General features: G+C 71.1%; 33 protein-coding genes. 12 read left to right on the forward strand and 21 right to left on the reverse strand.

Annotated features, from left to right (window positions below; genetic code table 11):
* Positions 1 to 91: 91 nt before the first annotated feature.
* Positions 92 to 1,534: an argininosuccinate synthase gene (argG, locus tag AC1Q49_RS11215; RefSeq protein WP_061782382.1), complete on the reverse strand. Its 1,443-nt coding sequence runs from the start codon at positions 1,532 to 1,534 to the stop codon at positions 92 to 94.
* Between the two features lie 307 nt (positions 1,535 to 1,841).
* Between argG and AC1Q49_RS11220 the strand changes: the two genes are divergently transcribed.
* From AC1Q49_RS11220 to AC1Q49_RS11230, 3 genes are all read left to right on the forward strand, one after another.
* Positions 1,842 to 9,014, forward strand: a complete 7,173-nt coding sequence (locus AC1Q49_RS11220; RefSeq protein ID WP_492492207.1) for a DUF5979 domain-containing protein — start codon at positions 1,842 to 1,844, stop codon at positions 9,012 to 9,014.
* A 148-nt stretch (positions 9,015 to 9,162) separates the two neighbouring features.
* A complete protein-coding gene (locus tag AC1Q49_RS11225) occupies positions 9,163 to 10,449 on the forward strand; it encodes an adenylosuccinate synthase (protein WP_060959642.1) in 1,287 nt (428 codons plus the stop codon).
* Between the two features lies 1 nt (position 10,450).
* A complete protein-coding gene (locus AC1Q49_RS11230; protein WP_492492210.1) occupies positions 10,451 to 11,494 on the forward strand; it encodes a lactonase family protein in 1,044 nt (347 codons plus the stop codon).
* Between the two features lie 70 nt (positions 11,495 to 11,564).
* Here the strand turns inward: AC1Q49_RS11230 and AC1Q49_RS11235 are convergent, their stop codons facing one another.
* The 6 genes from AC1Q49_RS11235 to AC1Q49_RS11260 form a co-directional block, all read right to left on the reverse strand.
* The gene (locus AC1Q49_RS11235) at positions 11,565 to 12,794 is read right to left on the reverse strand and encodes an ROK family transcriptional regulator (protein WP_060959644.1); all 1,230 of its coding nucleotides are present in this window, start codon (positions 12,792 to 12,794) and stop codon (positions 11,565 to 11,567) included.
* A 17-nt stretch (positions 12,795 to 12,811) separates the two neighbouring features.
* On the reverse strand, positions 12,812 to 14,248 hold the full coding sequence (locus AC1Q49_RS11240) for a glycoside hydrolase family 5 protein (protein ID WP_492492212.1): 1,437 nt from the start codon (positions 14,246 to 14,248) through the stop codon (positions 12,812 to 12,814).
* A gap of 22 nt (positions 14,249 to 14,270) precedes the next feature.
* Complete coding sequence (locus AC1Q49_RS11245; protein WP_492492214.1) at positions 14,271 to 15,170, reverse strand: carbohydrate ABC transporter permease; 900 nt, start codon at positions 15,168 to 15,170, stop codon at positions 14,271 to 14,273.
* On the reverse strand, positions 15,157 to 17,286 hold the full coding sequence (locus tag AC1Q49_RS11250) for an extracellular solute-binding protein (protein WP_492492216.1): 2,130 nt from the start codon (positions 17,284 to 17,286) through the stop codon (positions 15,157 to 15,159). Before AC1Q49_RS11250 ends, AC1Q49_RS11245 begins: the two co-directional genes overlap by 14 nt.
* Before the next feature lie 190 nt (positions 17,287 to 17,476).
* Positions 17,477 to 20,314 carry a discoidin domain-containing protein gene (locus AC1Q49_RS11255; protein ID WP_492492218.1) on the reverse strand — a complete coding sequence of 946 codons (2,838 nt, stop codon included), beginning with the start codon at positions 20,312 to 20,314 and terminating at the stop codon, positions 17,477 to 17,479.
* A 127-nt stretch (positions 20,315 to 20,441) separates the two neighbouring features.
* Positions 20,442 to 21,641, reverse strand: coding sequence for an AI-2E family transporter (locus tag AC1Q49_RS11260; protein WP_205281883.1), 1,200 nt, complete (start codon positions 21,639 to 21,641; stop codon positions 20,442 to 20,444).
* Between the two features lie 63 nt (positions 21,642 to 21,704).
* Here AC1Q49_RS11260 and AC1Q49_RS11265 point away from each other — a divergent pair, with 63 nt between their 5' ends.
* On the forward strand, positions 21,705 to 21,995 hold the full coding sequence (locus tag AC1Q49_RS11265; RefSeq protein WP_060959651.1) for a chorismate mutase: 291 nt from the start codon (positions 21,705 to 21,707) through the stop codon (positions 21,993 to 21,995).
* 27 nt (positions 21,996 to 22,022) lie between these two features.
* Here AC1Q49_RS11265 and AC1Q49_RS11270 read toward each other — a convergent pair whose 3' ends face one another.
* The 3 genes from AC1Q49_RS11270 to AC1Q49_RS11280 are packed head-to-tail and all read right to left on the reverse strand — an operon-like array spanning position 22,023 to position 24,030.
* A complete protein-coding gene (locus tag AC1Q49_RS11270; protein WP_492492221.1) occupies positions 22,023 to 22,709 on the reverse strand; it encodes a hypothetical protein in 687 nt (228 codons plus the stop codon).
* Positions 22,706 to 23,605 carry an ABC transporter ATP-binding protein gene (locus AC1Q49_RS11275; protein WP_060959653.1) on the reverse strand — a complete coding sequence of 300 codons (900 nt, stop codon included), beginning with the start codon at positions 23,603 to 23,605 and terminating at the stop codon, positions 22,706 to 22,708. The genes AC1Q49_RS11270 and AC1Q49_RS11275 overlap by 4 nt, the downstream gene beginning before the upstream one ends.
* Positions 23,602 to 24,030, reverse strand: coding sequence for a GntR family transcriptional regulator (locus tag AC1Q49_RS11280; RefSeq protein WP_492492245.1), 429 nt, complete (start codon positions 24,028 to 24,030; stop codon positions 23,602 to 23,604). Before AC1Q49_RS11280 ends, AC1Q49_RS11275 begins: the two co-directional genes overlap by 4 nt.
* 360 nt (positions 24,031 to 24,390) lie before the next feature.
* Between AC1Q49_RS11280 and AC1Q49_RS11285 the strand changes: the two genes are divergently transcribed.
* Genes AC1Q49_RS11285 through AC1Q49_RS11295 form a run of 3 tightly spaced genes read left to right on the forward strand, consistent with a single transcriptional unit; the run spans position 24,391 to position 27,511 of the window.
* Positions 24,391 to 25,677 (forward strand): quaternary amine ABC transporter ATP-binding protein, encoded by a 1,287-nt coding sequence (locus AC1Q49_RS11285; protein WP_101307064.1) that lies wholly within the window; start codon positions 24,391 to 24,393, stop codon positions 25,675 to 25,677.
* Positions 25,677 to 26,627, forward strand: a complete 951-nt coding sequence (locus tag AC1Q49_RS11290) for an ABC transporter permease (RefSeq protein WP_492492224.1) — start codon at positions 25,677 to 25,679, stop codon at positions 26,625 to 26,627. The genes AC1Q49_RS11285 and AC1Q49_RS11290 overlap by 1 nt, the downstream gene beginning before the upstream one ends.
* Positions 26,624 to 27,511: a glycine betaine ABC transporter substrate-binding protein gene (locus tag AC1Q49_RS11295; protein ID WP_060959657.1), complete on the forward strand. Its 888-nt coding sequence runs from the start codon at positions 26,624 to 26,626 to the stop codon at positions 27,509 to 27,511. Before AC1Q49_RS11290 ends, AC1Q49_RS11295 begins: the two co-directional genes overlap by 4 nt.
* A gap of 10 nt (positions 27,512 to 27,521) precedes the next feature.
* On the opposite strand, the gene AC1Q49_RS11300 is transcribed toward AC1Q49_RS11295, so the two are convergent.
* The 4 genes from AC1Q49_RS11300 to purL form a co-directional block, all read right to left on the reverse strand.
* Positions 27,522 to 28,280, reverse strand: coding sequence for a hypothetical protein (locus AC1Q49_RS11300; protein ID WP_061782384.1), 759 nt, complete (start codon positions 28,278 to 28,280; stop codon positions 27,522 to 27,524).
* Positions 28,281 to 28,322: 42 nt separating this feature from the next.
* A complete protein-coding gene (locus tag AC1Q49_RS11305; RefSeq protein WP_101307060.1) occupies positions 28,323 to 29,318 on the reverse strand; it encodes a hypothetical protein in 996 nt (331 codons plus the stop codon).
* Between the two features lie 123 nt (positions 29,319 to 29,441).
* Entirely contained in the window at positions 29,442 to 29,576 is a 135-nt protein-coding gene (locus tag AC1Q49_RS11310; protein WP_255266093.1) for a hypothetical protein, read from the reverse strand.
* A gap of 4 nt (positions 29,577 to 29,580) precedes the next feature.
* Positions 29,581 to 31,917 (reverse strand): phosphoribosylformylglycinamidine synthase subunit PurL, encoded by a 2,337-nt coding sequence (purL, locus tag AC1Q49_RS11315; RefSeq protein WP_061782386.1) that lies wholly within the window; start codon positions 31,915 to 31,917, stop codon positions 29,581 to 29,583.
* A 305-nt stretch (positions 31,918 to 32,222) separates the two neighbouring features.
* Between purL and AC1Q49_RS11320 the strand changes: the two genes are divergently transcribed.
* Positions 32,223 to 32,801: a hypothetical protein gene (locus AC1Q49_RS11320; RefSeq protein WP_492492227.1), complete on the forward strand. Its 579-nt coding sequence runs from the start codon at positions 32,223 to 32,225 to the stop codon at positions 32,799 to 32,801.
* A gap of 35 nt (positions 32,802 to 32,836) precedes the next feature.
* On the opposite strand, the gene AC1Q49_RS11325 is transcribed toward AC1Q49_RS11320, so the two are convergent.
* Positions 32,837 to 33,112: a hypothetical protein gene (locus AC1Q49_RS11325; RefSeq protein WP_492492229.1), complete on the reverse strand. Its 276-nt coding sequence runs from the start codon at positions 33,110 to 33,112 to the stop codon at positions 32,837 to 32,839.
* 108 nt (positions 33,113 to 33,220) lie between these two features.
* Here AC1Q49_RS11325 and AC1Q49_RS11330 point away from each other — a divergent pair, with 108 nt between their 5' ends.
* From AC1Q49_RS11330 to AC1Q49_RS11345, 4 genes are all read left to right on the forward strand, one after another.
* Positions 33,221 to 33,616 carry a VOC family protein gene (locus AC1Q49_RS11330; RefSeq protein WP_492492231.1) on the forward strand — a complete coding sequence of 132 codons (396 nt, stop codon included), beginning with the start codon at positions 33,221 to 33,223 and terminating at the stop codon, positions 33,614 to 33,616.
* Entirely contained in the window at positions 33,613 to 33,948 is a 336-nt protein-coding gene (locus AC1Q49_RS11335) for a TraR/DksA family transcriptional regulator (protein ID WP_492492233.1), read from the forward strand. The genes AC1Q49_RS11330 and AC1Q49_RS11335 overlap by 4 nt, the downstream gene beginning before the upstream one ends.
* 672 nt (positions 33,949 to 34,620) lie before the next feature.
* Positions 34,621 to 34,983 carry an ArsR/SmtB family transcription factor gene (locus tag AC1Q49_RS11340; RefSeq protein ID WP_492492235.1) on the forward strand — a complete coding sequence of 121 codons (363 nt, stop codon included), beginning with the start codon at positions 34,621 to 34,623 and terminating at the stop codon, positions 34,981 to 34,983.
* Between the two features lies 1 nt (position 34,984).
* Entirely contained in the window at positions 34,985 to 35,947 is a 963-nt protein-coding gene (locus AC1Q49_RS11345; protein ID WP_101307050.1) for an SRPBCC family protein, read from the forward strand.
* 355 nt (positions 35,948 to 36,302) lie between these two features.
* On the opposite strand, the gene AC1Q49_RS11350 is transcribed toward AC1Q49_RS11345, so the two are convergent.
* The 6 genes from AC1Q49_RS11350 to kdpF form a co-directional block, all read right to left on the reverse strand.
* Complete coding sequence (locus AC1Q49_RS11350; protein WP_101307049.1) at positions 36,303 to 36,992, reverse strand: response regulator; 690 nt, start codon at positions 36,990 to 36,992, stop codon at positions 36,303 to 36,305.
* Between the two features lie 4 nt (positions 36,993 to 36,996).
* A complete protein-coding gene (locus AC1Q49_RS11355) occupies positions 36,997 to 39,549 on the reverse strand; it encodes a DUF4118 domain-containing protein (protein WP_492492238.1) in 2,553 nt (850 codons plus the stop codon).
* A gap of 689 nt (positions 39,550 to 40,238) precedes the next feature.
* Positions 40,239 to 40,859, reverse strand: coding sequence for a potassium-transporting ATPase subunit KdpC (gene kdpC / locus AC1Q49_RS11360; RefSeq protein WP_492492240.1), 621 nt, complete (start codon positions 40,857 to 40,859; stop codon positions 40,239 to 40,241).
* 23 nt (positions 40,860 to 40,882) lie between these two features.
* Positions 40,883 to 43,054, reverse strand: a complete 2,172-nt coding sequence (gene kdpB / locus AC1Q49_RS11365; RefSeq protein WP_492492242.1) for a potassium-transporting ATPase subunit KdpB — start codon at positions 43,052 to 43,054, stop codon at positions 40,883 to 40,885.
* A gap of 1 nt (position 43,055) precedes the next feature.
* Positions 43,056 to 44,744, reverse strand: a complete 1,689-nt coding sequence (kdpA, locus tag AC1Q49_RS11370) for a potassium-transporting ATPase subunit KdpA (protein WP_060959092.1) — start codon at positions 44,742 to 44,744, stop codon at positions 43,056 to 43,058.
* A complete protein-coding gene (gene kdpF / locus AC1Q49_RS11375) occupies positions 44,744 to 44,833 on the reverse strand; it encodes a K(+)-transporting ATPase subunit F (protein WP_060959093.1) in 90 nt (29 codons plus the stop codon). Before kdpF ends, kdpA begins: the two co-directional genes overlap by 1 nt.
* Between the last annotated feature and the right edge of the window lie 325 nt (positions 44,834 to 45,158).

Genomic DNA, 45,158 nt, shown 5'->3' on the forward strand with positions numbered 1-45,158 from the left:
GTGCTCGCTCAACGACCGGGGGGTGCGGGTGGGGCATGCCGGTCGTTGAGCGAGGCGCGCAGCGCCGAGTCGAAACGCCGTGAGCGTGCGCTCAGTCGGCGCCGAAGTCGAAGGACGCCGACTCCGAGGCCTCGTCGAGGGCTTCGGCCAGCTGCTCGCGCGCGGCGTCGAACGGTGCGGCGTGGCCGGTGATCCCCGCGGACTCGCCGGAGGACAGCTCGCCGACGAGCTCGGCGGTGGCGCCGCCGATGAGGCCCAGCCCGGCGTACTGCTCGAGGCGTGCACGCGAGTCGGCGATGTCGAGGTTGCGCATGGTGAGCTGACCGATGCGGTCGGTGGGGCCGAAGGCGGCGTCGCCGACGCGCTCCATCGAGAGCTTCTCGGGGGCGTAGGAGAGGTTCGGCGAGACCGTGTCGAGGATCGTGTAGTCCTCGCCGCGGCGCAGGCGCAGCGTGACCGTGCCGCTGATCGCCGAGCCCACCCAGCGCTGGATCGACTCGCGCAGCATGAACGACTGCGGCTCGAGCCAGCGCCCCTCGTACATGAGACGGCCGAGGCGGCGGCCCTGCTCGTGGTAGGTCGCCAGCGTGTCCTCGTTGAGGATGCCGTTGATCAGCCGCTCGTAGGCGATGAACAGCAGCGCCATGCCCGGCGCCTCGTAGACGCCGCGGGACTTCGCCTCGATGATGCGGTTCTCGATCTGGTCGCTCATGCCCAGGCCGTGGCGACCGCCGATGGCGTTCGCCTCCCGGACGAGAGCCACTGCATCCGTGAACTCGACGCCGTTGATGGCGACGGGGCGGCCCGCCTCGAACGTGATCGCCACGTCTTCGGTCGCGATCTCCACGGACGGGTCCCAGAAGCGCACGCCCATGATCGGGTCGACGACCTCGAGCGAGACGTCGAGGTGCTCGAGGGTCTTCGCCTCGTGCGTCGCGCCCCAGATGTTGGCGTCGGTGGAGTAGGCCTTCTCGACCGAGTCGCGGTACGGGAAGTCATGGGCGACGAGCCACTCGCTCATCTCCTTGCGCCCGCCGAGCTCCGTGACGAAATCGGCGTCCAGCCAGGGCTTGTAGATGCGCAGCGCGGGGTTGGCGAGCAGTCCGTAGCGGTAGAAGCGCTCGATGTCGTTGCCCTTGTAGGTCGAGCCGTCGCCCCAGATGTCGACGCCGTCCTCCTTCATGGCGCGCACGAGGAGCGTGCCGGTGACGGCGCGGCCGATCGGCGTCGTGTTGAAGTAGGTGCGTCCGCCCGAGCGGATGTGGAAGGCGCCGCAGGCGAGGGCCACCAGACCCTCCTCGACCATGAGCGGCTTGCAGTCGATGAGTCGCGACTGCTCGGCGCCGTACTGCAGCGCGCGACCGGGGATCGAGGCGATGTCGTCCTCGTCGTACTGGCCGAGGTCGCCGGTGTAGGTATAGGGGACGGCACCCTTGTCGCGCATCCACGCGACGGCGACGGAGGTATCGAGACCCCCCGAGAAGGCGATGCCGACGCGCTCGCCGACGGGCAGGGACTGAAGGACCTTCGACATGGAACCTCAGTCTACTGAGCGCCGCCGATGCCGCTGCGACGGGGGCGGGCTGGAGCGGGCCGCCCCGTCGCGGGGCTGTCGGACTGGTCGGCCCGAGAGGCCAGCCGGGGGGTCGTCCGGGGGGTCGCCGTGTTGACGGGAAACGGCGCCGGTGTCCTATAGTAGTCGGCAACGTGCGCTCTCCGATGTGGGATCGGGGCCACCGACGTGGGGTCGGTTGCAGGGGCGCTCTACCTTGGGGGTAGTTGGCATGCGCGCTGCGCGCTCTTCCGTCGTGTCCGCGAAGCATCCGCTGTTGGCGGGGCTCATGGTCGTTCTCCTGGCGATCGGGGGCGTGGTGGGCACCGTCGCCCCCGCCGCGGTCGCCGCCGCCGGTCCGGGCGACTACCTGCAGATCGACAAGAGCGTCGACAAGCCCACGCCGCAGCCGGGTGAGACCTTCACCTACACCGTCAAGGTGACCTGCTCCGAGCAGGACTGCCTCGACACGCAGCTGACCGACGCCTTCCCGGCCGGACTGGTCGGCTTCGACATCGAGGCCGTGCGGTTCACCCCCGACACCACGCCCTACACGGCCACCTGGACGGGCGGCAGCGCCACGCCTCCGGCGAAGGTCGCCGCCGACACCAAGGTCACGGTCGATCTGACCGAGACCACCGACACCCCGGTGGGGGTCGGCATGTCGGCAGGCACGACGTTCTCGATGCTCGTGAGCCTGCGGGTGCCCGACGACTACCCCGCCGGCGAGAGCGGCGACATCGTCAACACCGCCGCCGTCACCGCGACCAACGCCAACCCGGTCGACAGCTCCGCGACGATCAACATCGACGTCCCCGAGAACATCGGCGTCGACGACCTGAAGACCTGGACCCCGTCCCGCCAGTCGTTCGAGCCCGGCGCCCACTCCGACATCGCGCTCAAGATCTCCAACGCCTCCAACGTCAACGTCGACCAGCTGGTCATCCAGGAGCCGAAGGCCGCCACCGAGGGCGCCGCGACGCTCGACGCGAGCAACCCGTTCACGATCACCGACTTCACAGGTTTCGAGGCCGTCGCCGTCCCGGCCAGCTGCACGACCGTCCAGGTGGACGCGTACGTCTTCGACGGCACCGCCTGGACGTGGACCGCCGGCGTGCCGTCGGCGACCCTGACCCTCCCGGACGGCGTGACGAACGCGCAGGTCGGCGGCATCCGCCTGACGTGCGACGGAACCATCGCGCCGGGCGACGAGGTGCGCTTCGACCTCGGCCTCGCGCAGCGGGCGACGCAGCGCGACACGGGTGCCGATCTCTCCAACGCCGAGCACCGCGTCGACAACGTCGCGACCGGCACCGCGACCGCGCACGGCCGCTCCGCGACGAAGGACGCGACCGCGAACTACACGGTCACGCCGTCGATGCCCACGGTGCAGACCACGAAGAACATCGAGCCGGGACAGATCACCGCCGGCCAGAAGGCCGCGGCGACCCTCTCCGCCACGAACGGCGACGTTCCCGTGGCCGAGCTGCGCATCGCGGACCTCGACTTCTTCACCGCCGACATCGCGTTCGGCGGCTTCACCGCCGCCCCCGTCTGGCCGGCCGGCGCCTCCTCCGCGACCGTCGTCTACCACCTCGCCGCCGGCGGCACGCAGGACGTCGCCTTCGCCGACGGTGCCGTTCCGTCGGCCCCCTCGGCCCCGATCAGCGGGTTCGAGATCGTCTACACCGGCACGCTCATCCAGGCCGACGCCCCGGCATCCGCGGTGTTCGAGATCGACACCACCGAGAACGCGACGGGCGGGGCGCCGAGCCTCACCCTCACCAACCGCGTCACCTCGACCGTCACGGCACCCAACGGGCTGACCGCCGACGCCACCGACAGCGACACGCTCGTCATCATCGACCCGTCGGTGTCGGTCACGATCGACAAGACGGTGCGTCCGGGGGCGCCCGTCGGCCCCGGTGACAGCGTGATCGCGTCGCTCCAGACCACCGCCGACGCGACGGGCGACGGCGCGCTGATCCACGACATCGTCGTCGAGGACGCATGGGACGGCTCGCAGAACGCCTTCTGGAACGCGTTCGACCTCACCGCCATCGCGCCGACTCAGGTCCCCGCGACGGCCGACCTGACCGTCGAGGTCAAGCGTCCGGACGGTACGTGGGTGACCCTCGCGGTCGCCCCCGCGCAGGCCCAGGCGTTCGTCTTCGAGATGGATGCCGCGCAGGTCGCGGCCGCGCTGGCACCGCTGGCTCCGTCGGATGTCGAGGGGGTGCGCTTCACGTTCCACAGCGACGCCGGGTTCTCCGACACCACGAACGTGACGCCGAACCTCGTTTTCGAGGCGCAGAGCGAGCGTCGCAGCGGCGGCGCCACGACCCCCGGTCCCGACCGTCCCACCACCTACACGAACACGGCCGTCGCGACGGTCGACGGCGTGAGCGACGGCGGCAAGCCGCTCACGGACGACGCGCGCGACACGGCTCCGGGGACGATCCAGACCGACGACAACCCGCCCGGACCGGGTCCCGACATCCAGAAGCGCTGGAACCGTGACTTCGTCAACGCCCAGTCCGGCCAGCAGGCCGACACCACGCTCGGCTGGCACGTCTCGTCGGGCTACGCTCCCGTGACGATCACCGACCCGGCGACGGATGCGGCGAACCCGAAGGCCACCGTCTTCGACGCGTTCGACCTCGTCGCGGTGCGCCCGATCGCGGCCAGCTCCGACCCGTACAGCAACGGGTGGTACCTCAAGTACGACACGGTCACCGCCGTCGAGCTGTTCTTCGACAACAGCTGGCACACGGTGCCCGCTCCGGGCGGCAGCTGGATGAGCTCCGGCCGCGGCTTCGTCGGCTACACCCTCACCGCGGACGAGTCGGCCAAGACGACCGCCGTTCGCCTCGTCCTCGACGAGACCGCCGCCGACACCGCCGCGCGCGAGGCGGCGCGCCAGACCGGTCCCGCCTTCGACCCGTTCGCTCCCGCGCCGGGCTCGGGCGTCGGCTCCGGCAGCGTGCAGCGTCAGTTCGCCCTGACCTGGCAGCTGCGCGATGTCACGCGCGCGGATGCCACGCCGGTCACGGCGGCCTCCCTGCTGAACACCTCGACCGCCGGTGTCGTGGACAACACGGTGGAGATCTCGTCGCTGCCGCTGGCCGGCGGCCCGGTGGTCACCGACCGCGACGACGACACGATCCAGATCATCAACCAGCCCCCGGGCGTCAAGGTGACCAAGTCGGCATCCCCGACGTCGGCCATCTTCACCCCGGTGCAGGGCACCCCTGCGCAGGATTACCCGACGTCGCAGTGGACGATGACGGCGCGCAACGACTCGACCGCCAAGGCCAGTGCGATCCGCCTCACCGACCCGGCGACCTGCAGCCAGACCGCACTCGGCGGCTGCCAGTCCGACGTGAGCGCCGCGTTCGCCGACCCGTTCGACACGTCGGGTCAGACCGACTACCTGACGGATGCCGGGACCCCGAGCCCCTTCGACCGCTTCACCGCGACGAAGATCTCGATCGCGGCGACCATCCCCGGCCAGATCGACGCCGCCGGCTCGACCGTGTGGCTCCTGCACTACGCGGGGGGCGTCTACACCACGACGTCGCACACGATCGCCGAGGTCAACGCCTTCACGGCGGACCAGCTCGCCGACGTCGTCGGCGTGAGCGTCACGTTCCGCGGCGTCAGCGCCGGCGGCACGGGGACGATCGACCAGGACAACCGGTTCACGATGACGATCGACAGTCGGCTCCGCCCGGCGCTGCGCTCGAGCGGCGCGGCCCAGGTGCTCCCTGCCGGCAAGACCGTCGATGTGGCGAACCGCGTGTTCGCGCAGTCCTACGACCCGGTGCTGTCCCCGACGACGAAGACCGGCGACGTCGCCGACGCGAAGGTCGTGCTCACGGGCGGCGACGTCAACATCACCCCGACGAAGTCGATCAGCCCCTCCTCGATCGCGCAGCCGGCCAAGGCGACGCCCGTCACCGTGACCCTCGGCGCCAACCAGGGCTCCAACCCGCGCAGCACGCTGTCGCCGAACGTCGTCGTCATCGAGGACCAGGCCGACGCCACGGACTTCTGGAACACCTTCGACTTCGTCGCGCTGGGCGCGGTGACGCTCCCGGCGGGCGCGGATCGCGTGCAGGTCGACGCGTACACGGGTGCCGCGTGGGTGCTCGGAACGCCGGCGGCGACCGCCGCGCTGCCCGCCGGTGTCGAGGCCGGGGCCGTCCAGGGCCTGCGGTTCACCTTCACCCGCGCCGACGGCGGACTGTTCTCCTCCACCCTGCCCGCGGCGAACTGGTCGGCCTCGGCCGCGTTCTCCGTCGTGGTGCGCGACACGTACCGCGACGCCAGCGGCCCGGTCGTGTTCGACCACACGGTGACGAACACGCAGACATCCCAGTCGACCCGCACCGACGGCAACGACTCGGGCCGCAAGCAGGCCGCTGCGCAGGTCACGCTCACCCAGGGCACCCACCAGATCGCGGTGAACAAGCTGAGCAACAACGGCGACCGCCTCGTCTCGGTCGGCTCGCCCGTGCCGTTCGATCTGACGTTCCAGAACACCGGGACGGGATACCTCACGGTGTCGCAGCTCACCGACACGCTGCCCGCGGAGCTGAACTTCCTCGCGACGCCGGCGCCGATCTACACGAAGCAGGCCGATGGTCTGCTCTCCGACCAGGTCACCCTGGGCCTCAGCCCCGACGGCCGCACGGTCACGTTCACGTGGCCGTCGGACGGTGACCGCATGAAGCCGGGCGAGGTCTTCAAGGTGCGCCTCTACCTCGAGCTGCAGCCGGGTCTCGCCCAGGGCGAGCGCGCCACGAACACCATGACGATCCAGACCGCCGAACAGCTGACGGCCTGCCGCAACACGGTGCCGGGCGGCTCGACCACCAGCGCGTTCGCGAACGACCCGACGACGTGCGGCACCACCGACTACGTCGGCGTCGTCGCGGGCTCGAACCTGTACACCGTCAAGGGTGTCGTCGGCTCGCTCCCGGGCGCCTACCAGCCCGGCGTCGCCGACGCGATCTGCCAGCAGAACCTCGTCGCGCAGGGCAAGGGGTACTTCCGTGCCCCCTGTGTCGCCAACTCCCAGGTCGACGGCACCGACGACTGGGTGCTGCACAACGTCAACGCCGGCACCGTCCCGGTCGCCGAGATGACGGTCTTCGACCAGCTCCCGACGCCCGGCGACACGCTGCTGATCTCCGGCACCGGCCGTGGGTCGACGCTGCGCCCCGAGCTCGTCGCGGACTCGCTCAAGGTCGCGGCGCCCGCGGGCACCACCCAGACCGTCGAGGTCACCAGCAGCCCGGATGTCTGCGTCAACACCTGGTCGACGCTGACGACCGCACCCGTGTGCGAGCAGAGCGGCGAGCAGTGGACCGCGGTGTCCGCCGACACCGACTGGACGAAGGTCACCGGCATCCGCGTGCACCTCGACTTCCGCACGACGACGGCGAAGGCCCTCACCCCGGGTCAGGCCGCAGACGTCACCTTCTCCACCGTCAACCGGCTGGCTTCGGCCGACCGTCCCGACGGGGCGTCGGCCGTCGTCCCGGCCACCGACCAGTTCGCGTGGAACCAGTACGGCGTCAAGTACGAGCTGACCACCGAGAGCACGTTCCGCAAGATCGCGCCCGCCGTCGTCGGCAGCCACCTGCGCTTCGGGTCGATCGGCGTGACGAAGGAGATCACCGGCCCCGCCTCGCGGTACGCGCCGACGAGCTTCCTCGCCGACGTCGTCTGCACCGCCGGTGGGGTCCCGCTCGACCTCGGCTCGGCATCCACCGTCACCCTGAGCGCGGCCGGTGACTATGCGGCGCGCATCGACGGCATCCCGCTGAGCGAGGCCGGCACGACCTGCACCGTCACCGAGCAGGGCGACGTCGGCGCGTTCGGCGAGACGTCGCGCACCGGGTCGCCGACCACGGTCGCCGTGACCGAGGCCGCCCCGCAGGACGGGACCGAGGGGGAGATCCCCGTCGCCCAGATCGCGGCGATCACGAACGACTACCAGTTCACCGGACTGTCGGTCACCAAGCAGGTGCAGACCGAGGCCACGTCGGGCGCGTTCGGACCGTTCACCTTCTCGCTGTCGTGCACCAGCGCGACGGGAAGCCCGGTCGTGTTCGACGAGCAGGGCACCACCACGCTGACCTTCACCCTCGCGGCCGGCGAGACCTGGAACGCCCCGGCGGACCGGATCCCCGCTCGTGCGAGCTGCACGCTGACGGAGACCGACGACTTCTTCGCCGATCACATCGTGATCACGGGCACGAACGTCGACGACGCCGGTGACGGCTCCGCGACGGTCACCCCGGGCGTGGATGCCGCAGAGGTCACCGTGACCAACGGCTACGACGCCGGGCGCCTCACCGTCGCCAAGGACGTCACCGGGGCGGGTGCCGACCTGTACGGCACCGGCGCGTTCGACTTCTCCGCGGTCTGCGTCTACCAGGGCCAGACGCTGCTCGATCAGCGCTTCTCGCTGCGCGGCGGCGACACCCAGAGCTTCGGGGTCTACCCGGCGGGCACGCTCTGCGACGTGACGGAGCTGACCACCGGCGGTGCGACCGAGGCGACCCTCGACCCCGCCGACGGGAAGGTCACCATCGTCGCCGCGACCGACCCCGCGGGCATCGGAGACGTGACCGTCACGGCCACCAACCGCTTCGACCTCGCCTCGTTCGACGTCGTCAAGGAGCGCGAGGGCAATCTGCTCAACCCGGGTGCGGCAGGTCCGTTCACGGTCGACGCGGTCTGCACCTACGTCGTCGACGGCACCGTCACCGCGCTCGAGGTCCCGGGCGGGTCGGAGCGTCAGCTGACGGCCGACAACGACTACCGCGCGACCTACGCCGACCTCCCCGTGGGGGCGACGTGCGAGGTCACCGAGACCGTCACCGGCCACGCCGACGCGACGACCATCACGGTCGACGACGCCGATCCCGTCACGGGGACCTCGGCGACCATCGAGCTGGTCGGCGGGGAGACGCCGCAGCTGATGACGATCGCCAACACGTTCACGGCCGGCCAGATCTCGGTCACCAAGACGGTCTCCGGCACCGCCTCCGCCGCGCACAGCGGCGACACGTTCGGCGTGACGCTCGTCTGCACCTGGTACGGGGCCGACCTGCCGATCCCCGGGGGAGCGGTCCGCGACCTCGTCGTCGGAACGCCGGTGGTCTACACCGACCTGCCGACGGATGCCGAGTGCGTGCTCACCGAGTCGCGCACCGGTGACGCCACGCAGGTCACGGTGACCGTCGACGGCGCCCCGGCGAAGAACCCGGCATCCCTGACCATCGGCAAGGACACGACGATCGCCGTCGCGGTCGACAACCGCTTCGACAAGCCGCTGCCGGCCACGGGCGGCAGCTCGGCGATCATCGTCGCGCTCTCGGGCCTGGGCGTGGGCGGCGTGCTCGCGGGCATCGCCCTGCTGACCCGTCGCCGTCGCCGCGAGGTCTGATCCGCCGACCGGGCGGTGCGTACGCCAGGTGCGCACCGCCCGACCGCGGCGGGGCGGTGTCGAGGGTGCTCGATAGGATGGGGTGTACCGGCATTCCCGGTGCAACCGTCCGATGTGCGCCAGAAGGCCGAAAACGGGGGAGCTGTCCATGCCAGGAATCGTCATCGTCGGCGTCCAGTGGGGTGACGAGGGCAAGGGGAAGGCCACCGATCTCCTCGGCGACCGCACCGACTGGGTCGTCAAGTTCAACGGCGGCAACAACGCGGGTCACACCGTCGTCATCGGCGACGAGAAGTACGCGCTGCACCTGCTGCCCTCCGGCATCCTCTCGCCCGGCGTCAACGCCGTCATCGGCAACGGCGTCGTCGTCGACCTCGAGGTGCTCTTCGCCGAGCTCGAGGCGCTCAACGCGCGCGGCCTCGACACCTCGCGCCTGAAGATCAGCGCGAACGCGCACGTCATCACCCAGTACCACCGCACGCTCGACAAGGTCACCGAGCGCTTCCTCGGCAAGCGCATGATCGGCACCACGGGTCGCGGCATCGGCCCGACCTACGCCGACAAGATCAACCGCGTCGGCATCCGCATCCAAGACCTGTTCGACGAGAACATCCTGCGCCAGAAGGTCGAGGGTGCCCTCGACCAGAAGAACCACCTGCTGGTGAAGGTCTTCAACCGCCGGGCCATCACGGTCGACGAGATCGTCGACGACCTCCTCTCCTACGTCGAGCGCCTGCGCCCCATGGTGTGCGACACCGGGCTGCTGCTCAGCCGCGCCCTGGATGCCGGCGACGTCGTCGTCTTCGAGGGTGGCCAGGCCACCATGCTCGACGTCGACCACGGCACCTACCCCTTCGTGACGTCGTCGTCGGCGACGGCGGGCGGCGCGTCCACCGGCTCCGGCGTGGGACCGAACCGCCTCGACCGCATCGTCGGCATCGTGAAGGCGTACACGACGCGCGTCGGCTCGGGCCCCTTCCCGACCGAGCTGTTCGACGAGCAGGGCGAGTGGCTGCGCAAGCGCGGCTTCGAGTTCGGCACGACCACGGGCCGCCCGCGGCGGGTGGGCTGGTACGACGCCCCGATCACCCGGTACGCCACCCGCATCAACGGCATCACCGACCTCGTGCTCACCAAGCTCGACATCCTCACGGGTCTCGACGAGATCCCCGTGTGTGTCGCCTACGACGTCGACGGCGAGCGGTTCGACGAGGTGCCGGTCAACCAGAGCGACTTCCACCACGCGACGCCGATCCTCGAGTTCTTCCCCGGCTGGAAGGACGACATCTCGGGGGCGCGGACCTTCGACGACCTGCCGGTGCAGGCGCAGGAGTACGTGCTCGCGCTCGAGGCCATGAGCGGTACCCGCATCTCGGTGATCGGCGTGGGCCCCGCCCGCGACGCGGTCATCGTGCGCCACGACCTCGTCGACTGACGTGCGTTTCCTCCTCGGGGGCTACACCGCCGACGGGGGTGGCGCGGCCGAGGGCATCGGGGTGCTCCTCGCGGGCGATCCCGACGATGCCTCCGCCGGTGGGGAGCTGTCGCGGCGCGCGGCGCCCGCGGTGCGCGCCGACTCGCCGTCGTGGATCACGTGGCATCCGACGTTGCCCGTCCTCTACGCGGCGCTGGAGCATCGGGGTCTCGTGCAGGCGTTCCGGCGGATCGGCGACGAGTCGTTCGCCCCGCTCGGTGAGCCGGTCGCGGCGGGAGAGGCGGTGTGCCATGTCGCGGTCGCCCCGTCGGGCGACGCCGTGTTCGCCGCCTGCTGGGGTGACGGTCGGCTGGTGCGGATCCGCCTCGACGGCGAGGGCCGACCCGTCGCGGCGGCCGATCTGGCCGCCGCCGAAGACCCGTATGCCCTCGGCGGCATATCGGCGACGCCTCCCCGCCCGTCGCGCGCCCACCACGTCCGCTTCCTTCCGCGGAACACCGTCGCGACGACCGATCTCGGGTTCGACCTCGTGCGGTTCTGGCACGGCGACGGCGGGCAGGGCTCGCGCGATGTCGTGCTTCCGCGCGGAACCGGACCGCGCCACAGCCGATGGCATCCGTCGGGGCACCTGTTCGTCGTGACCGAGCTGTCCACCGAGCTCTACGCCCTGGCGCCCGACCCGAACGGACAGTGGCGTGTCGTGGCCGGCGTGCCGTTGTCGCCGGCCGCGCTCCCCGGGGATGCCGCCGCGGAGCTCGCCTTCTCGCGCGACGGTCGCTACGTCTACGCCGGTCTCCGCGGCTCGAACACGCTGGCGGTGCTCGAGGTGCGCGGGGATGGGGCCGAGCTGCGTCCGGTCGCCCTGGTGGACGCGGGCGTCGAGGGGCCCCGCCACCACGTGGTCGTGCGCGACACGGTGCTGGTCGCCGGTCAGCTCTCCCACGAGGTGGTGGCGCTGGCGCTCGACGAGCGCACCGGCGTGCCCGGCCGCGCCCGCCGCCGCGTCGACGCCCCGTCGCCGACCTGCGTGCTCCCGGCATCCTGACCTCGTCGCCCGGCCCCCGCGTGCTCAGCGCAGGCCGTCTGCCCAGAACAGGCGGATGCGCGGGCGGGGACTAGACCGCGAAGAGCTCGCTGCGCGGCGTGTCGATCAGCGCGGTGATGGGCATGAGCGCCGAGCCGAGTGCGACGGTGTCGCCGCCGAACGTCGCCGGCACGAGTTCGAACTGCATCCCGAGGCGGTGCAGGCAGTTGCGCCGCACGGCGTCGGCGATCTGCGCCGACCGGTGCTCCATCAGCCGCATCCCGACCCATCCGCCGACGACGACGCGTTCCGGATTGGTGAGGTTGACGACGCTGCCGAGCGCCGCACCGAGCGCCTCGACGACGTCGTCGACGACGGCGCGCGCATCCGCGTCGCCGTCCGCCGCGGTGAGGAGCGCGCCGACCGCCTGCCATCCCGACCCGTCGAACGAGCCGCCGCGCGCCTGCCACGCGTGCAGGATCGCATCGGCGCCCAGGTAGGCCTCGACGCAACCGTTCTGCCCGCAGCGGCAGCGCGCACCGCCGACGTTGATCTTCGTGTGACCCCACTCGCCCGCGCTGCTGAACGCCCCGTGCGCGAGAGACCCGTCGGTGATCACGCCGAGTCCGACGCCGCGCCCGAGGAGGGCGACGACGGCATGGTCGATGCCGCGGGCGGCGCCGTACCAGAGCTCGGCCCGGGCCTGCGTCTTCGCGCCGTTCTCGGCGAAGACCGGCAGGTCTGCATCGAGGTCGCGCGGGAGGGGCCAGGGCTCCCACCCGAGGCTCTGGGCGTAGAGCACCTGGGCACCGTCCGGTCCGGTCTCCACGACGCCGGGCAGGCCCAGCCCGATGCCGAGCACGCGCGGCCACCGCTCCTGGTTGCGCGCGCGCAGGGCGGCGACGGCTTCGACGAGATCGCGGTGGATGCCGTCGGGAGTCTCATCGTGGCGGCCGCCGCGGAACTCGCGGTCGACCATCGTGAGCGACAGGTCGAAGAGCTCGACCGCCACCCCGCGCTCGCCAACATCCACACCGATCGCGTAGGCGCCCTCGGCGCGCGGGGCGATGAGCGAGATGGGCCGTCCGCCCCGCGAGGAGACGGATCCCACTTCCGCGAGCAGTCCGTCGTCGATCAGCTCGGACGTGATGTTCGCGGCGGATGCCGCCGAGAAGCCGCATCGCCGGGCGAGGTCCGCGCGCGTCGTCTCGCCCTGCTGGAGCACGAAGCGCAGCGCGGCCGCCCGGTTCTGCTGACGCAGTGTCGTGACGGTCGCGGAGGCGCGCGCCGGGGAGCCGGCCCCCCGGGCCTGTGCACTCATGGTTCGACGATAGCCCGTCATGTGCGCACCTCGAGTCGTCGCACCAGCACGGGCCGGGTGGCGGTGAGTTGGAGGCGCCCGTCGTCCCAACGCGCCGAGACGGCCCGGGGGTCGTCGGCGTCGACGTGCCAGGATGCCGGGCGCGTGGAGAACCCGAAGGAGAGGGGGGTGTCGGCGGTGACCTCCACCGGCACGTACTCGTCGCTGCGGTAGGCGGCCCCCGCGGTGTGATGCCAGATCCCCTCCGGGACGGGGGCGGCGGTGAACCGGGCGATCGAGGTCTCGCCCGATCCGCTGCGTCCCGTCCAGGCGGGAAGCTGCAGGTCGGGGCGCGCGAAGAGGGCATCGAGCACCGGGGTGCGCACCTCGCAGCGCTCCACCGCGACGGCGGCGAGATACTCCTCCAGTATGCGCCACGCGCGGTCGGGGTCGAGCGTCGCCGTCGGGTCGGCGATCAACTCCCACCCCTCCGGCACCCGCGCCGAGAGGGGGGAGGTGAGCGTGTCGAGCTTCTTCCAGGGCCAGAAGTTCCAGCCGATGCCGTGGCGTTCGTAGAGCCGCGTCGCCGCGTAGACCCAGCCGGGCGTGTTCTCGCCGCCCTCGCCCATGTAGATCGGCAGGCCCGACTCGCGGCGCAGCTGCAGGAAGTCGGCGATGCTCGTCTCGTCGGGCGCGCACCAGTACCGGTGGAACTGCACGGCCTGGTTGTCGTCGTAGCGCATCCGCACGGGCTCGGGGTTGGTCGCCCAATGGCTGCCTTCGTACATGAGCAGGTGGTGCGGGTCGATCTCGCGGATCGCCGCGGTGAGCTCGCGGTAGAGGGAGACCAGGTCGTCCTGATAGCGGTGCTGCCATTCGTTCGGGAGGGGCTCGTTGAGCAGGTCGTAGCCGAGCACGGTCTCGCTGTCGCGGAAGCGGCGGGCGATCTCGCGCCATAGCGCCACCGTCTGCGCGCGGTAGTGCTCCGCCATGAACAGTTCCGGGATGCCGTGCGGCGAATCGTCGATGTTCGTTCCGGTCTGCCCGCCGGGAGCGCCGTGCAGATCGATCAGTACCCGCAGTCCGTGGCGCTCGGCCCACTCGACCGCCCGGGCGATCAGTGTGAAGCCGTCCTCACGGAAGCTCCCGTCATCGGCGATCACGCCGCGCGCGTTGATCGGCAGGCGGACGTGATCGAAGCCCTGCGCCGCGATGAGGGCGAAGTCCTTCTCGGTGACGAACTCGTCGCGGAACCGGCGCCAGAACTCGGCCGCCCGCACCGGCCCCACGAGAGCGGCGATCCGCGCTTCGATCTGACGCGGAGAGGCCAGCTCGTCGCCGAAGCGCCACATGTACCCTTCCGCGAGCAGCCAGTTGCCGAGGCCCACACCGCGAAGGAGCAGGGGTCCGTCGTCATCGACGAGCTCGGTGCCGACGGCGCGGACGAAGCCGCGGGAGCGAGGGGGCGGGGTCATGGTGTTCCTCACGGGCGGGGCCTCATTTCAGGCCGGACAGGGCGAACCCTTGGACGACGTAGCGCTGGAAGACGACGAAGACGATGAGGATGGGCACGACCATCAGCGTCGAGGCCGCCATCTGCAGCGACGGGTTGGTGGAGATCTGCTGATTGAGCAGCGAGATGCCCACCGAGAGCGTGTACAGGCCCTGGTCGTTGGCGATGATCAGCGGCCAGAGGAAGCTGTTCCACCCGGCGATGAAGGTGAGGACAACCTGGACGGCGAGGATCGGTCCCGACATGGGCAGGATGATCCGGAAGAAGATACGCCATTCGCCCGCGCCGTCCATCCGCGCCGCCTCGAGGATCTCCGTCGGGATCGTGGCCATGAACTGACGGAAGAGGAACACGGCGAAGCCCGACACCAGCATCGGCATCGCGATGCCGATGAGTGTGTTGGTGAGTTTCATCCCGTTGAGGATGAGGTAGCTCGGGATCATCGTGACCTGACCCGGGATCATCATCGTGACCAGCACGAGGAAGAACAGGGCATCCCTGCCGGGGAAGTCGAACTTGGCGAAGCCGTAGCCGGCCGCCGCCATGAGCAGCAGACCGACCATGCAGATGACGACGATGAGCAGGGTGTTCAGGAGGTAGCGCCCGAAGTCCAGCTCGGTGAAGAGCTGGATGAAGTACTCGAGCGTCGGATTGCGCGGCAGCAGCTGCGGGGGGAACGCGACGGACTCGCTGCGCGGCTTCACGGAGGCGAAGATCATCCACAGGAACGGGAACGCGGTGATCAGCGCGCCGACGGCCAGCAGCGCGCCGATCACGATGGTGCCGGTGCGTCCGCGGCGCCGTCCCGGGCGCCCGACGCGCGACGCGGACGGATGCGAGGCGAGGCGGCGGCCGCCGCGGGTGACGAGCTCAGTGGTCGACATCGGACCTCCTCAGACGCAGCTGGACGATGGTGATGGTCGCGATGATGGCGACCAGGACGACCGAGCCCGCACTCGCGTAGCCGAACTGGCTCGACGAGAAGCCCTTCTGGTAGAGGAAGAGCGCGATGGAGGTCGAGGAGCCGAGCGGGCCGCCCTTGGTGAGCACGAAGGGCTCGTCGAAGAACTGCAGCCAGGCGATGACGGTGGTGATCGTGACGAAGAAGATGGCGAAGCGCAGCAGCGGGAGGACGATCGAGAAGATGCGTCGCAGCCCGGACGCGCCGTCGATCGCCGCCGCCTCCAGGTACTCCTTCGGCACGCCCTGCAGGGCGGCGAGGAAGATGATCACGTTCAGCCCCAGGCCGCGCCAGACGGCGACGAGCCCGACGGAGAACTTCACCACGGTGGGATCGGAGAGCCAGGGGACCGGGGGCAGGCCGACGAGCGAGAGCAGATAGTTGAAGAGCCCGAACTGCGTGTTGTAGAGGTAGCCCCAGACGAGGGCGACGGCCACGATCGCGGTGATGGCGGGCACGAAGTAGAACGAGCGCAGGGCGCGGAAGAAGCGCCCCTGCGACCGGTTGAGCGCGAGCGCGATCGCCAAGGACAGCACGATCACGCTCGGCACGCCGACGACCGCGAAGAGGGCCGTGTTTCCGAGGGCCTGCCAGAAGTCGGGGTCGGCGAACAGCGCGGTGTAGTTGTCGGCGCCGATGAACTGGATGCGCGACCAGTTGCCGAGACCGGCGAGGTTCATATCGGTGAAGCTCACGAGGAGCGCCACGGCGATCGGCAGGATGCCGAAGACGATGAGCAGGAGCATCGCCGGAGCGATGAACGTATAGGGGACGATGCGGTTCTTCATGGCCTCAGGGCCGGGGGTCCCGGCGGTGGTGGTGAACAGCGTCGTCAGCGCCTCATCGCGGTTCGCCCCGGTGAGCACGATCGAGTTCAGCGCGTCGAGCAGCGCCTTCCCCGTCTCGCCGTCCCAGTTCGGCACGAGCGGAAGCAGGCGCGAGGACGCGAGCTGCTTCGTGTAGACGGAGACCATCGGATCGCTGGTCAGCGCGCTGTCGGTGAGCGCCGCCTTCACGGTCGGCAGCTGGCCGTCGGACTGGTACCAGCTCACCTGCACGTCGGGCTGCGACAGGTAGTCGAGCAGCTGGAGCGCGCCGTCCTTGTTCTTCGTGGAGCCCCAGACGCCGAGGTTCGAGCCGGCGAGCAGCGACGTGTCCGTCGCCCCCGAGGGCACGGTGGTGACGTTCCACTTGCCGGCCAGCTCCGGCGCCGACTGCGAGATGGCGGCCGCGAGGTAGGGGCCGCTGACGAGCATGGGCGTGCTTCCCGTGATGAAGCCCTGCGTCTGGTCGAAGTCGCTGTTCGTCGGCACGCTCTTGTCGGCGTACAGCCCGGTGTACAGGTCCACGGCCTTGCCGAAGGCGGGGGTGTCGAAGTCGATCTTCCCCTGGCCGTCGACGATGTCGCCGCCCTGATCCCACGTCATGATGACCGGGAGGGCGCTGTCCCACTGGGGGATGTAGTACCCGTACGATCCGTCGCCACGACCGGCCAGGGTCTTCGCGTCGGCGCGCAGCTGGTCCCAGGTGGCGGGCGGGGTGCTGATGCCCGCCGCCTCGAGGATGTCGCTGCGGTAGAACAGCACGCGGGTGTCCGACACCCACGGCACCGACACGACCTTTCCGCCGATCGCGGTCGCGTCTCCGGCGACCCCGTCGACGAAGCGGGATGCCGCGAGGTTCTCGTGGCCGGAGAGGGTCGCCTCGTCGAGGGTGAGCAGCGCCCCGCTGTCGGCGTAGGTGCGCAGCTTGGAGAGCCCGATCTGCAGCACGTCCGGCCCGTCGCCCGAGGCGACCGCCGTCGTGAACTTCTGGTCGACGCTGTCCCACGGGATGGCGACGGTCTTCACGTCGATGCCCGTCTTGTCTTCGAACGGCTTCACGAGCGCGTCGAAGTGGGCGGAGCTGTCGCCCATGACCCAGACGGTCAGCTCCGTGGTGGTGGTGCCGCCGTCGCCGGGTGCGGATGACGAGCATCCGGCGAGGGTGGCTGCGGTCAGGGCGGCGGTGCCCAGAGCGAGCCAGCGCATTCTCTTCATCGAGATGTCCTTTCGGGGTGCAGGAGGTGCGGTGCCGAGTCGGGACTCGGCGGCGAGAGGACGGGGAAGAGACTCCTTCGTCCTTTCTCTAAGCCTTAGATTAAGGCATGTCGGATCTGGCGGCAAGAGGAGATCCGCCGCGCACGACGCAGGGGGCCGCAGCCATCGCGACCCCCTGCGCCGATCGTGCTCAGTAGGACGAGTACACCGTCACCTCGTCGATCGACCACCACTGCGGCGCGACTCCGGTCTGCGTGATCCGGATGTAGCGGGCGCTCGTCGGTGCGATCGAGATCGGGCGTTTCCAGCCGTACGCGATGCCGGTCGCGGCCGTCGACCACGTCGACCCGTCGAGCGAGGTCTCGACGGTGAACCCGCGCGGGTAGTCCCACGTCGATCCGCTGTCGGTCTGCACCGTCACCATCGCGACCGTGCGGGTCGCACCCATGTCGATGCGGTACCACTCCCCGCCGGCCATGGCCTGACCGCTCTTCCACGAGGTGCCGTTCGCACCGTCGATCCCCGCGCCGGCTGTGCTGCCGGCCGCGGTCGTGGATGCCGTCGCCGTCCAGCCCGAGTGGCTCACGGCGACCGGGGCGAAGCTCGACAGGCCGCCGGCGTACTTCGCGATGGTGGCGACGAAGCGCGCGTTCTGCGTGAAGTTGGCCGTGCCGAACTGCGACAGCTTCGACTGGTAGGTCGCCGCGTCGTCACTGTTGATGACCGGCACCGGCTTGCGATCGTCGTAGTACATGCCCCAGTACGCGAAGCCGTCCTCCGCCGATCCCTTGACCTTGTACGACCAGTTCGACCACGACACCTGCGAGGCGTTCAGGCCCGCCATGAACCGCGCCCAGACGTCGTCGTTGTAGTACAGCGAGTATTCGCCGTAGAGGATGGGCACGCCGGGATTCGACAGCTTCGCGGCCAGTCCGCCCAGCTCGTTCGTCACGAGCTGGTTCTGCGCCGACCAGTCCTTCGAGTTCGGCATGTCGTACGGGTGGTACTCGTAGACGACGTTCGTCCACCCGTAGGTCGACGGCGACGCCAGCTTGTCCGGGCCGAAGAACGCGCCGAGGAAGATCGCGTGATCCGCATCGATGGCGCGCACCGCGGTGTACAGCCGGTTGTAGTAGTCGCTCTTCTGGGCCACGTCGTCGCTGTCTTCGTTGTAGTCGATCAGCGGCTCGTTGATGAGGTCGTAGCCGGCGACAGCGGGGTTGCCGTTGTAGCGCGTCGCGATCTTCTTCCAGATGTCCTCCACCCAGTTCTGATACGTGGCGCTGCCCCAGAACCCGTTGGGATTCGGGCCGATGCGACCGCAGGAGCCCCACGGGCAGCCGCCGCCGGGAACCGTGTGCAGGTCGATGAGCACGTAGATCCCGCGGGATGCCGCCTCGTTCACGACCCAGTCGATCTTCGACCAGGGGTTGGACTTCCAGGTGCCGTCGAGGTTCAGGAACACGTTCCACCCGATCGGCACGCGGATGAAGTTCATCCCCGTGGCCTGGATCGCGTCGAGGTCGTTCGCCGTGAACCAGGTGTCCTGGTGCGTGCCGACGACGGAGGCCGTGGTGGTGGCGCCGAAGCGCGCGGTCATCGTGTTGGTCAGCGAGTAGTCGTCGTTGTAGAGACCGGCGGTGAGCTCGCCGATCGACCACCAGTTGCCCGCGCTTGCGGTCTGGGTGAGCCGGAAGTAGCGCGCCGCCTGCGCCGTGAACCCGATCGTCGAGGCCTTCTTGGTTCCCGCGCCGGTGGCCACGGTGCTCCAGCTCGACCCGTCTCGCGACAGCTGGAGCGTGTAGCCGCGCGGCCAGTCGTCCTCGTCGGTGGTGTTCTTGGCCGTGTCGGTCGTGACGTTGTTGAGGGTGATGAGCGCGCCCATGTCCACCGTCACCGACTGTCCCGGTGCCTGCGCGGCGCCGGTGCTCCACCGTGTCGAGGTGGTGCCGTCGAGCATGTTCGCGGGGGAGGCGCCCACCGACGAGGTGACGGCCCACCCGCCGCGGTCGAGCGAGGTCCCGCTCGAGATCGCGATCTCCGCGACCGACCACCACTGCGACGAGGTGCCGTTGGACGTGATCCGCAGGTAGCGGCCGTTCTTGGTGCCCTGGAAGTCGGCCTGCACGACGCGGTTCGCGCCGTAGCCGCTCGCCACCTTCGTCCAGCTCGCGTTGTCGTACGACGTGAACACGTCGTACACCCGGGGATAGTCGTTCGCCGTGGCCGCGCCGGCGTCGAACAGCACCTTGTCCATGTCGACGTTGCGGCCGAGGTCGACCGTCAGGGACTGTCCGGGCGCCTGCGGGGCGCCGCTCTGCCACACGGTGGAGACGTTGCCGTCGAGCGTCATCTGGGCGTTCGAGCCGGGGGCGCTGGAGGTCGCGGTGGCCGTGTGCGTGCCGTTGAACAGCACCGGGTCGCTGTAGAGGTTGATCTCACCGACCGACCACGGCGCCGCGGCGGTGCCGGTCTGCGTGACCCTCACGTACCGCGCCACCTGCGGGCTGAACTTCACCGTGGTGAGACCGTCCGCTCCGGGCTGGTTCGCCACGCTCGTCCACGTCGAGCCGTTCGACGAGGTCTCGACGGTGAGCGCCCGAGGCCACTGGCCGCCATTGGCCGTGTTGTCGATCGTGAGCCGGTTGAAGAGGGTGGACGCCCCCAGGTCGAGGCGGATCCACTCGCCGCCGGCTTGGTTCGCTCCGGTCGTCCATCGGCTCGTGCCCGATCCGTCCAGCGCGTTCGCGGGGGTCCCCGCCGAGGCCGTCGCGGTCCAGCCGGTGCGGTCGGCGGCGAACTCGCCCAGCGGCGACATCCAGTCCTCCTGGGTGAGCCATCCACCGATGTTCGTGCCCCGGAGGTTCACGGCGGCGCCCGTGCCCGAGGACTTCTTCAGCACGTTGCCGCTGGCTTTGAGGAAGTCGGCGGAGGTGAGGGCGGCGGCGTGCGCCGCCGTCACGGGTAGGACGGCGGTCGCCGCCACGGCCGCGGCTGTGACCAGCGCGGCGAGAACATGTCGTTTCACGATCCTCCTTGATCAGCGCGGAACACCCACTGGTTCCGTCGCTGGTCAGCATCGCGAGCCGACGTCTACTTTGTCAAGGACTTAAAATAAGCCCAGCAATTACAGGGGCTTCAGAATTACAGGGGCCTCAGATGGCGGCATCCTGTTTCGGGATGAAGACCTTCTTGATGATGAGCAGGATCGACGCCGTCACGGGGATCGCGACCAGAGCGCCGAGCAGGCCCATCAGCGTGCCGCCGACGAGCGCGCCGATGACGACGAGCGCCCCGGGGACCGCGATCGCCTTGTTCATGACCTTCGGCGTCAGCACGTATGCCTCGAGCTGCATGTACACGAGGTAGGCGAGGGCGAAGATCAGCGCGGACAGCGGGCTGGCGAACAGGGCGACGATCGAGGCGATGCCCCAGAAGAGCACCGTTCCGACCAGCGGGATGATCGTCAGGCAGAACGCCACGACCGCCATGAGGGCGGGGAACGGCAGTCCGAGCACCGTGTAGAGGATGAAGCTGACCACCGCGTTGAAGAACGCGAGCACGACCATCCCGCCCAGGTACCCGCCGACGGACTCGGTGATCTGCTCGGTGAGATCCGCCGCCAGCTCGCGGCTGCGCGCGGGGACCATGCGGTAGAACGCCTGCTTGATCTCGGGCAGCGAGGCCAGGAAGTACAGGCTCAGCACGACGATGATGATGATGCCGGAGAGGGTCGTGCCGATCGAGATGCCGATCTGCAGCACGCCGCCGCCGATGGCCGCGATGTGCCCCGGATCGGTCAGGAACCTCTGCACCTCGGAGAGGATCACCGGCACCTGGTCGCCGAACTGCTCGCGCACCCAGGCGTACAGCTCCGTCTGCTGGAACGACGAGACGAGCGTCGGCAGGTCGGTGATGAACTGGCTGATCTGGCGGACGACCGTCGGGACGATCAGCCACACCACCGCGGTGATCAGGACCGCGAAGGCGAAGTAGACGATGACGATCGCCCAGGCGCGCGCGACGCCGTGACGCTGCAGACGCTGCACGACGGGATTGAGGCCGAGCGCCACGAACAGGGCGAAGGCGACGTAGATCCAGACGGTCACGAGGCTGCTGACGGCGAGGCCGAGGAGGATCGCGACCAACCCGCCGAACGTGAGGAAGAAGCCGGCGACGAAGGGGCGGTTGATCGTGGTCCAGACCTGCCGTCCGGATCGTGCCACCGGCGGCGTGCCGGACTCCGCCGAGGACGCGACCGGCGGCCGGCCGCCCTCGTCGACGTCGGGCGTCGTCTGCGTCTTCGCGCGCCGCAGAAGTGAACGCTTGCCGGGCTCGTCGGTGCCTACTGCCATGGTCACACTCTAAGGCTGCGCGGCGGCGGAGCCGGTAAGGTCGGCGGAGACGAAAGGGAGCACATGACCGACGCCGCCGCGCACCTGCAGCGCCTGCGTGCCAGCATCGACAACATCGACGCCGCACTCATCTTCCTGCTGGCCGAGCGCTTCCGCTCCACGCAGCAGGTCGGTGTGCTCAAAGCGGAGCACCGGATGCCGGCATCCGACCCCGCCCGCGAAGAGCAGCAGATCGCGCGTCTGCGCCGCCTCGCGCTCGACGCCGACCTCGACCCCGAGTTCGCGGAGAAGTGGTTCAACTTCGTCGTCGCGGAGGTCATCCGCCATCACACGGCGGCGGGCGCCGCAGACTGACGCCGCCCGGCGTCGCGGCCCGACGGCTCAGGGGATGGCGCGGCGGAGAGTCGCGAACGACACCGCCCCCACCGCGACCCCCGCGACCGCCAGCACGCCGGTGAGGCCCATCGGCCCCAGCGCGGTGAGCCAGGCGCCGACCGCGGCCCAGGCCTCCAGGCGGGCGACGAGCCACAGCGCGGCGACCAGCAGCAGGCCGACCGTGACGAGGGCCACCGTGAGGCCGAGGGCGCCGTACCGCCGGTAGATCGTGGCTCCCCAGAACCCCAGGATGAACAGCAGCATCGCCGTGACGCCGAAGAACACGCCGGCGCCGATCGCGCCCGCCGTCCAGATCCAGTCGAGCGAGAAGAAGTAGCCGTTCACCCCCCAGCCGCCCGTGGCCCGTTCGACGGCGCCGCCGACGGCGAAGACGAGGCCGAGCATCGCCGCGGTCACGAGGGCGGCCAGCATGGTGCCGAAGAAGAACTCCCGCCGGGTGATGCTCAGCGCCTGCGAGAACGGGAAGGTGTAGCTCAGCGACATGATGCCCAGGCCGAAGAAGTACCAGATCGGCGCCTGACTTCCGCCGCCGTACTTCGCGCCGCCGTACGGGATCATCGCGAAGATCGCGATGGAGAGCACGAGCGTGGCGCCGAGGATGATCAGCGGCAGCCACACGAACGTGTACTTGTTGACGAACTGCATGCGGGCGACGGTGACGACACGGTTCATCGGAGTGCTCCTTCGGCGGCGGCGTTCTCGGCCTGGTGCTGGGTGAGGCGGACGATCAGCTGCTGCAGCGACACCGGACCCGCTTCGAGGCCGGATGCCGCCAGGCGCGCCCGGTCGTCGGCATCGAGTGCGCCGAGCACCGTGACGCTGGTGACGCGCCCGAGGCTCTCCCGGTGGAGCACCTCGCGGCCCGCGGTGAAGGCGGCCACCGCGTCGGCGTCGCCGACGATCGTCGCGGCCCGCCCGCGCACGGCGTCGGTCTCCTCGTCCAGCAGGATGCGGCCGCGGTCGATGACGATGACCCGCTCGATGAGGTCGGCGACCTCATCGATGAGGTGGCTGGAGAGCACGATCGTGCGCGGGTGCTCCACGTAGTCGGCGAGGAGGCGGTCGTAGAAGATCTGCCGGGCGACGGCATCCAGCCCGAGATAGGGCTCGTCGAAGAAGGTCAGCTCGGCGCGCGAGGCCAGGCCGATGATCACGCCGACGGCCGACAGCTGTCCGCGGGAGAGCTTCTTGATCCGTGTCTTCATCGGCAGTTGGAACGCGCGCACGAGGTCGTCCGCGAGCTCCTGGTTCCAGTGGGGGAAGAACATGCGCGCCATGCGGAACGCGTGGCCCGGTCGGGCGTCGTCGGGGTAGCGCTGGCTCTCCCGCACGAAGCAGACGCGGGTGAGCACCCGGGCATTCTCGTAGGGGCTCTCCCCGAACACGCGCACGTCGCCGGAGGTGGCGAAGTTCTGCGCGGTGAGGATCGACATCAGCGTGGTCTTGCCGGCGCCGTTGCGTCCGAGCAGGCCGTAGATGACGTTCTCCTCGAGGGCGAGCGAGACGCGGTCGAGGGCGGTGGTGTCCTTGTAGCGCTTGACGAGATCGGTCACGTCGACGACGGTCATCGTGCGTCTCCTTCCGGGAACGGGGCGGTCGGGGCTGGTGCGGACGGGTGGGCGGCGGAGGTCGGCCGTGCGGCGGCCTGTTCGCGGACGAGGGTGGCGAGCTCGTCCGGGGTGAGGCCGAGCGTGCGCGCCTCGGCCAGCAGTGGCTGGATGAAGCGTGCGGCGAACGCGGCCCTGCGTTCGAGGCGCAGCTGCTCGCGCGCTCCGATCGCGACGAACATCCCGATGCCGCGCCGCTTCACGAGGACGCCTTTCTCGACGAGCATGTTCACCCCTTTCGCGGCCGTGGCCGGGTTGATGCGGTAGAACGCCGCGAGCTCGTTGGTCGATGGCGCACGCGAGTCCTCGGCGAGGCTGCCGTCCACGATGGAGTCCTCGACGTTCTCGGCGATCTGCACGAAGAGTGCGCGTCCCTCGTCGATCACGGGACCTCCCGGCATCCGGTTTCTTGGTTAATTACTTGACTAAGTAACCATAGAACGTCGAAGACGTCAAGCGTCGCGTCCCGCGGCCCGGCCCGCGCGCACGCGCGATAGCGAGCCGGCGGCGAAAGGTCCAATTTGCGTGAGCATTCACAGGGATGAAACCGTGGATCACGGCCCCTTGCGGGGTCGATGACCCAGACCAGTCCGCGACCGCTGTCGTGCCCGTTGGCACCGGCGGACGTACGGTCGGCGGCCTTTGCGCGGACCCGATGTCCTGCGCCGAGCGTTCAGCACGAGCGCGAGCGGCCGTCACCCGGGCGTGACCGATGCAGCCTGTGCACCGGGCTGCCGAGGTGTTCTGTGACCGACGCTGTTTCCGCTGCGCCCCTGTTGGAGGCGCGGCATCTGTTCAAGGTCTTCGGACGCGATCCGAAGGATGCCGTCGCGCGGCTGCGCGCCGGACAGTCCCGCGCCGACGTGGCGGATGCCGGGACGGCCGCCGTCGTCGATGCCAGCTTCACCGTGAACCGCGGCGAGATCTTCGTGATCATGGGGCTGTCCGGCTCGGGCAAGTCGACGATCATCCGCATGCTCAACGGCCTGCTCGCCCCCACCGCCGGCGAGGTGACGATCGACGGCCGCAACGTGACGACGGCCTCCGCCGCGCAGCTGCGCAGCATCCGCCGCGCGTCGGTGTCGATGGTCTTCCAGCACTTCGCGCTGCTGCCGCACCTCAGCGTGCTCGACAACGCCGCCTACGCCCTCGAGATCCAGGGCGTCGGAAAGGCGGAGCGCCGCGAGCGGGCCCGCGACATCCTGGAGCGGGTCGGGCTCGGCGATCGCGCGGACGCGCTTCCGGACCAGCTGTCCGGCGGCATGCGCCAGCGCGTCGGCATCGCGCGGGCGCTCACCGCCGGGACCGACATCCTGCTCATGGACGAGGCCTTCTCCGCCCTTGACCCCCTCATCCGTCGCGAGATGCAGGAGCAGCTCGTCGAGCTGCAGCGCGAGCTGGGGCGGACGATCGTGTTCATCACGCACGACCTCAACGAGGCGATGTTCCTCGGCGACCGCATCGCGGTCATGCGCGATGGCCGCATCGTGCAGAACGGCACGCCGGAGGAGATCCTCACCGACCCGGCCAACGACTACGTCGCCCAGTTCGTCCAGGACGTCGACCGGGCGCGGGTGCTCACGGCATCCGCCGTCATGGAGCCGCCCACGCTGTCCACGCCGATCACCGCGGGCGTGCGCGGGGCCCTCCGCGCGATGCGTGAGAACCAGGCCGGCGCGGTGTTCGCCACCGAGAATCGGCGTCTGGTCGGCGTCGTGACGGATCGGGCGGTCATCCGCGCCGTGAAGTCGGGGGAGACCGACCTCCGCCGCATCGTCGATGCGCACGTGCCGACCGTCGGGCCCGACGACCTGCTCACCGACATCGTCGAGACCGCCGTCGAGGCGACCGTCCCGCTCGCGGTCGTCGACGCCGACGGGCGCCTGCGCGGCGTCATCCCGCGCATCACGCTGCTCGCGGCGCTCGGCAACGTGCCGCCGACCACGCGCGAGATGCCGGTCGTGCAGACGCCGCTGGAGATGGTGGCGGAGTTCACGCCGCTCGTCGACGCCGCGGCGGAAGGGGGTCGCTGATGGAGGCGCTGCGCATTCCCGTCGGAGAGTGGGCCGAGGCCGTCGTCGACGTGCTCGGCGACGTGCTGCGCGGGTTCTTCGACGCCGTCGCGTTCGTGCTCGGCGCCGTCTACGACGGGGTGGATGCCGTGCTCATGGCGCCCCCGTTCTGGCTGCTGATCCTGGTGCTCGCCGCGGCCGCCTTCGCCGTGAGCGGCTGGCGCCTGGCGCTCGGCACCGCGCTGGGGCTGCTGGTCATCGTCGCCGTCGACCAGTGGGACAACGCGATGGACACCCTCGCGCTCGTGATCGTCGCGGCGCTGGTGGCGATCGTGATCGCGATCCCGGTCGGCATCTGGGCCGCGCGGAGCGACACCGTGTCGCGCATCGTGCGTCCTGTGCTCGACTTCCTGCAGACGATGCCCGCCTTCGTCTACCTCATCCCGGCGATCATCTTCTTCGGCGTCGGGGCGGTCCCCGGCATGATCGCCACGATCCTGTTCGCCATCGCACCCGGCGTCCGCCTCACCGAGCTCGGCATCCGCGGGGTGGACAGCGAGGTCGTCGAGGCCGGGTACGCCTTCGGGGCCTCCCCGGCGCGCGTGCTGCGCCAGATCCAGATCCCGCTCGCGCTGCCGTCGATCATGGCCGGCATCAACCAGGTGATCATGCTCAGCCTCTCGATGGTCGTCATCGCCGGGATGGTCGGCGCCGGCGGCCTCGGCGGCGAGATCGTCCGCGCCATCGGCCGCATCAACGTGGGCCTCGGCTTCGAGGCCGGCCTGTCGGTCGTGATGATCGCCATGATCCTCGACCGCCTCACCTCGGCGCTCGGGCGCCCACGCGTACCGCGCCGTGCCCGCACCACCCCCCGACCCGGCGGGCACGACGCCCGCCCCAGCCGCGGAGAGTCCGCGGCTGACACCGAACGATCCGCGGACAGCACGCGGATGGAGAGGACGTCAGCATGAAGAACACCAGGAGCATTCTGGGCGGCATCGCCCTGACCGCGGCGACCGCGCTCGCCCTGAGCGGATGCGCCGGAGGCGCCGGCGGATCCGCCTCCGACCCGAAGTCGATCGAGATCGCCGTGTTCAACGGGTGGGACGAAGGCATCGCCGCGTCGTACCTGTGGCAGTCGATCCTCGAGGACAAGGGCTACGACGTGACGCTCACGTACGCCGACGTCGCGCCGGTGTACCAGGGGCTCGCCCGCGGCGACTTCGACCTCGTCCTCGACACCTGGCTGCCCACGACCCACGCCGACTACATGGAGCGCTACGGCGACAAGGTCGAGGACCTCGGCGCGTGGAACGACGACGCCCGGCTCACCATCGCCGTGAACGAGGATGCGCCGATCGACTCGCTCGACGAGCTCGCCGCGGCATCCGACCAGTTCGGCGGCCGGATCATCGGCATCGAACCCGGGTCCGGACTCATGCGCATCACCGGCGACGACGTCGTGCCGGGCTACGGGCTGGACGGCCTGGAGCTCGTCGAGTCGTCGACGCCCGCCATGCTCGCCGAGCTGAAGAAGGCGACGGATGCCGGGCAGAACATCGCCGTCACCCTGTGGCGGCCGCACTGGGCGTACAACGCGTTCCCGGTGAAGGATCTCGCCGACCCGAAGGGACTGCTGGGGGATGCCGAGAGCATCCACTCGGTGGCCGCGACCTCGTTCGCGCAGGACCACCCCGAGGTGCACGGCTGGATCTCGGGCTTCTCGATGCCGGGCGACAAGCTCGCATCGCTCGAGGACGCCATGTTCAACCAGTACAGCGGCGACGACTACGGCCCCGTCGTGAAGCAGTGGATCGCCGACAACCAGGAATGGGTCGACGGCCTCACCGCGTGAGGCGTGACCGTCAGGGACGGGGTCCGGCGTTCGCCGGGCCCCGTTCGTCGTCGGGGGCGGGATGCGGACGCTCGAGCTGGAGGGCCACGCGGTTCTCGAGGATCTCGACGGCCTCGTCGGACAGGGCCAGCAGGCCGTCGACCTCCTCGCGCACCCGCCGGTAGGCGACCTGGCGCTCGGCCGGCGTCGCGGACTCGTCGAGAGCGACGGCCAGCAGCTGCTGCGCGGTGGCGAGACGCTTGCGCTCGGTCTCGGTGAACTGCGAGTCGCGCACGCGTCGGGCCTCGCGTTCGGCGAGATCGAAGGCGACCTCGTAGTCGGTCACCGCCGCCCGGTACTCGGCGACCTGGTCGGCGCCGACCCGGGCATCGGCCGACGGCGGGCGCAGACGGTCGGCGACCTTCTTGGCACGCAGGAACGCCGCGGTCAGGGGCTGGCGGCCGTCGCTCATGGTGGGGAAGGCGATCATGCGGGCCACATCGAGCTCGTACTCCAACCACCGCGCGGTCACGTCGTCGTGGACCGCGAACAGCTTCTCCAGCTGATCGGGCAGCGGGGAGGGCTTCGTGATGGGCTGGGGGTCGCTTCCGGAGACGCGGGTGGACGCCGTGATGGTCTTCAGCTCGGCCTTCGCCTTCATGACCTCCAGCCGACGCGCGTGACGACGCTGCGCGAGCACGTCCCACCGGCGCAGTGCGCCGCCCGCGACGCCGAGAACGGGGAACACCAGCCACCAATAGTGCTGGGCGAAGATCCAGAACTGGTCCACGGCCTCAACCCTATGCGCGGGGAGGCCTCTGCGCGGCGAGGCCTAGGCGCGCGGGCGTCGCGGCACGGGCCAGATCGGACCGCCGGGAGCGTCGGGACGGCCGGAAGCGGCGGGGCCGGCGGCGCCCGGGGGTGGGTCTTCGGGGTTCTGCGTCGTGGCCGCGTCGCCGCGCGGCGCCGGCGCCGCCTGCGATCCCCGGGTCGCCATCACGCGGGCGAACGCCTCCGTCCCCCGCGCGATCACCGTGTGCGTGACCGTCTGGGTGAGGTTCTGCGCGATCTCCGTCCACGGGGCGATCCCGATCGTGCCGGCGCGCGGCGCATCGGGGTCGCCGGGCGCCGGTCGTGCCGGGGCGTCGCCCGCCGCCCGCGCCTGCCGCCAGGCGTCGGCCTCGGCCGCATCGAATGCGCGGGAGACGGCCGCCACGGCATCCCGGTACGCGGCGAACTGCGGCGGCGTGATGCGCGCCTGCGCGGAGGCCGGACGCCGCTCGCGCGCCCGCCGCTCCGCGGCCAGGAACGCCGCCGTCAGCGGCTGGCGGGCATCGGTCATCGCCGGGAAGGCGATCAGCCGCGCGGGATCGGTCTCATAGGTCATCCATCGCGCCGTGATCGCGTCGTGCGTGGCCAGCAGTCGCGCGGTGGGGGTGTCGGCGGCATCCGTCGCCGCGGGCAGCGCCGCGCGGGCGGCCGCCACGTGCGCACGTCGGGCGCGCGCGGTCGCCGCGGCGGCTCGCGCCTCGTCGGCGGCACGGTCGAGCTCGCGCCGTGCGGCGATCACGTCCGCGCGACCGGCGCGCCCCGTCGCCTGTTCGGCCTGCACCCGCGCCAGCTCGGTGCGCGCCACCCGGTGCCGGGCACGCGCGGCCGTCGCCGCGCGGCGGGCGGCGTGCATCTCCAGGCGCGCCGCGTCGAGCTCGATGCGGCGGTGGCGCTGCCGACGCTCCCGGCGCAGCCCGAGCCAGCCGAGGGTGCCGGTGCCGATCACCGTCGGCCCGATCCACCAGAACTCGGCGAGAGACGCCCAGAGCGGATCCACGTCCTCAGCCTAACGAGAACGCCTGGGAGCGCTCGCAGACCGGATGCCGCGGCATCCGTACCCGGGCGAGGCCGCTCGATCCGACGCGGAGTGCGCGATGCGCCGAGGAGCCCGCGCGCCGGCTCAGCCGAAGAGCAGGGCGAGCACCGTCGCGCCGCCGCCCACGAGGATGAGGGCGATGATCGTGACCCAGGCGATGATGCGCGTGCGGCGCGTGCGCGCCTCGTTCATGCCGGTGTACTCGTCCTCGTCGCTCATGCGCTCAGCCTACGGGCTCGGTGACGGTCGGACCGAATGCCGCGGGCAGCGTCGCCTGCGCGCGGGCGCGCAGCTCGCCGACGGTCACCGTGAACACGTCCTGCACCTCGAGCGCCGGCTCGTCGCCGTCCGCCGCGACGTCGGTCACACCGATGCGCAGCACCGGGTAGCCGCGTCCCTCGCACAGTCCGCGGAACTTCACGTCCTCCTCGCGCGGCACCGACACGATGACGCGGCCGGTCGACTCGCTGAACAGGGCGGTCGCGGCATCCACGCCGTCGCGCTCCATGATCTCGCGCAGCCACACGCGCGCGCCGACACCGAACCGCGTCACGGCCTCGGCGAGGGCCTGGGCGAGCCCGCCCGACGAGAGGTCGTGCGCGCTCGAGACGAGCTCCTGCTGGGATGCCGCGTGGATGAGCTCCGCCAGGCGCTTCTCCTGCGCGAGGTCGACCGCCGGCGGGCGTCCGCCGAGGTGGCCGTGCACGGTCTCGGCCCACGCCGATCCGCTCAGCTCGGTGGCCGTGACACCCAGCAGATAGATGTTCTCGCCGGCATCCTGCCAGCCGCTCGGGATGCGGCGGGCGACGTCGTCGATGATGCCCAGCACGCCCACCACCGGCGTCGGGAAGATCGGGGTGTCGCCGGTCTGGTTGTAGAAGCTGACGTTGCCGCCGGTGACCGGGACGCCGAGCTCGAGGCACGCGTCGGCGAGACCGTCGACGGCCTGGCCGAACTGCCACATGACCTCGGGGTTCTCCGGGCTGCCGAAGTTCAGGCAGTCGGTGACGGCGGTGGGAACGGCCCCGGTGACGGCGACGTTGCGGTACGCCTCGGCGAGGGCCAGCTGGGCACCCGCGTACGGGTCGAGCTGGCAGAAGCGGCCGTTGCAGTCGGTCGCGATCGCGAAGCCGAGGCCGCTCTCCTCGTCGACGCGGATCATGCCGGCGTCATCGGGGAAGCTCAGCGCCGTGTTGCCCATGACGTAGTAGTCGTACTGGTTGGTGACCCAGCTGGTGTCGGCGAGATTGGGGCTGCCCAGCAGATCGAGGAACTGCGTGCGCAGGGTCGCGGGGTCGTCGGTGCGGTCGAGGGCCGAGGCCGAGTCGTCGCGCAGGGCGTCGATCCAGGTGGGGTAGGCGACCGGGCGCTCGTAGACCGGGCCGTCGACGGCGACGGTCGAGGGGTCGACGTCGACGATCTGCTCGCCGTGCCAGAAGATCTGCAGGCGGCCGTCGCCGGTGACCTCGCCGAGCACGCTCGTCTCGACATCCCACTTGCCCGTGACGGCCAGGAACGCGTCGAGCTTCTCGGGCGCGACGATCGCCATCATGCGCTCCTGGCTCTCGCTCATGAGGATCTCCTCCGGCGTGAGCGTGGGGTCGCGCAGCAGCACGTTCTCGAGGTCGACGCGCATGCCCGAGCCGCCGTTGGCGGCCAGCTCGCTCGTGGCGCAGGAGATGCCGGCGGCGCCGAGGTCCTGGATCGCCTCGACGAGCTCGTCGCGGTAGAGCTCCAGGCAGCACTCGATGAGCACCTTCTCGGCGAACGGGTCGCCCACCTGCACGGCCGGCCGCTTGGTGGGGCCGCCGTCGGCGAAGGTGTCGGACGCGAGGATCGATGCGCCGCCGATGCCGTCGCCGCCCGTGCGGGCGCCGAAGAGGACGACCTTGTTGCCCGCGCCGGTGGCGTTGGCGAGCTTGATGTCCTCGTGGCGCATGACGCCGACCGCGAGGGCGTTGACGAGCGGGTTGCCCTGGTAGACGGAGTCGAAGACCGTCTCGCCGCCGATGTTCGGCAGGCCCAGGCAGTTCGCGTAGAAGCTGATGCCGCTGACCACCCCGTGCACGACGCGGGCCGTGTCGGGGTTGTCGATGGCGCCGAAGCGCAGCTGGTCCATGACCGCGACGGGGCGCGCGCCCATCGAGATGATGTCGCGGACGATGCCGCCGACGCCGGTCGCGGCGCCCTGGAACGGCTCGATGTAGCTGGGGTGGTTGTGGCTCTCGACCTTGAAGGTGACCGCCCAGCCCTCGCCCACGTCGACGACGCCGGCGTTCTGGCCCATGCCGACCATGAGGCGCGCCTTCATCTCCTCGGACACCTTCTGCCCGAACCGGCGCAGGTAGATCTTGGAGGACTTGTACGAGCAGTGCTCGCTCCACATCACCGAGTACATCGCCAGCTCGCCGCTGGTGGGGCGGCGGCCGAGGATCTGCTTGATCTGGTCGTACTCGTCGCTCTTGAGTCCGAGTGCCGCGTACGGCTGCTCCTTCTCCGGCGTCTGGACGGCGTTCTCGACAGTGTCTGCGACCTTGCTGTCGGATGCGGGGGTGCTCACGCGGCGGGACTCCAAGACTCGGGTGCCGGGGACGGCCTCAGTCTAGCCGGGACGCTGTCCGTCACGGGCGCGCGACCGTGGCCCGCTCCGCGGGGTCCGCTCCGGGTCTGCTCCTGTCCCGAACTCCTCCATCCGCGCCTGTCGGAGGCGGCCACAGCCCGATCCGCCGGGTGCGGCGGCGGGGTTCGGCGGCGGGTTGGAGGAGTTCGGGCCGTGGCGGGGTGGGGGAGTTCGGGCCGTGGCCCGGATCACGAGGGTCGGTAGCCTCGACGCATGGGGTCTCCGTCTCGCGTCGGTCGACGCTCATGACCGGCGCCCACGCCGACCTGTGGTGGCTGCCCGTCGGGGCGGGAGGGCGCGTCGTGGTCCGGACGAGCCGGTGGTGGGAGTCGCTGCGCGCCCTCCGGGCGCGTCGGTCGCCGCGGCCCCTCTTCCATGCCGCCCTCGAGGTCTTCGACGGAGAGGCCGGATACGTCATCGAGATGACGCCGGCCTGGGGTGGTCCGGTGGGCCCCCGCGGCGTCGTCGCCGAGGGACCGGTGGGATCGCGCCGGCTCGGGGGCTCCCGACTCTTCCGCTACGAGATCCGCTGCTGGAAGGACGGCGTCATCCCCGATCGCCGGTGGGCCGTGGAGCCGCCCCGTCGGCTCGCCTTGTCACCCGCGGCGGCAGGTGCGCTGATCGCGCGGGTGGGCCATGCGCCCCGCTTCGTCTGGGGACGCGATCCGTTCGGGATCGGCGACATGTGGAACTCGAACTCGTTGATCGCCTGGCTTCTGGAGGGCTCGGGGATCGACACCGCCGAGATCGCGCCGCCTCGCGGCGGCGATGCGCCCGGCTGGCGGTGCGGCGCGGTCGCCGCCCGGCGGGGGCTGAGGCCCTGAAACCGGGCCGACGCGGAACCGGTGCGCGGTCGCCGTCAGACCTCGTCGTCGATCACGCCGATGCCGACGGCGTGGTGGCTGGGCTCCTCCGCCTGCGGCATCGTCGGCTCGTCCGGAGTGGGCGCGAGGGGCTCCTCCGGATTCGGCGCGAGCGGTTCCTCCGGATGCGGTGCCAGGGGCTCCTCGCCCGGGTCCTTCTCGGTGCTCGGCTCGGTCAGCGCCTCGGTGTCGGGCTCGACGCCCTCGGGGGCGTCTTCGGCGCCGACGCCGGCCGTGCCGTCGATCGTGTCGGACGTCTGCGGATCGGTCATCTCGTCCTCCTTCGTGGTGCCCTCCACTGTTCGCCGGGTCGGCGAGACGCGCACGGGGGTTGACAGGAGGGGTCGTGCGTGTCGCGGGTTCGACGTATCCTCGCCCCCATGACCGGACTCACCCCGTACCTCTCCTTCGACGGCACGGCACGCGACGCACTCGAGTTCTACCGGGGCGTCTTCGGCGGCGAACTCGTCCTCTCGACCTTCGGCGAGTTCGGTCGCGACGACGGGCCCGCCGACCGCATCGCGCACGGCATGCTGCAGGGTCCGGTCGAGCTCTTCGCGTCGGATGCCGGAAGCGGCGAGCAGACCCTGGAACTCCGCGGCATCCTGTTCTCCCTCCTGGGCACCGCCGAGCCGGCGACGCTCGAGGAGTGGTTCGCTGCGCTCGCCGAGGGTGGCGAGGTGCTCGACGCCCTCGCACTGCGGCCGTGGGGTGATCACGACGGACAGGTGCGCGACCGGTTCGGGGTGACCTGGCTCATCGGCCACCAGGGATGACCGACCCCGTCGTGCGCCTGCGGGCCCGCGCCGCGGAGCTCGACGAGATGCTCGCCCGGCTCGACGCCGATGAGGTCGCCGTGCGCACCGACCGGTCCGACGCGACCGCCGACGACGAACACGACCCGGAGGGCTCGACCCTGTCGGGGGAGTGGCAGCGCATCGACGCGCTCCGCCGCTCCGTGCGCGACGAGCGGGCGGAGGTCGACGCCGCGCTCGCGCGGGTGGATGCCGGGACCTACGGCGTCTGCCTCGTGTGCGGTGCCCCGATCGCTCCCGGCCGGCTCGAGGCGCGCCCCATGGCGACGACCTGCATCGCCTGCGCCGCCTGACGCACCGCGCCGTGCCCGGGTCGCGGTGCGGTGCGGTGCCCGCCGTGCCGTGCCGAGCTCGGGTCGCTGTGTCCCCAACTCCTCCATTCGCGGGTCGAAGCTGTCCAGGGACGCCGTGGAGCGGGACCCAGCGGCCGATGTGGAGGAGTTCGGGCCGCGCAAGCGAGCGTCGGCTGACGGACCACGCGTGCCCGGGTCGCGCGTGTCGTGCCTGGCCCGCCGTGCCGTTCCCAGCCGAGCCGTGCCGTGCCGGGGTCGCTGTGTCCCGAACTCCTCCATTCGCGCGTCGAAGCTGTCCAGGAACGCCGCGGGGCGGGACCCAGCGGCCGATGTGGAGGAGTTCGGGCCGCGCAAGCCGGCGGCACCTGACGGGCCGGGCGCGCCGGGTCGCCGTGCCTGCCCGACTCGCCGCGCCGCCGGGTCCCCAACTCCTCCACCCACTGCCCCGGGGCGGTCACCGAGCCGCATTCGACCATGCCACGTGTCGATGTGGAGGAGTTCGGGCCGCCACAGGCGTTCGACACGAAGCAGGCGCGGCTTCGTGTCCGCAGCCCGGAGGGCCGGCGCCGTCGGTGTGCGCCGCGACATCCGCGGAGGTTCGACGGCGTGGTCTCCGGGGCTGTGAAAAGGGGGCATTGACACGCGGCATCCCCTGCCCTAACGTACAACCAAATGGTTGTACGAACTGAGTTGAGCGACGATGAGACCGACCGCCTGTTCCACGCCCTCGCGGCGGCGACGCGGCGCGACATCCTGCGACGCACGATCGTCGACGAGCAGTCGGTGTCGGCGCTCGCCGCGGACTACGACATGTCGTTCGCGGCCGTGCAGAAGCACATCGCCGTGCTCGAGGCCGCCGGCCTCGTCATCAAGCGCGCCGAGGGACGCGAGCGCCTCGTGCGCGCCGACCCGCGCATGATCGCCCGCGCCCGGGCGCTGCTCGCCCGCTACGAAGACCTCTGGCGCTCGCGCATCGACCGCCTCGACGCCCTGCTGGCTGAACCGCACGATCCCCGTCCCACGCAAGGAGACTGACATGCCCGTCACCGACATCACGACCGACCCCGAGAACCTCACGATGACCCTCGTCGCGGATGCCGCGGCTCCCGTCTCCCGGCTCTGGGAGGCCTTCACCGACCCGCGGCAGCTCGAGCGGTTCTGGGGCCCTCCCGGCTGGCCGGCGACCTTCACCGCGTTCGACCTCCGCCCCGGCGGTCGCGTGGACTACCGCATGACGAGTCCGCGGGGGGAGCGCTCCGCCGGATCGTGGGAGGTCCTGAACGTCGAGCCCGGTCGCAGTTTCGAGGTGCTCGACTCGTTCGTCGGTGACGACGGCGAGAAGCTCGAAGGCTTCCCGTCGATGCGGATGCTGTTCTCCTTCGATGCGACCGCCGAGGGCTCTCGCCTGACCAACACCACCTACTTCACCTCGCTCGAGGCGCTCGAGCAGGTCGTCGCGATGGGCGCGATCGAGGGTTCGCGCCTCGCGATGAGCCAGCTCGACGCGGTGCTGCAGGACCTCCGCGCCTACGCGCAGGGCAAGGGCACCCGCACCGAGCTGTTGACCGATCAGCACGTGCGCATCACCCGACTCATCGAGGGCTCGCGCGAGCTGGTGTGGCGCGCCCACCACGAGCCCGAGCTGCTGCGGCAGTGGCTGCTGGGACCCGACGGCTGGCAGATGATCGAGTGCGAGGTCGGCGAGACCACTCGCTTCGTGTGGCAGCAGGGCGACGACGAGTCGACCCGGTTCGGGTTCGAGAGCGAGACCGTGCTCAGCGAGCCGATCTGGCGCGAGGTGTCGACCGAGCGGATGATCGGGGTTCCGGGACCGGCCAACCTCAACGACCTGCAGCTCTACGAGGAGGATGGCGCGACGTTGCTGACGCTGCTGATCGAGTACCCCGACAAGGAGACGCGCGACATGATCCTCGCCACGGGGATGACCGACGGCATGGAGTCGTCGTACGCGCGTCTCGAGGCGGTCGTCGCGGGCTGAGGGTAGGGGCGTTTCGACGCGGCGCTGCGCGCCTCGCTCAACGACCGGGAAGGGTGCGCCCTCCGGTCCTTGAGAGAGCGCAGCGAGTCGAAACGTGAGGGAGCGGAGCGAATCGACACGCCCGTCCTCGAGCGATCCGCGACGCAACTGCAAGGGATGCTGCCTGACACGCCGCGGCATCCCTTGTCCCTGCCCGCGTGTCGCGGCTACGGCCTTGCAGTTCTGATGGGGGCGGGCGCGGGGTGTTTCGACTCGGCGCTGCGCGCCTCGCTCAACGACCGGGGAGGGTGCGTCCTCCGGTCGTTGAGCGAGCGCAGCGAGTCGAAACGTGGCACGCCGCGGCGGCGTGGTCGGGTCAGTCCCCGAGCACCAGCCGGTAGCCCATGCCCTGCTCCGTCAGCAGATGCTGCGGGTGGGCGGGGTCGCGTTCGAGCTTCTTGCGCAGCTGCGACATGTACAGGCGCAGGTATCCCGAGTCCGCCACCTGATCGGTGCCCCAGATGTCCCTGAGCAGGTTCTGCCGGGTCACTAGCGTGCCGGGGTTGCGGGCCAGGAACTCGAGCATGCGCCACTCCGTGGGCGTGAGGTGCACGACCTCGCCCCCGCGCACCACCCGCGTCGCGGCGAGGTCGACCTCGACGTCGCCGAAGCGCACGACGGGCGCGTCGGCGGATGCCGCGGCACCCCCGGATCGGCGCCTCCCGAGGGCCCGCAGCCGCGCGAGCAGCTCATCGATCTGGAACGGCTTCGTGACGTAGTCGTCGGCCCCGGCATCCAGCGCCTCGACCTTGTCGGCCGATCCCGTGCGTCCGGAGACGACGAGGATCGGCACGTCGGTCCAGCCGCGGAGCGCGTGGATCACCTCGACGCCGTCGAGGCGCGGCATCCCGAGATCGAGCATCACGATGTCGGGCCGGGCCTGCGCCGCGAGCGCGATCGCGGCGGCGCCGTCGGGGGCGGCGACGACCTCGTAGCCGTGCGCGGCGAGGGTGATGCGCAGGGCCCGCACGAGCTGCGGGTCGTCGTCGGCGACCAGGATCTTCACGGTGTCATCCTCCCGCCCCGGAGCGGGTGGTCGTCGCGGTGACGGATGCCGCGGCATCCACGGGCAGCGAGATCACCATCGTGAGGCCGCCGCCGGGAGTGGTCTCGGGCGTGAGCGTTCCGCCCATCCCCTCGGTGAAACCCTTCGAGAGGGCGAGGCCGAGGCCGAGCCCGGTGGTGTTGTCGGTGTCGCCGAGTCGCTGGAACGGGGCGAAGATGTCGCCCTGCCGCTCCGTCTCGACGCCCGGACCGTGGTCGACGATGCGCAGCTCGACGGTCGCGGAGAGGCGGCTCGACGCGATGCGCACGCGCGTGCCGGACGGGGCGTAGCGGCGGGCGTTCGCGAGCACGTTGACCACGACGCGCTGCAGCAGCACCGGATCGGCGCGGACGGCCGGGACCGCCGGATCGAGGGCGAGCTCGACGGCATCGGGGCCGAGCCCGAGCTCGTCGATCGCCTCCAGCACCGTCGCCGCGAAATCCACCGGGGCCAGCGAGACGGCCAGCACGCCGGCCTGCACGCGGCTGACGTCGAGCAGATCGGTGACGAGCGACGCGAGCGCGGCGAGCGACTCGTCCGCCGTGGCGATGAGCTCGTCGCGGTCGTCGGCGCTCAGGGAGGGCCCCGCGGCCCGCAGGCCCCCGACGGCGGCGATCGCGGCAGCCAGGGGACGCCGCAGGTCGTGGCTCACCGCCGACAACAGCGCCGTGCGCACCTGGTCGGTGGCGGCGAGGGCATCGGCGGTGCGCGCCGTCTGCGTGAGGTCGCCGTGCTCGAGCGCGGCCGCGAGCTGCGCCGTGATCACGTCGAGCAGCCGGCGTTCGAGCGCGTCGACGTCGCCGCCGTGGAGTTCGAGGGTGGCGCGGGGTCGTCCGCTCGCGTCGGCGCCGACCGGCACGACGACGGCGCGACCGTCCCGTACCGGCTCGCCGTCGGTGGCGAGCACCTCTCCACTCGATCCGTCGCCGGCGAGCAGGCGCGCCCCGCTCAGGCCGAACGCCTCGCGGGTGCGGCTGACCAGCGCGGGAACGGCGCTCTCGCCGCGCAGCACGCTGCCGGCCACGGTCGCGAGCAGCTCGGATTCCGCCGCCGCCCGACGTGCCCGCCGCGTGCGCCGCGCGGCCTGGTCGACGATCCAGCTGACCAGGATCGCGATGATGACGTACAGCACGAGCGACAGGGCGTGCAGCGGGTTGTCGATCGTGACGGTGAAGCGGGGATCGATGAAGAGGAAGTCGAGCGTGAGTCCCGACAGCACCGCCGCGAACAGGGCCGGCCAGATGCCGCCGATCAGGGCGACGACCACGACCAGCAGCTGATACGCGAGCACATCGGAGGTGATCGTCTCGTCGTTGGATGTCGCGAACAGCAGCCACGACAGCAACGGCCCGCCCGTCAGCGCGACGACGAGCCCCAGGATGCGGCGGCGCCAGCCGAGCGCGCCGCCGGTGACCCGCGGCAGGTGCAGCGCGCCGCCCGCGGCCGCGTGCGTGACGATGTGGACGTCGATGTCGCCCGACTCGCGGATGACCGTGGCACCGATGCCGGGACCCGTGAACGCCGCGCCGAGCCGACTGCGCCGGCTCGCTCCCAGCACGAGCTGCGTCGCGTTGACGGAGCGGGCGAAGTCGACGAGCGTGCGCGGCACGTCCTCGCCGATGACCTGGTGGTAGCTCCCGCCCAGCGATTCGACCAGCGCGCGCTGGGCCGCCAGCGCCCCGGGCGCGGCGGCGCGCAAGCCCTCCTGCGTCGTCACGTGCACGGCCAGCAGTTCGCCGCCGGCCGCGCGCGCCGCGATGCGTGCGCCGCGGCGCAGCAGGGTGTCGCCCTCGGGGCCGCCGGTCAGGGCGACGACGACGCGCTCGCGGGCCTGCCATGCGCCGCGGATGCCGTGCTCCTCGCGGTAGCTCTGCAGCGCGCTGTCGACCTCGTCGGCGAGCCACAGCAGCGCGAGCTCCCGCAGCGCCGTGAGGTTGCCCAGACGGAAGTAGTTCGACAGGGCCGCGTCGATCCGCTCGGCGGGGTAGACCGCACCGGCGGCGAGCCGGTCGCGCAGCGACTGCGGCGCGAGGTCGACCACCTCGATCTGGTCGGCCGCGCGCACCACGGCATCCGGCACCGTCTCGCGCTGCGCGACGCCCGTGATCTGCGCGACCACCCCGCCGAGCGAGGTGATGTGCTGCACGTTGACGGTCGTGATGACGTCGATGCCCGCCGCCAGCAGCTCCTCGACGTCCTGCCAGCGCTTCTCGTTGCGCGAGCCCGGCGCGTTGGTGTGCGCGAGCTCGTCGACGAGCGCGATCTCCGGATGCCGCTCCAGCAGGCCGTCGAGGTCGAGCTCGTCGAGCTCGACCTCGCGGTGGCTTAGCCGCCGGCGCGCGAGCGTGGGGAGGCCCTCCGCCTGCGCCGCGGTCGCGGCGCGCCCGTGCGTCTCGACGATGCCGACGACCACGTCGTGGCCGTCGGCGAGCAGTCGGCGCCCCTCGGAGAGCATCTCGTACGTCTTGCCCACGCCGGGCGCGGCCCCGAGCAGCACCCGCAGCCTGCCGCGCTTCATGCGTTCACCCTAGTTCTCCCGTCGGTTCTCCGGCCCCCGCCGAAGCTGTTCTCGTCGGCCGGCGTGGGCGGCGGGACCAGGCCCGGCTGGCCCGACCCGGGCTGTGCCGCTCGCCCGACCCGGCAACCGACCCGAACTGCAAGGGATGCCGGGCGACGCGCCGCCGCATCCGTTGCGGGGGCGGCGTGTCGCGGCGTCGGCCTTGCAGTTGGGGTGGGGTCCGCGGCTCGGACGGGGCTCCCGCCGTGGGCCCGACCCGACCGACAGGACCCGACCCGACCGACAGGACCCGGCCGACAGGACCCGGCCACCCCACCTGCCCGAGCTGAACCCACCGCAACCGGCCCGAACTGCAAGGGATGCCGGGGGACACGCCGTGGCATCCGTCGCACCGGCGGCGTTTCGGCGCGTCGCCCTTGCAGTTGGGGTGGGGTCTGCGGGCCGGACGGGGCTCCCGCCGTGGGCCCGCCCCGATCCGACCAACAGGACTCGGCCACCGCCGGCCCGGCAACCGACCCGGACTGCAAGGGATGCCGGGGGACACGCCGCGGCATCCGTTGCGGGGGCGGCGTGTCGGCGCGGCGGCCTTGCAGTGCGGTTGCTCCCGGGGGTTCCGACTCCGCCCCGCTCGTCGAGCGAGCGAGCGAGCGCGGCGCGTCGCGACGCCGCTTGCCGCCGTCCCGCACGCGTCAGCGTCCGAGGGCGTCGAGGGCGAGGTTCAGCTCGAGCACGTTCACCCGGGGCTCGCCGAGGAATCCGAGGTCCCGGCCGGTGGTGTGCTGATCGACGAGCGCCGACACCGCGGCGGGATCCAGGCCCCGGGCCTCGGCGACACGCGCCACCTGCAGCTCGGCGTACGCCGGCGAGATGTGCGGGTCGAGGCCCGACCCGGATGCCGTGACGGCGTCGGCCGGGATGTCGCCGATCGCCACGCCGTCCGACGAGGCGATCGCGGCCTGGCGCTCGCCGATCGCGGCGATGAGGTCGCTGTTCTCGGGCCCGAGGTTCGAGCCGCTCGAGGCCATGCCGTCGTAGCCCGAGCCGGCGGCGGACGGCCGCGACTGGAAGTACTGCGGCAGGGCCACGCCGTCGGCATCCGTGAAGGACTGGCCGATCAGCGCGCTGCCGACGACCTGTCCGTCGGTGCCGCGCACGAGCGAGCCGTTCGCCTGCGCGGGGAGGGCGAGCTGCCCGACGCCGGTGATCACGGCGGTGTAGGCGAGGCCGAGCACGGCGGTGGCGACGAGCATCGCGCGGGCGGCGACGCCGAGGTGGCGGGCATAGGTACGGGTGGAGGTGCGGGTGGACATGACGATGCCTTTCGGAAGCCCGGTCAGAAGCCCGGGAGAAGGCTCACGACGAGGTCGATGAGCTTGATGCCGACGAACGGGGCGACCACTCCGCCCAGGCCGTAGATGAGGAGGTTGCGTCCGAGGATCTGCGAGGCGCTCGCCGGCCGGTACGCGACGCCCTTCAGCGCCAGCGGGATGAGCACGACGATGATGATCGCGTTGAAGATGATCGCGCTCGTCACGGCGGATGCCGGGGAGTGCAGCTGCATGAGGTTCAGCGCCGCGAGTCCGGGGAAGACGCCCATGAACATCGCGGGGATGATCGCGAAGTACTTCGCGATGTCGTTGGCGAGGGAGAACGTGGTCAGGGCGCCGCGGGTGATCAGCAGCTGCTTGCCGATGCGGACGATGTCGATGAGCTTCGTCGGGTCGCTGTCGAGGTCGACCATGTTGCCGGCCTCCTTCGCGGCCGAGGTGCCCGTGTTCATCGCGACGCCGACGTCGGCCTGCGCGAGCGCGGGGGCGTCGTTGGTGCCGTCGCCGGTCATCGCGACGAGCGCGCCGCCGGCCTGCTCGCGCTGGATGAGCGCCAGCTTGTCCTCCGGGGTGGCCTCGGCGAGGAAGTCGTCGACACCCGCCTCCGCGGCGATCGCCCGCGCGGTGAGCGGGTTGTCGCCCGTGATCATCACGGTGCGGATGCCCATCGCACGCAGCTGCGTGAACCGCTCGGCGAGACCCTCCTTGACGACGTCCTTCAGGTGCACGGCCCCGAGCGGAACTCCTCCAGATCGAGGGTCGAGCGTGGCGACCACCAGCGGGGTTCCGCCGGACTGGGCGATGGCGTCGGTGAATTGGAGGAGTTCGGCGCGCTGCTGCGGCGCCACCGCGTGCCCCTCCGCCTCGAGCCAGGCGAGCACGGCGGATGCCGCGCCCTTGCGCACGTGCGTGCCGTCGACCAGATCGAGACCGCTCATGCGCGTCTGCGCCGTGAACGGCACGGGCGTCGATCCGTCCGGCGCGGCGGGAGCGACCCCCTGAGCCGCGGCGAGCTCGACGATCGACACGCCCTCGGGGGTCGGGTCGGCGAGGGAGGACAGCGCGGCCGCGCGAGCCAGCTCGTCGCCGGCGACACCGGTGAGCGCGACGAAGGCGCTCGCGCGGCGGTTGCCGTAGGTGATCGTGCCGGTCTTGTCGAGCAGCAGCGTGGTCACGTCGCCGGCGGCTTCGACGGCGCGCCCCGACATGGCGAGCACGTTGTGCTGCACGAGGCGGTCCATGCCCGCGATGCCGATCGCCGACAGGAGGGCGCCGATCGTCGTCGGGATGAGGCACACCAGCAGCGCCACGAGCACGGGGATGCTGACCGGACTCGCCGCGTACGACGCGATCGGGTTGAGGGTCAGCACGACGATCACGAACACGATCGACAGGCTCGCCAGCAGGATGCCGAGGGCGATCTCGTTGGGCGTGCGCTGGCGGTTCGCGCCCTCGACGAGCGCGATCATGCGGTCGACGAAGGTCTGGCCCGGCTGGGAGGTGATGCGCACCACGATGCGGTCGCTGAGCACCCGCGTGCCGCCGGTGACGGCGCTGCGGTCGCCGCCGGACTCCCGGACGACGGGGGCGGACTCGCCCGTGATCGCCGACTCGTCGACCGTGGCGATGCCCCAGATCACGTCGCCGTCGCCGGGGATGAGCTCGCCCGCCGACACGACCACGACGTCATCGAGGGCGAGCTCGGACGAGGCGACGTCGTCGGTGGTGGCCGCGGTGGCCGCGGCATCCGTCGTGGGGTCGTAGCCGCGCACGAGGTGCGCGAGCGTCGCGGTGCGGGTCGTCCGCAGGGCTTGCGCCTGCGCCTTGCCGCGGCCCTCCGCGACCGACTCGGCGAGGTTGGCGAACAGCACGGTCAGCCAGAGCCACACCGCGATGCCCCACGTGAAACCGGCCGGCACGGGCGTGCCGCCGGAGCTCTGCGGTCCGCCGAGGAACGGCTCGGCGATGGCGATGGCGGTGGTGAGGGCCGCGCCGACCCACACGAGGAACATGACGGGGCTGCGCCACAGCTCGGCGGGGTTGAGCTTGCGGAGGGCGCCGGGGAGGGCGCCGACCAGCTGCGTCCAGCCGAACGCGCGGCGGGCGGGGGCGGGCGACGACGCGGTGTCGTCACCGGCGGGCTGCGGACGGTGGAGGACCGGGGTGGACGTGTTCATGTCAGGACAGACCTTCTGCCAGGGGACCCAGCGCGAGAACGGGGAAGTAGGTGAGAGCGGTGATGACGACCGTCACGACCGCGAGCAGGCCGACGAACTGCGGACGGTGCGTGGGCAGCGTCCCGGCGGTGGACGGAACACGCTCCTGCGCGGCGAGCGAGCCGGCCAGGGCGAGCACGAGCACGATCGGCACGAACCGGCCGAGCAGCATCACCACCCCGAGCGCCGTGTTGAACCAGGGCGTGTTGGCGGTGAGGCCCGCGAAGGCGGAGCCGTTGTTGTTCGCGGCCGAGGTGAACGCGTAGAGCACCTCCGTCATCCCGTGGATGCCGGGATTGAGGATCGAGGTCGCCTCGACGTCGGCACGCACGGCGGGGATGCCGAAGCTCAGCGCCGTGCCGGCGAGCACGAGTGTCGGGGTCACGAGGATGTAGAGGCTCGCGAGCTTGATCTGCGTCGGACCGATCTTCTTGCCCAGGTACTCGGGGGTGCGCCCGACGAGCAGGCCGCCGACGAAGACCGCGATGATCGCGAGCACGAGCATGCCGTACAGGCCCGAGCCGACGCCGCCGGGGGCGACCTCGCCGAGCATCATGTTCAGCAGCGGGATCATGCCGCCGGTGGCGGTGTACGAGTCGTGCATCGAGTTCACGGCGCCGGTCGAGGTGAGGGTCGTCACGGCCGCGTACAGGGCGGAGCCGACGATGCCGAAACGCTGCTCCTTGCCCTCCATGGCGCCGCCCGCGAGCTGCGGGGCCGTGCCGTGGCCGGCGACCTCGAGCGCGCTCACCGCGGCGATCGACGCGATCGCGAGGGTCGACATGACGGCGAGGATCGCGTAGCCCTGGCGGTTGTCGCCGACCATGCGGCCGAACGTGCGGGGGAGCGAGATCGGGATGACGAGGATCAGCAGCAGCTGGACCAGGTTCGTCCACGGCGTCGGGTTCTCGAACGGGTGCGCGGAGTTCGCGTTGAAGAACCCGCCGCCGTTGGTGCCGAGCATCTTGATCGCCTCCTGCGAGGCGACCGGTCCGCCCGGGATCGACTGCGTCGCTCCGGTGAGGGTGTGCGCGTCGACGAAGCCGTTCAGGTTCTGGATGACGCCGCCGGCCAGCAGCACGAGCGCCGCCACGACCGCGATCGGCAGCAGCAGCCGGCCGAGCCCGCGGGTCAGGTCGACCCAGAAGTTGCCGATCGTGCTCTGCCCGCGCCGCGCGAAGCCGCGCACGAGCGCGATCGCGACCGCGATGCCCACCGCGGCCGACACGAAGTTCTGCACGGTGAGACCGGCGAGCTGCACGAGGTAGCCCATCGTCGCCTCGGGCGAGTACGACTGCCAGTTGGTGTTCGTGACGAAGGATGCCGCGGTGTTGAACGCCAGCCCCTCCGGCACGGCCGGCAGCCCGAGCGAAGCGGGCAGGAACGCCTGCAGTCGCTGGAGCGCGTAGACGAACAGCACGCCCAGCAGCGAGAAGGCGAGCACGCCGCGGGTGTAGGCCTGCCAGGTCTGTTCGCTCTGCGGATCGACGCCGATGAGGCGGTAGACGACGCGCTCGGCGGCGGCATCCTTCTCGCTCGTGAAGATGCGGAACATGAGATCGCCCACGGGACGGTAGAGCAGCGCGAGCAGCAGGACGAGCGTCGCGATCTGCAGGACGCCGAACCAGATGTCGGCGGTGTCGACGCCCATCAGAAGCGCTCCGGCTTCACGAGGGCGACGACCAGGTAGACGACGCTGGCGACGCCGAGCACGGCGCCGATGATCGAGAAGACGTCCATCAGAGTCGCTCCGCCCCCTTCGCGACGAGGGCGACGACCGCGAACACCGCGATCGTCACGACGACGTAGATCACATCGAGCACAGGAACTCCCGGACACTGACCGCGCTCCGTCATCGGGCCTCTGCGCGGGCGCCCACCGTGGGCACGGAATCCGATCCAACTCCGGCGTCGCGGCGGGCTGCGCCGTCCTTACGGTTTCCCTACGGCCCGGCGGGCGGTCCTCACGGCTCGCTCACGTCGCGGGCGGGGTCGGGCGTTTCGACTCGCTGCGCTCGCTCAACGACCGGAGGTGGGGTGCTCGCTCAACGTCCGCGGGCGGGGGT

The sequence above is a fragment of the Microbacterium sp. MPR-TSA4 genome (assembly GCF_058792815.1).

What these genes read in the sequence shown, in the direction of transcription:
- AC1Q49_RS11335 (WP_492492233.1), top strand. Translation starts at nt 33,613, where the DNA reads ATGACCGACCCCGTCGTGCGCCTGCGGGCCCGCGCCGCGGAGCTCGAC.
- AC1Q49_RS11265 (WP_060959651.1), top strand. Translation starts at nt 21,705, where the DNA reads ATGACCGACGCCGCCGCGCACCTGCAGCGCCTGCGTGCCAGCATCGAC.
- AC1Q49_RS11295 (WP_060959657.1), top strand. Translation starts at nt 26,624, where the DNA reads ATGAAGAACACCAGGAGCATTCTGGGCGGCATCGCCCTGACCGCGGCG.
- kdpA (WP_060959092.1), bottom strand. Translation starts at nt 44,744, where the DNA reads ATGGGCGTCGACACCGCCGACATCTGGTTCGGCGTCCTGCAGATCGCG.
- AC1Q49_RS11355 (WP_492492238.1), bottom strand. Translation starts at nt 39,549, where the DNA reads ATGAAGCGCGGCAGGCTGCGGGTGCTGCTCGGGGCCGCGCCCGGCGTG.
- AC1Q49_RS11225 (WP_060959642.1), top strand. Translation starts at nt 9,163, where the DNA reads ATGCCAGGAATCGTCATCGTCGGCGTCCAGTGGGGTGACGAGGGCAAG.
- AC1Q49_RS11330 (WP_492492231.1), top strand. Translation starts at nt 33,221, where the DNA reads ATGACCGGACTCACCCCGTACCTCTCCTTCGACGGCACGGCACGCGAC.
- kdpC (WP_492492240.1), bottom strand. Translation starts at nt 40,859, where the DNA reads ATGTCCACCCGCACCTCCACCCGTACCTATGCCCGCCACCTCGGCGTC.
- AC1Q49_RS11340 (WP_492492235.1), top strand. Translation starts at nt 34,621, where the DNA reads ATGGTTGTACGAACTGAGTTGAGCGACGATGAGACCGACCGCCTGTTC.
- AC1Q49_RS11260 (WP_205281883.1), bottom strand. Translation starts at nt 21,641, where the DNA reads ATGGCAGTAGGCACCGACGAGCCCGGCAAGCGTTCACTTCTGCGGCGC.
- AC1Q49_RS11240 (WP_492492212.1), bottom strand. Translation starts at nt 14,248, where the DNA reads ATGACCCCGCCCCCTCGCTCCCGCGGCTTCGTCCGCGCCGTCGGCACC.
- AC1Q49_RS11320 (WP_492492227.1), top strand. Translation starts at nt 32,223, where the DNA reads ATGACCGGCGCCCACGCCGACCTGTGGTGGCTGCCCGTCGGGGCGGGA.
- AC1Q49_RS11235 (WP_060959644.1), bottom strand. Translation starts at nt 12,794, where the DNA reads ATGAGTGCACAGGCCCGGGGGGCCGGCTCCCCGGCGCGCGCCTCCGCG.
- AC1Q49_RS11345 (WP_101307050.1), top strand. Translation starts at nt 34,985, where the DNA reads ATGCCCGTCACCGACATCACGACCGACCCCGAGAACCTCACGATGACC.
- AC1Q49_RS11270 (WP_492492221.1), bottom strand. Translation starts at nt 22,709, where the DNA reads ATGAACCGTGTCGTCACCGTCGCCCGCATGCAGTTCGTCAACAAGTAC.
- AC1Q49_RS11275 (WP_060959653.1), bottom strand. Translation starts at nt 23,605, where the DNA reads ATGACCGTCGTCGACGTGACCGATCTCGTCAAGCGCTACAAGGACACC.
- AC1Q49_RS11310 (WP_255266093.1), bottom strand. Translation starts at nt 29,576, where the DNA reads ATGAGCGACGAGGACGAGTACACCGGCATGAACGAGGCGCGCACGCGC.
- argG (WP_061782382.1), bottom strand. Translation starts at nt 1,534, where the DNA reads ATGTCGAAGGTCCTTCAGTCCCTGCCCGTCGGCGAGCGCGTCGGCATC.
- AC1Q49_RS11325 (WP_492492229.1), bottom strand. Translation starts at nt 33,112, where the DNA reads ATGACCGATCCGCAGACGTCCGACACGATCGACGGCACGGCCGGCGTC.
- kdpB (WP_492492242.1), bottom strand. Translation starts at nt 43,054, where the DNA reads ATGAACACGTCCACCCCGGTCCTCCACCGTCCGCAGCCCGCCGGTGAC.
- kdpF (WP_060959093.1), bottom strand. Translation starts at nt 44,833, where the DNA reads ATGGACGTCTTCTCGATCATCGGCGCCGTGCTCGGCGTCGCCAGCGTC.
- AC1Q49_RS11220 (WP_492492207.1), top strand. Translation starts at nt 1,842, where the DNA reads ATGGTCGTTCTCCTGGCGATCGGGGGCGTGGTGGGCACCGTCGCCCCC.
- AC1Q49_RS11250 (WP_492492216.1), bottom strand. Translation starts at nt 17,286, where the DNA reads ATGAAGAGAATGCGCTGGCTCGCTCTGGGCACCGCCGCCCTGACCGCA.
- AC1Q49_RS11290 (WP_492492224.1), top strand. Translation starts at nt 25,677, where the DNA reads ATGGAGGCGCTGCGCATTCCCGTCGGAGAGTGGGCCGAGGCCGTCGTC.
- AC1Q49_RS11245 (WP_492492214.1), bottom strand. Translation starts at nt 15,170, where the DNA reads ATGTCGACCACTGAGCTCGTCACCCGCGGCGGCCGCCGCCTCGCCTCG.